Here is a 45594-nt window from a genome sequence, read left to right on the forward strand (position 1 = left end):
GGCGAGAAGGTCGGAATCGTCGGGCGGTCGGGTGCCGGGAAATCGACGCTGGTCAATCTGCTGCTGCGCTTCTACGACCTCGAAGGCGGCCGCATCCTTGTCGGCGGCGAGGATATTGCCGCCGTCACGCAAGAGAGCCTGCGCGCCAATATCGGCATGGTCAGCCAGGATACGGCGCTGCTGCATCGCTCGATCCGCGACAACATCCTGTTCGGCAATCCGGATGCGAGCGAAACGGAAGTGATCGAGGCGGCGAAGAAGGCTGAGGCGCACGATTTTATCCTCGCACTCGAAGACCTGCGCGGTCGCCGCGGCTACGACGCCCATGTCGGCGAGCGCGGCGTCAAGCTTTCCGGCGGCCAGCGCCAGCGCGTCGCCATCGCCCGCGTCATGTTGAAGGATGCGCCAATCCTGGTGCTCGACGAGGCGACGTCGGCGCTCGATTCCGAAGTCGAGGCGGCGATCCAGTCGAACCTCGAGCGGCTGATGCGCGGCAAGACCGTGCTGGCCATCGCCCACCGCCTCTCCACCATCGCGGCTCTCGACCGCCTGATCGTCATGGATCGCGGGGATATCGTGGAGGAGGGGACCCATGCGGAGCTTGTCGCCAGAGGCGGGCTCTATGCGGATCTCTGGTCGCGTCAGTCGGGCGGTTTCCTCGGGCATGAGGAAGCGGCGCAATAGAGCCGCAAATCGTCGTTTCGCGACTGCCCTTTCAACCGGGAAGCGCTGGATGTTCAAGGTGATGCCTGCGCCTTGTCAAGATGCCCCGTTTTTCCCGCGACAATGTGCCCACCTCCCCTTGCCAAGGCTAGACATAATTTGCGATCAAGCATAGAACGCGCCGGATTGACGGGGAATCTATGGCCGTATTGTGTCCGGATCTTACCGGTTTCAAAGGGGCGTGGCGGGTTTCCGCAGACATTGCGTGAGAGGATGGTTTAGCCGTGAGCGAACACGAGACATCAAGCGAATCCCTGGGCGAGCCCACTCGCCGCGATTTTCTTTACCTGACCACCGGTATGGCGGGCGTCGTGGGCGGCGTGGCTGTCGCCTGGCCGTTCATCGACCAGATGCGCCCGGATGCATCGACGCTGGCGCTCGGCGCCATCGATGTCGATGTCTCCAGCCTGACGCCCGGCATGTCCTTGACCGTCAAGTGGCGCGGCAAGCCGGTGTTCATCCGTAACCGTACGGACAAGGAAGTTGAAGAAGCCAAGGCTGTCCAGCTTGGTGACCTCAAGGACTCGGTTGCCCGCAACGCCAACATCGCGGCCGACGCCCAGGCGACTGACCTCGATCGCTCGGCGGGCGAGGGCAAGGAAAACTGGATCATCATGGTTGGCGTCTGTACCCACCTCGGCTGTATTCCGCTCGGCCAGGCCGGCGATTTCGGCGGGTGGTTCTGTCCCTGTCATGGTTCTCACTACGATACCGCTGGTCGTATTCGTAAGGGCCCCGCCCCTGAGAACCTCGCTGTGCCGACCTTTTCGTTCGTATCCGATACAGTCATCAAGATCGGTTGAGGGGACACCTGATAATGAGTGCTGAACATTCAACCTACCAGCCGACGACTGGCATCGAAAAATGGGTCGACTCGCGCCTGCCTCTGCCGCGCATGATCCATGACAGCTTCGTTTCCTACCCGGTTCCGCGCAACCTGAACTATGCCTACACCTTCGGCGCCATGCTGTCGGTGATGCTGATCGTGCAGATCCTGACCGGCATCGTTCTGGCCATGCACTATATCGCCAGCGTCAACGAGGCCTTCGTCTCGGTCGAGAAGATCATGCGCGACGTGAACCACGGCTGGCTGCTGCGCTACATGCACGCCAACGGTGCGTCCTTCTTCTTCATCGCGGTCTACCTGCATATCGCCCGCGGCCTCTACTACGGCTCCTACAAGGCGCCGCGCGAAATCCTCTGGATCCTCGGCGTCGTCATCTACCTTCTGATGATGGCAACCGGCTTCATGGGCTACGTTCTGCCCTGGGGCCAGATGTCCTTCTGGGGTGCGACGGTTATCACCGGCTTCTTCTCGGCCTTCCCGTGGGTCGGCGAATGGATCCAGCAGTTCCTGCTCGGCGGCTTTGCCGTTGATCAGCCGACGCTGAACCGCTTCTTCGCGCTGCACTACCTGCTGCCCTTCATGATCGCCGGCGTCGTCATCCTGCACGTCTGGGCGCTGCACGTCACCGGCCAGACCAACCCGACCGGTGTCGAGGTGAAGTCCAAGACCGACACGGTCGCCTTCACGCCCTATGCGACGCTCAAGGACGCACTCGGCGTCTCGGTCTTCCTTATCGCGTTTGCCTGGTTCGTCTTCTACATGCCGAACTATCTCGGCCACCCGGACAACTACATTCCGGCTGATCCGCTGAAGACGCCGGCGCACATCGTTCCGGAATGGTACTACCTGCCGTTCTACGCGATGCTGCGCGCCATCACCTTCAACGTCGGCCCGATCGACTCGAAGCTCGGCGGCGTTCTGGTGATGTTCGGTGCGATCATCGTGCTGTTCTTCCTGCCCTGGCTCGATACGTCGAAGGTTCGCTCCGCCGTCTATCGCCCCTGGTACAAGCTGTTCTTCTGGATCTTCGTGGCCAATGCCATCCTGCTCGGCTGGCTCGGCGCGATGCCGGCGGAAGGCATCTACGTCATCCTCTCGCAGCTCGGTACTCTGTACTACTTTGGCTTCTTCCTCGTCATCATGCCGGTTCTCGGCCTGATCGAGACCCCGAAGCGCATTCCGAATTCGATCACGGAAGCGGTTCTGGAAAAGAAAAACGCCAAGCTGGCCAAAGCCTGAGAGCGAGCGAGAAAGGAACCATGACAATGAAAAAGCTTGTTTCAGGCATTCTGGCGCTTGCACTCGTCGCCGGTCTCGGCGTCTCCTTCGCCACGGCGGAAGAGGCAGCGCCTGCTGCTGGTGCCGAGGCGGAACACGCCACGCCGCACTACCCGATGCATAAGCCGAGAGAGCAGGACTGGTCCTTTGCCGGCCCGTTCGGCAAGTATGACAAGGGCCAGCTCCAGCGCGGCCTGAAGGTCTACACGGAAGTCTGTTCGGCCTGTCATTCGATGAACCTTGTAGCCTTCCGCACGCTGGAAGGCCTCGGTTACTCGGAAGCGCAGGTCAAGGCTTTCGCGGCGAACTACGAAGTGCAGGACGGCCCGAACAGCGACGGTGAGATGTTCACCCGCAAGGCCGTTCCGTCCGACCACTTCCCGTCGCCCTATGCGAACCATGAAGCGGCTGCCGCCTCGAACAACGGTGCGGCGCCGCCGGACTTCTCGCTAATCGCCAAGGCGCGCGGCATCACCCGCGGCTTCCCGCAGTTCGTCTTCGACATCTTCACGCAGTACCAGGAAGGCGGGCCGGACTATATCTACTCGCTGCTGACGGGCTACGATGAAGAGAAGCCGGCGCATGTCGAAGTCGCTGAAGGCACGCACTTCAACCCGTACTTCGCCGGTGCCGCAGCGCTTGCCATGGCCAAGCCGATCTCCGACGACCAGGTCACCTATGACGATGGTTCGCCGCAGACGGTCGACCAGTACGCGCACGACGTTTCCGCCTTCCTGATGTGGGCTGCAGAGCCGCACCTCGAAGAGCGCAAGCGCACCGGCTTCATGGTCATGATCTTCCTGCTGATCTTCACCGGCCTGATCTACCTGACGAAGAAGTCGGTCTACGCGAACAAGGAACACTGAGCAGTCTTTTGGCACTCGGTTAAAAGGCGGCCTCCGGGCCGCCTTTTTTGTTGAGGGCGGGCGCCGCACCTGCAATAACCGGGCGAAGCCTCAGTACTCGGGAAATCCGCATGTCCACGCTTGAACAAGAACTCATTGCCGCGATCCGCAACATCCCGGACTATCCAAAGCCCGGCGTCATGTTCCGCGACATCACCACGCTGCTCGGCAATCCGCGCGCCTTCCGCCGCGCGGTGGACGAGCTGGTGCACCCTTACGCGGGCATCGGTATCGCAAAGGTCGCGGGCATCGAGGCGCGCGGCTTCATCCTGGGCGGCGCCATGGCGCACCAGCTGTCGACCGGCTTCGTGCCGATCCGCAAGAAGGGCAAGCTGCCGCACGAGACCGTGCGCATCGCCTACAGCCTGGAATACGGCGTGGACGAGATGGAGATGCACAAGGACGCCATCAAGCCGGGCGAGAAGGTGATCCTCATCGACGACCTGATCGCCACCGGCGGCACGGCGGAAGCGGCGGTAAAGCTGCTGCGCCAGATCGGCGCGGATATCGTCGCCGCCTGCTTCGTCATAGACCTGCCGGAACTCGGCGGCCGCAAGAAGCTGGAAGCGCTGGATGTGGAAGTCCGTACGCTGGTTTCCTTCGACGGGCATTGAGCCCTGATCCCGTCCCACGGGAATCCTTTAGACGCATCGCCAGCCCCCTCATCCGGCCCTTTGGGCCACCTTCTCCCCGCTGGGGAGAAGGCATAGTGGCGTCGCGTTTTTTCCCCTTCTCCCCAGCGGGGAGAAGGTGCCGGCAGGCGGATGAGGGGGGGGTAGCTCAGCGCTCAATAGCGTTCAGACGAATTCCAGTACCGTGCTCTCGAACCGGATGACCGGCTCGCCGTTCTGGTTCCTGCCGGCGCAGAGGATCGTGTTGACGAGGCGGCCGGGGCGCGAGGCGAGCTCGCGCGATGCCATCAGCGTCACCGAATAGGTGATCGTGTCGTCGGCGAAGACCGGCTTCAGCCAGCCGAGTTTCGTGAAGCCCGGGGAGGGGCCGAGGTTCGGCGGCACGATACCTTCTTTCGCGAGCCGCTTGCATTCGCGCACCCAGAACGGCACGAAGCATTTCATCCACCCGGCCGCGGAATGCCAGCCGGAGGCGCAGAGCCCGCCGAAGAGGGCGTGTTTGGCGAGCTCCGCATCGAGGTGGAAGGGTTGGGGATCGAAGCTCTTGGCAAAGCGGATGATGTCCTCTGCCGTAAAGGTGAGGCTGCCGATTTCGACCGTTTCGTTGAAGGGATAAAGCTCAGCCATGCGCATGGTCGGCTCCCTTCTCGGCAAGACGCATCATGTTGATATATTCCGAGACCGCGACGAGCTCGCCGCGCTGGTTGGTCACCTCGGCGCGCATGCGCACGATGCCGATCTCCGGCCGGGAGCGTGAGGCGCGGGCCTCCAGCACCACGCAGTGACCGCCGAGCGTGTCACCGGCAAGCACCGGCCGCTTCCATTCCATCAGGTCGACGCCGGGTGACCCTTCCGAAGTGGAGCCGTTTATGTAGGCCTCGTAGAGCATGCGCATCATCAGCGCGCTGGTGTGCCAGCCGGAGGCGGCAAGCCCGCCCAGAATGCTGGCGCGGCCGGCCTCCTCGTCGAGATGCATCGGCTGCGGATCGAACTCGCTTGCGAAGGCGATGATTTCGTCCGTTGTCAGGGTCCGCGCGGCAAAGTCGAAGCGGCGTCCCGGCGTAAAGTCTTCGAATGTGTAGGTCGTCACTGCCTGATCCGTCATGTTTCGAAAAACAATGGCGAGCGCGGCACGGTTTTGCAAGGTCTTGTCCGCTCATGCGCTTGCCACCCTGCCGACCGCGGGTAAGGTGGCGCTCCCTGCGGCGCGAGGAGACGGTGATCCATGCAGACCTTGAAATCCGTGCTTGACGGAGCGGCCGGCGAGGGCCTCATCTCCGCCGAGCAGGCGGGCACGTTGCTGCCCTATATGGCGGCGCGCGGCGTGGCGCTGCAATCGCCGTCCAAGGCTGATGCGCTCGACATTGCCGGCTCCGCTGAGGATCGCGCCATTTCCCCGATCGAGGATACGGAAGCGCCGCGTTTTGTCCGCGGTTTCCATGACGTGCTGATCACCATCGGCGTGGCGATTGCCATGGCGGGCGTCTGGGGCGTCGGTGCCTTCCTCGCCGCACTGCCGGTTATCATCGTGCTGGCGGAAATCCTCGTGAAGCGGCAGCGGCTGGCGCTGCCGGCCGTGCTGCTGACGCTTCTCTATGTCCATTGGATCTTCGTGACGACGGTCATCGCCCTCGATAGTTTCATCGGCCAGCCGGAGCCGGAACCGGTCCTGCATTTCCTGCTCGTCATGCTGCCGTTCGCGATCCTCCTGCCACCGTTCTACTGGCGTTATCGCATCCCGCTGTCGCTGAGCCTGTGGTTCCTTTCCTTGGCTGCGACCGCTCTCGGCCTGATTTTCCTCGCTCTTTCACGCTTCACGGGAAGCGCGGATGTCCTTGCCGATCATCCGGTCGTCGCGTCGACCATCTTCCTTGTTGCGGCGCTCGGTCTTTTTGCGCTGGCAATGGTCTACGATCTGTCGGACCGGTTCCGCGTCACGCGCCGGTCCGATATTGCCTTCTGGCTGCATCTCATAACCGCGCCCGCACTGCTCTATGCGATGCTGGCCTTCGTGTTTCTGGGCGATTTCGCCAATGAGCGACTGTTTAGTGGCAGCAAGGGCCTGCCGGACGCGCTGATCATTGTCGGCATCGTCATCGTGCTCATGGCGATCGGGCTGATCATCGACCGGCGGGCTTTCGTCACGTCCGGCCTTGTGTCCCTCGGTCTGGCGATCGCCAGCCTTCTCCAGGGCATCGAGGCCGCACCGGAGGGTTATGTCTTCCTGACGCTTCTGATCGTCGGTGTCGTCGTGCTGACCATCGGCATCGGCTGGCCGCATTTCCGGCGGTGGGCGGTAGCGCCGCTGCCCATGACGCTCAAAGAAAAACTGCCGCCCCTTCGGTAAAGGGCGGCAGCGGATCTGCTGTCAGCGATGCGGAACGGCTGCTTCAGGTGTTGAAGCGGAAGTGGATGACGTCGCCGTCCTGGACCACGTATTCCTTGCCTTCGTCGCGGCCCTTGCCGGCTTCCTTGGCGCCGACTTCGCCCTTGTAGGCGATGTAGTCGTCATAGGCGATCGTGAAGGCGCGGATGAAGCCACGTTCGAAATCGGTGTGGATGACGCCGGCGGCCTGCGGCGCCTTGGTGCCGCGCACGATGGTCCAGGCTCGGGTTTCCTTGGGGCCGACGGTGAAATAGGTGATCAGGTCGAGCAGGTGATAGCCAGCGCGGATGAGCCGGTCGAGGCCAGCCTCCTCAAGGCCGAGGGCCGAAAGGAATTCTTGCGCCTCTTCTTCCGGAAGCTGAGCAACCTCGGATTCGATCGCAGCCGAGATGATGACGCATTCGGCGCCCTGTTCCTTGGCCATGACGGCCACGGCTTCAGTGTGCGCATTGCCGGTCGTAGCATCGCCTTCCGCGACGTTGCAGACGTAGAGGACCGGATGCGAGGTCAGAAGGTTGAGGCCCTTCAGGATCTCGATCTCCTCCGGCGCCAACGTCTTCAGCAGGAGACGGGCCGGCTTGCCCTCGTTCAGGAGCTTGACCGCGGCTTCCATGATCGGCAGCTGCGAGAGCGATTCCTTGTCTTTGCTGGCGGCGCGCTTGCGGGTCTGCTCGACGCGGCGCTCCAGGCTTTCGAGGTCGGCGAGCATCAGCTCGGTCTCGATCGTGTCGGCGTCGCCGACCGGATTGATGCGTCCCTCGACATGGGTAATGTCGTCATCCTCGAAGCAGCGCAGCACATGCACCACCGCATCGACTTCGCGGATGTTGGCGAGGAACTTGTTGCCGAGACCTTCACCCTTCGAGGCGCCGCGCACGAGGCCGGCGATGTCGACGAAGGAGATGCGCGTCGGGATGATCTCCTTGGAGCCTGCGATGGTCGCAAGCGCCTTCATGCGCGGGTCCGGCACGGCCACTTCGCCGGTGTTCGGTTCGATTGTGCAGAAGGGATAGTTTGCCGCCTGCGCCGCCGCTGTCTTGGTCAGCGCGTTGAAGAGGGTCGACTTGCCTACATTCGGCAGTCCGACGATACCGCATTTGAAACCCATTGAGGTGGTCCATTCGTCTCGAAAATCGTTGCCCCCGCTATGGGGGAAGGACGGGGCAGGGTCAAGTGTTTGCCGCATGCGCGCCTCTTGAACTCCCCCTTCTCGCGATGCACAATGATGCCCACATCGCTCGAAGGCACACTCGCGAGGAGGGCTTCCGATGGGCAACGATGACGTCACCCTGACCCCGAAGACGACAACCAAGCCGAAGCTGGAACGGCCGAAGCTCTACAAGGTCATTCTTGTCAATGACGACTACACGCCGCGCGAATTCGTCGTGCTGGTGCTGAAGGCGGTCTTCAGCATGAACGAGGATGCGAGCCAGCGCGTGATGATCACCGCACACAAGATGGGCACCTGCGTCGTCGTGGTCTGCGCCCGCGATATTGCGGAGACCAAGGCGAAGGAGGCAACGGACCTCGCCAAGGAAGCAGGCTTCCCGCTACTTTTCCAGACCGAGCCGGAAGAGTAGCTCGGCCTGCGCTTGGTGGCATCAATCCATTCGGACTAAAGAAATACTTGCTCCACCCCACCGCGGCCTGCATCGAAGGCATTCGCCATGCCGATGACGTCTTCAAGGGGCTCGTTAGGGTGTGATGTGGTGCAAAGGAAGCGGCTGGGATCGCTGCCGTCGCCAACAACGATCCAATCCACCTCATCTTCCAGTTTGTCCGCGCCCGGCCCGACAATCGCGAGCAGTAACACGCCTTCAGAAAGGCACCGCTCGACAAACCCTGCGAGATCAGCCGTGTCAGAGGTGGGACTGTGGAGGACTACTTTGCGGGCAAGGACCATAGCCAAAGTGTAAGTTGGAAGCAGGACAACCGCAATTGGCGTGAAGCCGTCGTGGCGTCTCGACCGCAATGTCCTAATCCATCGTCCCGTGATGTGGACATTTTTTAGCGCAATAGGGTCAAGCCGAAAAATGTGGTAAGCGCCAGCCGAAACAACAACAGGAGCGTAATGGTGAGCGAACCGACCGTAGCAGATGCAACAAACCGCATTTATGAATCACTTCAAGCGGACAATGCCGACATCGACGTGCATATCGCGACTCTCAAGGCCGCGTTGACGCGAGAGGGTTTGAAAGAGGCCGTATTTGATCCGGCCAGGCTCGTGCAGAACAACCGCTCTGGCAGAAAGCTCATGCAGGCCTACTTTCGGCAGCGCGGCGTGACGGTGAAATTCTCGGCTTCGTGAAGCCTTCCTTTGACGTCAGACAGGCCGCCGCACGACAGCGGCCTGATCACTCCTAAGCGGTCAGGTTACAAAGGGCATGATATCCACGCCGTCGCCGGGAAAGACCGTGATGTGCGGGTGGTCGTGGAAAAGTCGCGCAGCGGCATCGGCGGTTTCAGCCTCGACAACCAGATAGCCGCAGAATGGATTGACCGCTTTGGCGACGCCGTCCCTGGTGATGCGTGTCGTCTTTCCCACCATGCCGCCACGATCGAGGATAGACGCAGCATTTCTTTCCTCCCAGGCTGCCCACTGTTTGACGCCGATAGCATCGATAGCGTCTTGCTCGGTTTTGGGAAGGCTTCGGAAAGACGCGACGTCCTCGGGCTTAATGGTGTAAACGGCAAGGAAACGGGGCATGCACCACCTCCATGATCTTTGAATGCTTGTCAGCTTACACCTTGCGCGCCGGAAAGCACCCCACGGCACTGGAGCACGGCGCGCAACAGGAATGACTGCTCCTGGAGCAATGCAGACAACACAACCGCAGCCGGCCGCGTGGTCGACACCATCGGCTCTATTTCTGGTGCACCTGCTGTAATTCCACACTGTGGAGCTGTTTCGGTGGTGTTGCCATCACGCCGTTTTGCGAACGTTCTCTAGAAATCACTCGCCCTTGTTGCCGAGCAGCTTTTTCAGCATTTCGGCCATCGGGCCGGTCGTCGGCAGGATCTTCGGCTGGGCGTGGTTGCGGGCCGGGCGGATGTGGGATTGGGCGGCGGGTTTTTTCGCCGACGCTTCCTTCTCTTCCGATTTGCCGCCGACGGCGAGCGCCAGCTTGTTCATCAGCTGCGAATCCTCGCCCCGCACCAGCATGTCGGCATTGATCGCCAGTTCGTCGAGCAGCGGGTCGAGCCAGCTGTGGTCGGCCTTGGCGAAATCGCCGAGCACATGGTTGGTAACGAGTTCCTTGACGCCGGGATGGCCGATGCCGAGGCGCAGCCGCCGGTATTCCCGGCCGCAATGGGCGTCGATCGACTTGATGCCGTTGTGGCCGCCATGGCCGCCGCCGGTCTTGATGCGCGCCTTTCCGGCGGCCAGATCTAGCTCGTCGTAGATCGCGACGATGTCCTTCGGCGCGAGCTTGTAGAACCGCATGGCCTCGCCGACGGATTCGCCCGAAAGGTTCATGAAGGTCTGCGGCTTGATCAGCAGCACCTTGTCGCCGGCAAGCTCACCTTCAGAGATTTCGGCCTTGAACTTCTTCGACCAGGGCGAAAACGGATTCTTGCGATGGATCGCGTCCAGCGCCATGAAACCGATATTGTGGCGGTTGCCCGCATATTTTGCGCCCGGATTGCCGAGCCCGGCGATGATCAGCATGGAATGGTCCGCCAAAAGGATCTGTTGTTGCCTTCACCATCGCGAAAGCGGCCGGAAGTCAACTGTCCAAGGCTATTTCTTCGCGCCGTTTTCTGCGGTGCGCGTGTTGGGCGGCAGGCCGTAGGCGGTGAAGATGCGGTCCTGCTCGCCATTCTCAATCAACGTATCGAGTTCCGCCTGCAGCCGCTTGACGAGGTCGGGTGGCGTGTCCTTCTGGCAGGCGAGGCCGTAGATCTGGCCGGCCATCAGCATGGCCTTTTCCACGGGCTGGCCCTGCTTCACCAGGTTTTCGTAGGTCTTGATCGAGGTCGGCATCAGGTCGATGCGAGCGGAGAGCAGTTTGCGCACGGAAATGTCGATGTCGGCGGCGAGGTCTATGTCCTTGAAGCCCATTTCCTCCAGCGCTTCGACGGCGAAGTCGCCGCGCTGCGAGCCTGCCTTCAGGCTGAGTGCGTCCTTGATGGTTGTGGGACCCTTGCTGCCGTCCTTGCGTTTCAAGAGCACCATCTCGTCCTTCAGGAGCGGGTTCACCCAGAGGAAACGGTCAGCCCGTTCGCGGTTGTAACCCGTGGTGAAGACGCAGGTCTTCGGCTGGCTCTCGGCTGTGGCAAAAGCGCGGGCCCAGGGCATGATCTCCATCGTGTAGTCGATACCCGCCGCCTTGGCGATCACCTCGATCTGATCGACCGCAATGCCCGTGAGCTTGCCGTCCTTCGTGTAGTTGAAGGGCGCGTATTCCTCGGTGACGAAATGCAGGGTTTCGGCAAGCGGCGCGGAAAGGGGAGCAAGCGACAGGCAAAGCGTAAGAAGCAGCGTCTTCATCGTCTCCTCCCCGGGTCCTTTCAGGATGCTATTGCCTGGCGCGCAGGTACGGCGGGCACAGAGAATTCGTCCAGCTTTTCGAGCAGTGCGTCAAGCGGCAGGGGCCTGCTGAGCAGATAACCCTGGCCGAACTCGATGTTCATTGCCTGGAGGATGTCCCACTGCTCGGCCGTCTCGATGCCCTCGGCCACCACGGCGCAGCCCATCTGGTGCGAGATCGTGCGGATGCCTTCGACCAGCATGCGGCTCTTGCGGCGCACATCCGGTTGGTCGCTCGAGAGCGAGCGGGTGAAGGACTGGTCGACCTTGACGATATCGACGGGGAAGCGGTTGAGGTAGCTGAGCGAGGAATAGCCCGTGCCGAAATCGTCGAGTGCAATGCGGCAGCCGAGGTCCGAGAGCGCGTCTAGCACGTCGCGCACCACCGGATTGTCGAGCATCAGCACGGCCTCGGTGATCTCCACGACAATACGCGAGGGCGTGATGCCGTTCTGCAGAAGCAGCGCTGCAAGGCGCGCGGGCAGGACGGGCTCGAACTGCAAGGGCGAGAAATTCACCGCCAGATAGCTTTCGGCAAGCCCGTCGAGCCTGGAGATGACGGCGAGGCTGGCGATCGCCTTGGACAGGATGGCGTCGCCGATCTGGCCGATCGAGCCGTTCTCCTCCGCAATGCCGATGATCTCGGCTGGCGGCAGCAGGCCGCGTTCGGGGTGGTTGAGGCGCATCAGCGCCTCGAAGCCGGCGACGCGCCCGTCCGACAGGCTGACGATCGGCTGGAGGTGGGCGATGAACCAGTCGTCGCGCAGGCCCTGGTCGATAAACTGCTCGGTCTCCAGCCGCTTGCGGGCGATGTCGACCATGTTGTTGTCGAAGAGCTGCACGCCGTTCTTGCCGCTGCGCTTGCGCGCATACATCGCCATGTCCGACTTCTGCAGCAGGCAGGCGGCCGTCGCGGCATGATCGGGATAGACGGCAATGCCGATGCTGGCGCTGACATTGAGTTCCGCGCCGTTGACGATCAGCGGTGCGCGCAGGCTGGCGACCAGCCGGTCGCTGATATCCATGGCGAGCTGGCGGGCGTTGGCGGCGGACAGCAGGATGGCGAATTCGTCGCCGCCGAGACGGGCGATCACATCGCTGGCGCGCAGCTGCCGGCGCAGGCGCATCGCCACCTGGCAGAGCACATCGTCGCCGGCGGCGTGGCCGAGATTGTCGTTGATCCACTTGAAGCGGTCGAGATCGACGAAGAGGCAGGCGAGCGGCTCGCCGAGCCTGTCGGCTTCGCCGATCAGGTCGTCCAGCACGGATTCGAAACCCTGGCGGTTGAGCAGGCCCGTCAGATGATCGGTGATCGCCTGGCGGTGGTTGCGGCTTTCCGCTTCCTTGAGGTCGGTGACGTCGGTCATGACAGAGAGTGAGAGTGCCTGTCGACTACTGCTGGCCTCGACGCCGGTTTCCAGGATCAGCACGTCGATGACGCTGTCATCGGCGCAGCGGAAGCGCACGGTGACCTCGCAGATGCCGCCGTCTTCCATGTTGGTGGTATGGCGTTTACGGTAGGTCTCGCGCGATTCCTCGACGACGAAATCAGTGAACTCCTGGCCGATAACTGCTTCACGGCGGTAGCCGGTAGCGGTCAGCCAGTAGTCGCTGACGGCGGTGATGCGGCTTTCCGCATCGATGGAAAACAGCATCGCCGGTGTGAGATTGTAGATGTCCGTGGCGCGGGCATGCGCCAGCTTGAGTTCCTTTTCCTCGCGCTCAAGCTTGCTCTGCATCTCGTTGAAGTTATGGGCAAGCGCGCCCATCTCGTCGTTCGACGTCCAGTCGACGTGATGGCGTGAGCCGAGCCGGCGCGTGGCCTCGATGGCTGCCGTCAGCCGCATCAGCGGCCGAATGATGGTGATGCGGTTGCCGATGATGGCGGCGGTGAAGAGTGTTGCCACGGCGAAGAAGAAGATGGCGAAGATCGTCATCTCATCCTTCGTGAAGCGGGCGAAGAGGCCCTGCTTGCGCAGCCAGATCTCGGCCGTGCCGACCGTTTTGATGCCGTCGCTTGCCCGGTAGAGAATATCGGTCTTGACGACGGAACGCGCGTCATCCGGGTCGGGGCTGATATCGGGCTTGCGGATGTCGATCACGTCCGAACTGTCACGTACCCGCACGAAGCTGATATCCGCCTCGGCCTGGAGTGACGTGACGATCTGGTCGATGCTGTCCTTGTCGAAATCCCACAGCGGTTTCCCGAGTGCCTGGACATTGGCTTCCAGCAGCACTTCGGTGTTCTGAAGGCGCTCGCGCGCGACACGATCGGACGAAAGGATGAGGAACAGGACGAACAGCGGAGCGACGAAGACGAGCAGGGCGCCAATGACGATGGCAATGAAGCGGCTTTCCACCGAATGCATCTTCATGCCGGTTGCCTGCCTGCCATGGTGCGAAGCCAGCCCATAGTGCCCCTCTTTGGCCTTTGTCATTTCCAGAGGCTTAGCTTTTCATCAAAATCTTAAATGTTGCTGAAATACCGATCCGGAAAAGTGCTGATAATTCAAACCTCCCGTCACGGTAGTGCCGGCAAGCGGGCAAAGAAAAACCCCGCATTCGGGAGAATGCGGGGTTTTCCGAAAGATCCCTTTGGAAGGGATTATTCTGCGGAGCCTTCGGCTTCTTCTTCCCGCACGCCGGCTGCCGGGGTGGCAATCGTGGCGATCGTGAAGTCGCGGTCGGTGATGACCGGGCTCGTGCCCTTCGGCAGCTTGATGTTCGAGATGTGAATGCCGTCGCCGACCTTGAGGCCGGACAGGTCAGCCGTCAGGAATTCCGGAATGTCGCCGGCCAGAGCATGCAGTTCGACAGCGTGACGAACGATGTTCAGGACGCCGCCGATCTTCATGCCCGGGGACTTCTCTTCGTTGACGAAGTGAACCGGAACTTCGACCACGACGTGGGTGTTGCCCGAAACGCGGAGGAAGTCGACATGCATCGTGAAGTCGCGGACCGGATCAAGCTGGAAGTCCTTCGGCAGGACCTTGATCTTTTCGCCGTTGACGTCGATCGTGGCAACTGTCGTCTTGAAGCCGCCGGCGTGGATACGCTGCGTGACGTCCTTGGTCGACAGGGCGATGGAAAGCGGGGCCTGCTTGTCGCCGTAGATAACTGCAGGAATAAGACCGTTGCGGCGAAGTTCACGGGAGGACCCCTTACCAACCCGTTCGCGTGTTTCGGCCTTGAGCTCGTAAGTTTCGTGGCTCATGACTTTACCTTTCGTGTGTTACTGGAGAGTTTTCCACGGCTGGCGCATTCGCCGGCAGCGCAAAACTTGAGGATTTCGTGAAAGCCTCATCCGCATTGCCTCCAAGGGTGTCTACGCGGACGGGGGCTCGATAAACGAGAATGCCCGGAAATGCAAGGCCTCGGCCCGGATTGACCCCGGATTGACACGGTGCCGCCGTGATTGGATGTTCGGTATGAAGCGGTTCGGTGAAGGAGACCCCGATGAGACGACAGACCCTGATGGCCTCGGCCGCATTTGCGCTCGTATTCGCGAGCCCCGCCCTGGCCCAGCAGGTTTCGCCGTCCGAGGCCGAGAGCATCCAGCAGAGGCTCACCCGCTATCTGCCGCAGGAGATGATCGACGCTGGTCTCGTGACGGTTAAGGCAGCCTCCTCGTTCTACGAGCTGCGCTTCAACCCGATGGTACTGCTCGAGAAGGCGAAGACGGGGCCGGTGACCGTCGAAGGCCTGAAGCCGATGACCGCCTATCTCAGGCCGATGCCGGAGGGCACCTATCGCGTCGAGGCGAACGACAGTTTCGACATCAAGGGCACGGTCGATGCAGCGCCGGGCAAGAATTCCTTCACCTACCTCATCGATTCGATGAAGCTCGACGGGATCTATGATCCGGAGATTCTCTATTTTACCTCCGCAGACTGGACGGCGCAGAAAATCGCCTTTTCCACCACCTCGCCGCAGGAGAGCGTCACGGCCAGCATCGGCGAAACCGCGATGCGCGTAGCGGCCGAGAAGAGGGGGGAAGGCACGCTCGACGTGACGAGCACGGGCGTGATGAAGGCCTTTGCCGAGACGATTACCGGCGGGCCGAGCGGCCGGGTCGATATCGGTGCGGACACGATCGATATCGATGTCAGCATGGATGGCGCCCGCTACAAGGTGATGCAGGACCTTGTGTTCTTCGTGCTCGACAACATGCACAAGGACAAGCTCGAGGCGGCGGATGCCGCGCGGCTGAAGGAGATGCTGCGCGCCTCCCTGCCGGTCTTCGACAATCTGACGGAAACGATCAAGGCGTCGAACGTCACGGTCAATACGGACAAGGGCCTCTTCGGGGCTGACACCGTCACCTATGATATCGACATGAACGGCATCGCCCATTCCACGCGCGTGGGCTTCGGCTTCGGCGTGGAGAAACCGAAAGCGCCGGCCGGGGTCTTGCCGGCGGTCTTTGCCGAGGCGGTGCCCGAGCGGGCGACCTTCAAGGCGGCCGTCACCAATCTGGATCTTGCAGGCGCCGTCAACTATCTCGTCGACCATGCGGATTTCACCAAGCCGGAGCCGTTGACGGAGGAGCAGAACAAGGAGGTCGGCAAGATCGTGCTGCCGGACGGCACGATGACGGTCGAGTTCGAGGATGTTTCCGCCGTCTCGCCGATCTACGACGTGCACCTCTCCGGCAAGATGCTGGTCTATCCCGACCAGCAGGATCGCCACAGCGCCGACGTGACGATCACCATGCGTTCGTTCGACAAGACCGTCGCCTATCTCCAGAAGAACGCCGCCGCCGTGCCGCAGTTCGGCCAGGCGGCTTTCGGTCTGTTGATGATGAAGGGGCTTGCGCGCGATGCGGGTGGCGGGGCGCAGGCCTGGGATCTGAAGGTCGGCGAGGACGGCAAGGTGCTGATCAACGGCCAGCCGCTGCCCTTCCAGCAGTAAGGGTCAGCCGCGGCGCTTTGCCGTGAACCGGGCAAGCGCCAGCATCAGGCCACCACCGATCAGCCCCCAGAATGCGCCGGAAATGCCGGCGAACGAGACGCCCGAGGCCGTGACGAGGAAGGTCACCGCCGCCGCCTCGCGGCTTTCCGGTTCCTTGAAGGCGTTGAGTGCCGAGCCGGCGAATGCACTGATCAGCGCGAGGCCGGCCACCGCTTGGATGAGGATCGGCGGGGCGAGGCTGACGAAGGCCGTGACCGCGCCGGCGGCGAGCCCGAAGATCACATAGAAAATGCCCGCGTTGATCGCCGACCAGTAGCGTTTGGCCGGGTCGGGATGTGCATCGCTGCCGGCGCACATGGCGGCGGTGATGGCGGCGAGGTTGACCGCGTGGCCGCCGAACGGTGCCGAGAGCAGAGAGAAAAAGCCGTTGACGGCGAAAAGCGGACCGGGTTTGGGCTCGTAGTGGTTTACCTTCAGGACGGCGATGCCCGGAATGTTTTGCGACGCCATGGTGACGATGAAGAGCGGCAGGGCAATGCCGACGAGGCCGGCAAGCGTGAAGGCGGGCATCACGAATTCCGGCTTCGGCAACAGCGATTCGCCGAGCCCGGCAAAAGCCCCCTCCGGAATGTCGATGCCGAAGGCGAGCACGATGACGAAGGCGGCCAGCGCTGCCGGCACGGCATAGAGCCGGTTGATGCTGCCGACGACGACCCAGGCGATGACGATCGGCAGGCCCAGCAGCGGGTCGAAGGCAATGGCTTTCACCGGCGCAAAACACAGCCCGATCAGCACGCCGGCGAGCATGGCATTGGCGAGCGTCGCCGGAATGGCCGCGACCATGCGGCCGAGCGGCTTCCACAGTCCGGCAATGATGATCAGCACGGCGCAGACGAGAAAGCCGCCGACCGCCGTGGCAAATCCGCCCTCGACCGCGCCGGAACTGGCAAGCAGCGCTGCACCCGGCGTCGACCAGGCAATGGAAATCGGCAGGCGCGTCGCGGCGCTGAGCACGATGGCACAGACGCCCATCGACACGGACAGGGCCATCAGGCCGGATGCGGCCTGGGCTTCCGTGGCGCCAACACCGGTCAGTCCGTGCAGGACGACGGCGAAGGAACTGGCAAAGCCGACAAAGGCGGTGAGCAGGCCCATGAACAGGGCTTGAGCGGAAAAGTCACGAAGCATGGCAGGGATCGGTGCTGAAAAGGATGTGCACTGGTAACAGAGGGCGCGGGGCTTGGAAACAGGCTTGTCGCGGTGCCGACAGGTCAAAAGCCCCCAAAACGATACGCCCGATCTTGGACCTTCGTCCGGCTGGACCCGCCGTGCGAAACATGGCTATAGTCGGGGTCCGTTGTATTTCCATGCGACGATCGGTCGGAAGCTTTCGGGAGGAGAGTGGATGTCTGCGCGTTTCGATCACGCGGATCATGTGAACACCGTTGCGGCCCGTACCTCGGCGGCGGCGAGTTCTCCTGTGGCCGCTTCCTGGCGCCGCTGCCTGACCCTGCACGGCCTGACGCCGGAAGAATCCCGCGTGCCGTGGCGGCTGACGGAATCCGAATTCCACCATGCCCGCGCCTGCTCAAGTGTGTTGATCGAGGAGGCCCGCGGCGAGATCGACCGGCTTTTCGCCACGGTCGGCAAGGCCGGTTGCTGCCTGCTGCTGACGGATGAGAACGGTATTGCGCTCGAACGGCGTGGTGCTGCGGGCGACGACCGCGATTTCCGCGGCGTCGGGCTCTGGTCCGGCACGGTGTGGAGCGAGGCGAGCGTCGGCACCAACGGCATCGGCACGGCGCTGGCCGACGAGCGGCCGGTGCTTATTCTGCGCGACCAGCATTTCCTGTCGCAGAACACGGGGCTGTCCTGCACTACGGCGCCGATCCGCGATCATACCGGTCGTATCGCTGCCGCCATCGATATTTCCACATGCCGTGACGATGCCAACGACATGACCATGTCGATCCTCTCGCAAGCGGTGCGTGATGCGGCTGCCCGCATCGAGGCGGGCCTCTTCCGCCGCGCCTTTTCCACCGCCCGCATCCTGCTTGTGCCGGCCGAAAGCCGCACCGCGCCGGCGCTGCTGGCGGTCGACCGCGATGATCTCGTGCTGGGTGCCACGCGCGCCGCCCGCCAGATGCTTGGTCTCGACGACCGGCGGATCGCTACCGGCATTGCTGCCTCCGATCTGCTGCAGGAGGACCGGGCGGAGGAGGGGCGTGACCTCGACGACGCGGAGCGTGCAGCCCTTCGCCGCGTCCTGACGCGCGCCGGCGGTAATGTCAGCCAGGCGGCGGACCTACTCGGCATCAGCCGCGCGACGCTCTATCGGAAGATGAAGAAGCTCTGCATCAACTGAGTCTTCCGAATGCTGCGGCGCAGCACAGCCTGTTGTGCCCACCTGTCTCAATTCTGAAACAGTCCCCGCCGCCATCGCCGGTCGGCCTCTACCGCTCCTCCACGAAGCGCAGCACCATGCTCCCGACGGCCCAACCGGGTCTCTTTGGGAGGAATTGACATGCTGCATCAGAAGATCGTCGAAAACCCGTACAAGGCGAAGTACGGCAATTTCATCGGTGGTGAATGGAAGGAGCCGGTCGCCGGCCGCTACTTCGACAACATCACGCCGATCACCGGCGGCAAGCTCTGCGAAGTCGCCCGCTCCGACGCTGCCGATATCGAGCTCGCCCTCGACGCAGCGCACGCCGCCAAGGACAAGTGGGGCCGCACCTCGGCAACCGAGCGCTCCAACATCCTGATGAAGATCGCCCAGCGCATGGAGGACAATCTCGACCTCCTCGCCCGCGCCGAAACCTGGGACAACGGAAAGCCGCTGCGCGAAACGCTCGCCGCCGACATCCCGCTCGCCATCGACCATTTCCGCTACTTCGCTTCATGCGTTCGCGCGCAGGAAGGCACGATCGGCGAGGTCGACCATGAGACCATCGCCTATCACTTCCACGAGCCGCTCGGCGTCGTCGGCCAGATCATTCCGTGGAACTTCCCGATCCTGATGGCCACCTGGAAGCTGGCGCCGGCCCTTGCCGCCGGCAACTGCGTGGTGCTGAAGCCTGCCGAACAGACGCCGTCCTCGATCCTCGTCTGGGCCGAACTCATCGGCGACCTGCTGCCGGCCGGCGTGCTCAACATCGTCAACGGTTTTGGCCTGGAAGCCGGCAAGCCGCTTGCCTCCAACCCGCGCATCGCCAAGATCGCCTTCACCGGCGAGACGACGACCGGCCGCCTGATCATGCAATATGCCAGCCAGAACCTCATTCCGGTCACGCTGGAACTGGGCGGCAAGTCGCCGAACATCTTCTTCTCCGACGTGATGAACGAGGACGACGACTATCTCGACAAGGCGCTGGAAGGTTTTGCGATGTTCGCGCTGAACCAGGGCGAGGTCTGCACGTGCCCCAGCCGCGCGCTGGTGCATGAGAAGATCTATGACCGCTTCATGGAAAAGGCGATCAAGCGCGTCGAAAAGATCGTGCAGGGGAACCCGCTCGACACCGCGACGATGATCGGCGCGCAGGCGTCGTCCGAGCAACTGGAAAAGATCCTGTCCTATATCGACATCGGCCGGCAGGAAGGCGCGGAAGTGCTGACCGGCGGCGGGCGCAACGATCTCGGCGGCGACCTTTCCGGTGGCTATTACGTCAAGCCGACCGTCTTCCGCGGCCATAACAAGATGCGCATCTTCCAGGAGGAAATCTTCGGACCGGTGGTTTCGGTAACGACCTTCAAGGACGATGCGGAAGCGCTCGCCATCGCCAACGACACGCTCTACGGCCTCGGCGCCGGCGTGTGGAGCCGCGAGGCGAACCGTTGCTACCACTTCGGCCGCGATATCCAGGCCGGTCGTGTGTGGACCAACTGCTACCATGCCTATCCCGCCCATGCTGCCTTCGGCGGCTACAAGCAGTCGGGCATCGGCCGCGAGACGCACAAGATGATGCTCGACCACTACCAGCAGACCAAGAACATGCTGGTCAGCTACTCTCCCAAGGCGCTCGGTTTCTTCTGAGCGACCGCCCGTCCTTCTCCCCGGCCTCCAGGGGAGAAGGCGATCGACGGGTGGTGGAGCCCTGTCCGCCGTTGCTCCACGCCCCATCCCTCTCCCCGCTGTCCGGGGGGAGGGAAAACGCGTCAAGGGAGCCGTGCCATGTCTGAAATTGCGACCGAACCGCGCGTGGTGGCGACCGATGCCGCCCTTGCGCTCATCCGGGAGATCCAGGCGGATCATCCCGAAATCCTGTTCCACCAGTCGGGGGGATGCTGCGACGGCTCGTCACCGATGTGCTATCCGGCGGACGACTATATCGTCGGCGACCGGGACGTGAAGCTCGGCGAGATCGGCGGCGTGCCGGTCTATATCAGCGAGAGCCAGTTCGGGGTGTGGCAACACACGCAGCTGATCATCGATGTCGTGCCCGGCCGCGGGGGCATGTTCTCGCTCGACAACGGTCGGGAGAAACGTTTCCTCACCCGCTCGCGCCTGTTCGGTGGCGGCGAAGCCTGCCCGTTGCCGGCACGCTGAACGTCAATTCGACCGGCTCAAATGCAAAACCCCGCCGTGTGGACGGCGGGGTTTTGGTCATGCGCGTTGGTGCTCAGCGTGCAGGGCACTCGCCGGGGCGAATGACGCGGAAGCCTGCAGCGCCGGCAGCGCAGGTGTTGCCGAAGGTCTGGACGTCACGGCCACGCTTTCCGCAGACCGGATTGTATTCCATCGTGCAGGCGCGCTGATCACGCGGACGCTCACGGTTCCCGTCATCGCGGTTGCGATCCCGTTCCCGCTCGCGGTCGCTGCGGTTGTCCTCGCGATCACGATCACGATCGCGCGGACGATCCCGGCCATCGCCGTTGTCGGTCCAGCCGCTGTCGGGACGGCGGATCTGGCACTCGCCGCGGCCGATGACGTCGAAGCCGCTCGAGCGTGCCTCGCAGGAATTGGCAAAGGTCTGGCGGTCACGACCGCGCGAGCCGCAGACCGGTGCATATTCGCGCGTGCAGGCACGGCCTTCATCCGGACGCGGGTCCGGCCTTCCGCCGGGACGGCACTCGCCGCGACCGACGACCTGGAAACCGCTGGAGCGCGCTTCGCAGGCATTGGGGAACGTCTGGATATCACCGCGTCGCGAGCCGCAAACCGGGTTATATTCCCTGGTGCACATCTGCGGGCCTGGATCGTAGCCGCCGCCCTGATCGACATCGACCTGGCAAGCCGCCAGCGTGCCGGCAGCAAGAAGGATGGCTATGCGTCCCGCCAGCCGGGATAAGAAAGGCGATATCAATGTCATGGGTCCTCCTAGCGAATCTCAGCGGACCCTATCGCAAAACGCATAGGTCCGGTATCGGCGCTGACGTAAAAAACAGGGGCTGGTTGAAGCACGCGGCATCGCGCAACCTGCGCAAAGCGCAGGTCACATTGGATCTTGCGGCTACCGGATTGGCTTCAGTCGAAGAGGCTCGAAACAGACTCTTCGGCGCTGGTGCGGTTGATCGCTTCGCCAAGCAGGTTGGCGGTCGAAATGACGCGGATATTGTGCGCCGACTGGACGGCCGTGGTCGGCTGGATCGAGTCCGTGATCACCAGTTCCTTGAGCTTGGAAGAGGTGACGCGCGCGACGGCGCCGCCGGACAGCACGCCGTGCGTGATATAGGCGGTGACGCTGGTCGCGCCGTTCTTGAGCAGCGCCTCGGCGGCGTTGCAGAGCGTGCCACCCGAATCGACGATGTCGTCGATCAGCAGACAGTCCTTGCCGGTGACGTCGCCGATGACATTCATGACTTCGGATTCGCCTGCGCGTTCGCGGCGCTTGTCGACGATCGCCAGCTGGCAATCGAGACGCTTGGCGAGTGCGCGGGCGCGCACCACGCCGCCAACGTCGGGCGAAACGACCATGACGTTTTCGAGATTGTAGTTTTCCTTCACGTCGCGGGCCAGGACCGGTATGGCGTAGAGGTTGTCCGTCGGAATATCGAAGAAGCCCTGGATCTGGCCGGCATGCAGGTCGAGCGTCATCACGCGATCAGCACCGGCTTCGGTGATCAGGTTGGCGACGAGCTTGGCCGAAATCGGCGTGCGCGGACCGGGCTTGCGGTCCTGGCGGGCATAACCGAAATAGGGGATCACGGCCGTGATGCGGCGCGCCGAGGAGCGGCGCATGGCATCGATCATGATCAGCATTTCCATCAGGTGGTCATTGGTCGGGAACGATGTCGACTGCACGACGAAAACGTCCTCGCCACGCACATTCTCCTGGATTTCAACGAAGATTTCCTGGTCTGCGAAGCGTCTGACCGTGGCACGGCCGAGCGGGACATTCAGATAATTGCAGATCGCTTCGGCCAGAAGCCGGTTCGAATTGCCCGCGAAAACCTTCATTTATGGTCCGCCTGTGGATTAAGCTGATGGGGGGCGTTTAAGCGGCTCAAACCGCGAATGCAAGGGTTTTGCCGCATCGGAAAAGCGAATCTTCGCATTTCGCTGTGATTTACCGTTTCAGCAGTCCCGGAGTGCCTAACAAAACCTCTCGGGATCGACCTGCCGGTGCTTTTCGCCTTTCGCGTCGTTGCCGACCCTTGTCGATGCCGGTAGCACTGCCTTTGGTCGGCTCCCAGCGGGCGGATGAAAATCTCCTGACAAGCCTTCGCCCGGAGGGTTTGTCCGGCACTTTTTAACCTGGCGCAGTGCCGCGCCAGTCGAGATATTGACGGATCGTCTTCTGGGCGATGCCTTCCATCGTGCGGGACGGCACGGCAGCCCACGGATCCGACGCGGTGCCCGAGACGGTTTCCTGTCCCTGGATGCGGTGCAGCCGCGCGCCGCTGCCGTCGAGTACGTCCCAGACATAGACGACGGTCGTCTTGCCGCCGTCGTTCAAGGCGGAGAAGTAGCCCTTCAGGATGTATTTGCTGGAACTGTCGGAGGCGCTGCGGATCTTCAGGCCGTTCGAGCGTGCTTCCGCGCCAAGGCGCTTGGAGAGCGGGGTCACGGCCTCGACCGGTGCACCGATGATCGGCAGGAAGCGGATCGTCTCGCCGGTCTCGTCAGCGGGCGAGACAGCCGCAACCTCTTCCGCGCCGGTCGACGTTTCCGCAGCGAGCGAGCGTTGCGCGGTGGTGCGGGCAAGCGCGGTGTCGGATTGCGTCGTGTTGCGGCCGGTATTGTTGCGGGCGAGCGCATCGGCCTGGCCCTCCAGTGAGCCCGCGGTGTCCGCACCCGTCGTGTTGCCGGCCTCGGCCGACGGCGTGAAGGCCGTTTTCTGGGTTGTCGAGGTAACCGGCGTCGTGGTGACGGACGTGGTTTGGGCGCTCATCTGGTCGAGGTCGTTCTGGGTGACGGGCGGCGAATTGAACCCGCCGCCACCGACGTCGACCTGTGGTGTCAGCGCGTCGGTGCTGTTGCAACCGGCAAGGGCGGCAATCAGGCCGATCACTGCCAGCCGCTTCATCAGCTCTTGCATCGTTCTCGTCCGTGTTTCTCGGAAGGCCTTTTGCCTCCTCCGTGCCCCGCAACGATTTATGGGTATCGGCCGAAGGCCTGTCAATTGCGGGATCTGGCAGGCCGGCGATCGCTCCATCACACCGCGATGAAATCGAGCCCGTAGCGTGACAGCGGCTTCGGCGTGTCGGTCGTCGTCAGATAGGTCTGTCCGAGCGTCATCGCGGTGCCGGTATCGGAATCGAAGATGATCGTATGCACGAAGAGTGACATGTTGGGCTCGATTTCCTGGGGATTGCCGAGGAGGAAGGTCTGCAGGTCCATCCAGGAGGGGGCGAAGCGGGCGCCGACCGAGTATCCGCAGGTGTTCAGCCGATGGCGGGCGAGGCCGCGCTCATCGATGATGCGGGCAAAGGTCTCGAAAACGGTGCCGAAGGTGTTGCCGGGGCGAAGCACCATTTCCATCGCCTGAATGGCCTCGCGGCAGGTGCTGTAGAGTTCGCGGTGGCGGGCAGTCGGCTCGCCGATGAGGGCGGTGCGCATCATCGGTGCGTGATAGCGGGCGCTGACGCCGGCCCATTCGATCGTCAGCTGGTCCTGGGCATCGAGCCGGCGTCGGCCGGATTTCGAGCGGCAGAGCAGGGCATCGACGCCCGAGCCGATGACAAATTCGTTGGCGGGATAGTCGCCGCCGCCGGCGAGCACGGCGCCCTGCAGGGCCGCGAGGATCGCTGCCTCGTCGCCACCCGGCACGATGAGCGGCAGGGCGGCGGCCAGCGCGTCGTCCGAGAGTACGGCCGCGCGCTCGACATAGGCGATCTCGGCGGGGCTCTTGATGAGGCGGAGCCGGCTGACGATGTTTGAAGCATCGACGATCTGGCCGAAACTCTGGAGCTGGTTGTCGAGCTGGCGTGCATTGCGGCCGGTCAGGCCGTGCGTATCGTATTCGATGCCGATGCGGCAGCCGAGCAGATCCATATCGGACAGCAGGTTTTTCAGATCCATCGTCGGGTCCGCATTCATGCGGTCGATCCAGATCTCGATTTTTCCGATATTGGAGGTGTGGCGCGCCTGGCGCAGGTCCGCCGACCGCGTCAAAAGCACCATGTTGCCATCTGCCTTGACGACCAGCGTCTGGAAGAAGCAATAGCCGAACGTGTCGTAGCCGGTCAGCCAGTACATGCTCTCCTGCGCGAAAAGCAGCATGGCGTCGATCTTTTCCTCCCGCATGCGGGAGGTCAGGCGCTGGAGCCGGTTGGCGTATTCCTCGGTATCGAAGTGAAGTGCCATTGTGGTGTCTCCGTCGTCTTCGTCTGTTTTGGGGCGTTACGCCCGTATCATGATCGCCGAGATCTGGCGGCCGTAGTCGGGTTCCTGACGGTGTGTCGTGCGCCGGTAGGAGAAGAAGCGGTCTTCGTCGGGATAGGTACAGATATCCAGGTTTTCCGCCGTCACCCCGGCATCGCTCAAGCGTTGCGTCGTCAGGCCCGGCAGGTCGAAAATCGCATGATCGACCTTTCCCGACGGCGTAAAATAACGCGCATAGGACTTGTCGACGTCAAGAAAACGCTCGACGAATTCCGGGCCGACCTCGTAGTTGCGCCGACTGATCGAGGGGCCGAGGCTGGCAAGGATGTTTTGCCGCTTGGCGCCGAGCTTTTCCATGGCGGCAATGGTGCTTTCCAGCACGCCGTAGAGCGCGCCCTTCCAGCCGGCATGGGCGGCACCGACGACGCGGGCGCCGGGATCGCAGAACAGGATCGGGCCGCAGTCTGCAGCCAGCACCCCGAGCACCATGCCGGGCGTGGCGCTGACCATCGCATCGGCCTCGGGCCGGGCACCGTCATAGCGGTCGTCAACCACTAGGACATCCGGCGAATGCACCTGATGGACCGTCGCAAGCCGCTCCGGCGTGACGGAGAACCAACGGGCGACGCGGGCGCGGTTCTCGATCACGTTTTCGCGTTCGTCCCGCGATCCGAGGCCGACATTGAGCCCGCGATAAATGCCATCAGACACGCCGCCGGTGCGCGTGAAGAAGCCGTGCTGCACAATCTTGCCGGCGCGGTCCGCCAGCAGCGGGCTTTCGATCGGGGAGGGAAGCGCGTTGTCCTTCATGGTCTCTCGGCTGGGCTTGGGGACAGGCCGTCAGGCCAAGGATTTCGGCTGGCATGCGGGGTACAAATCGGGCCGGATGTTGTCCGGCCTTGCCCCCCCTGTCAATCCGGGTGGCGGAAGGGAAAAAGTGAAAGCGATGCGCTGCCAACGGCCAAAACCTTGAAAAGATCGCCCATTTTGCCCGCACCGGAGCCGGCAAGCCGGGCGACGTCGTTCAGGATCGACTGCTGCGTCGCCTCGTCGCGGTGGCGGCCGAGCGCGGAGGCGCGTTCGCCGATGCCGAGGCCGACGAGGAAATCGCCCTGGTGCAGCATGCCGTGCACATGGAGGCCGGCGGCGGCGGCTGCGCCAGCAAGGCGCTCGAAATCGACATGGCTTGTCAGGTCTGCCTCGCCGGGATGGGCGAGCGGCGGGTCGAAGTCGTGTTTCAGCACCGCCTGGAGCGTATCGCCGAAACCGGTGACGAAGTGACCGTAGTCGATCGCCAAGGCCGTGCCGCCGAAGCGGGCGATGCGCTCGCCGATCGTCGCCATGACCGCTTCGCGGGCAGGGGCGATCTCGAAGATCGTGCCGTCGGGAACATTTTTGTGATGGTCCGGCAGCAGAGCCGGATCGAGGCCGGCGACACCGGCGGCGAAGGTCAGTTCGTCCTCGGCATCGAGGCCGACCATGCGCTCGCGGAAGCCGGACGGGGTCTTGATGAACTGGCGGATCGGGATGGCGTCGAAAAGCTCGTTGGCGGCAAGCAGCACGAAGCCGTCCGGCAGGTCCTCGAAACTGTCGTGCCAGGTGACGCGGGCGGCGTGCATACCGAGCGTCTCATGCTGGACGGCGCGCAGCTTCGGGCTCGTCTCGATCAGGTGGATCGTCGCGCTCTCGTAGAGTTGCGGCGCGAGCTTGACGATGACGCGCAGCATGTCGGCCATCATCGTGCCGCGGCCGGGGCCGATCTCGGCGATCCGCACCTCGGCCGGCCCGCCATGCTTCTGCCAAGCGTGTACGAGGAAGATGCCGAGCATTTCGCCGAAGAGCTGGCTCACCTCCGGTGCGGTGACAAAGTCGCCGGCGCGGCCGAAGGGGTCGCGGGTGCGATAATAGCCGTGTTCGGGATCGGCGAGGCAGAGCGCGAAATAGTCGGTGATGCTGATCGGACCGTTGATGCGGATCAGCGCCTTGATCTTGCGGGCGAGGGGTGTCGGCATGGGCTGCGTCCGCTCAGGCGCTGACTGGGCGAGCCGCACGGGCGCGAACAATCGCCCAGAGGCCAAGTGCCAGCATCGGCAGCGACAGCAGCATGCCCATGGTCAACCAGCCGCCGAGGAGATAACCGAGCTGCGGGTCGGGCTCGCGGAAGAATTCGACCGTGATGCGCGAGAGGGCATACCCTGCCACGAAGATGCCGGTGACGAGGCCGGGGCGTTTTAGCGCGCCGAAACGATAGATGGCAATCGCCAGGACGGCGAGCAGCACGATGCCCTCCAGACCTGCCTCGTAGAGTTGGCTCGGGTGGCGGGCGAAGGGGCCGGCTTCCGGGAAGATCACGGCCCAGGGCGCATCGGAAAGGCGGCCCCAGAGCTCGCCGTTGACGAAGTTGGCGATGCGGCCGAAGAACAGGCCGATCGGCACCACCGCGGCAACGATGTCGAACAGGCTCCAGATGGCAATGCCGTTGCGCCGGGCAAACAGGATCATGGCGAGCGTCGTGCCGGCAAGACCGCCATGGAAGGACATGCCGCCGTTCCAGACCTGGAGGGCACGCAGGGGATCGGCGGCGACGTTCGGAAAATCGTAGAACAGGATGTAACCGATACGGCCGCCCAGGATGATGCCGACGGCCGCCCAGACGAGGAAATCGTCAAGCTGCACGCGCGTTGCCGGTGCTTCGCCGGCCCAGAGCCGCGGCGTCTCGACCAGCCGGCGCGCATAGAACCAGCCCAGCATGATGCCCACGACATAGGCGATGCCGTACCAGTGGACAGCGACGGGGCCGATCGAAAAGGCGATCGGGTCGATCTCCGGATAGGGCATGATGGCGAAAAGCTGGGCGATGTTCGTCAAGGTTTTGATCTTCCTGTTTTGCGCGGAAGATGGCGACGCCTCGTGGCAGGGTCAAGGCGATAAATCGTGATGGAGAGTGCCGCAGCGGCTGCCAGGGGCGCCGATCCACCGGAATCCGCTTGCAAGCCGCGCCGTCAAACCCTACCTCAGTGCCAAGGCGCGGGATAGGAATGCCCGCAGGACCACCATCGACACCCGAGGAGGGCAGACCATGACCACCGGTGCGAACCGCATTCTCGACGACTTCGCCAAGCTGATGACCGATGCCGCCGGCGCCGCGCAGGGCGTGCGCAAGGAGGCCGAGACGGTGTTCCGCGCCCAGGCCGAGCGCTTCATCAACGGCATGGACCTCGTCAAGCGCGAGGAATTCGAAGCGGTGCGCGAAATGGCAGTCAAGGCGCGGGATGAAAACGACGCGCTTTTGAAGCGCATCGAGGTCCTCGAAGCCCGCCTCAACGCGAACGGCTGAGCCGTTTCAGCACAGGTTTTGACCATCCGGACTCGGTTGGCGTGATTCACATCGCGCCAACCGTTTTTTTTAATAAAATTTTTACCCCTGTGGACACTTCCGAAAAGCTGTTTTCGCAGAGTCCCTTACCCGCCCCACCTGAATCTTTTTCACAACCTCTGTCCACAACCGGGCGGAGAAAATGGCGGCTTAGGGGCTGGCGCCGTGACTCCGCCGTTATACACTGATTTTAAATGATGATTCGAGAATGGCAGCGCAAGCTTCGGACAGGGTAAGTCGTCCAGAGTGCTTGTAGTGCCGAGCAATCATTCAGTGTTGTATCCGGAGTTTGGTTTGCCGCGTCGTGTGTGTAGGCACGATAGCGCATGCCTTCCGGCCTAGAAGGTGATGCATGAGCCTTATGGAATTGGATATCGGACGTCAGTCCAACCCGGTCGATATGATCGAATTCGTCGCAGCCAACAATGACTGGACATTCGAGCGGTCGGGCGAAGACGAGATCGCGATGACCGTCGAAGGCAAGTGGGCGGACTACCACGTCTCCTTCTCCTGGATGGAAGAGTTCGAGGCGCTGCACCTTGCCTGCGCCTTCGACATCAAGGTCCCGGAAAGCCGGGTCACCGAAGTGCATTGCCTGCTGTCGCATGTAAACGGCCAGGTGCTCATGGGGCATTTCGACCTGTGGCGCCGCGAGGACGTGGTGATCTTCCGCCAGTCGCTGCTGCTTGCCGGCGGCGCGGAGCCCACGAACCGACAGGTCGAGGTGCTGCTCTCCAGCGCGCTTGAATCCTGTGAAGCGTATTTCCAGGCGTTCCAGTTCGTCGTCTGGTCCGGCATGGATGCCCAGTCCGCCGTCGACGCGGTGCTTTTCGAGACAGTCGGGGAGGCTTGAAGATGGCGGTTGCGGCTTCGGGTCCCATCGTTCTCATCGGCGCTGGAAATATGGGCGGCGCGATGCTGGCCGGCTGGCTGAAAAGCGGCATTTCCGGCACCTCGGTGATCGTGATCGATCCCGGCCCGCAACCCTCCATGGCCAAGCTGATCGCCGACAACGGCGCGCGTCATGAGACGTCTGCGCCTGAAGGCGTGAAGGCCGGCGTGATCTTCGTTGCCGTGAAGCCGCAGGTCATCGATCAGGTCCTGCCGCCGTTGAAGGGTCTCGTAGGGCCAGAGACGGTCATCGTCTCGGTCGCGGCCGGCAAGACGATCGCCAATCTCGAAAGTCATCTCGGCGAGGCCGCCACCGTGCGCGCCATGCCCAACACGCCGGCGATGATCGGTCGCGGTGTCACCGGCGCTTTCGCCAATGCGCGTGTTTCCGAAACGCAGCGCGATTTCGTGCATTCTTTGCTCAAGGTAAGCGGGCCCGTCGAATGGGTCGCGACCGAGGGCGATATTGACGCCGTCACGGCGGTCTCGGGCAGCGGCCCGGCTTATGTCTTTTATCTCGTCGAGTGCATGGCGGAGGCGGGTCGCAAAGCTGGCCTGCCGGCGGACCTCGCCATGCGTCTCGCACGGGAAACCGTCGCGGGGGCTGGTGAATTGCTTCACCAGTCCCCCGACGACGCCAGCCGTCTGCGCCAGAACGTGACCTCTCCCGGCGGCACCACTGCCGCGGCACTTGCCGTCCTCATGGCGGAGGATGGCATGCAGCCGCTCTTCGACAAGGCGATCGCCGCCGCCCGCACACGCGCCGAGGAACTGGCGGGCTGATAGCCTTCCAAGGAATATTCCATGACCGAGACCATTACCTACGCCGATTTCGAACGCGTCGATATTCGCGTCGGCACCATCATCGAAGCGCTGCCCTTCCCGGAAGCGCGCAAGCCGGCCTACAAGCTGACGATCGACTTCGGCCCCGAGATCGGCACCAAGAAGTCGTCGGCACAGATCACCGTACACTATACGCTGGAAGAGCTCGTCGGCCGCCAGGTGCTCGCCGTGGTCAACTTCCCGCCGCGCCAGATCGGCCCGGTGCGCTCCGAAGTGCTGACGCTCGGTTTCGAGGATGAAGCCGGTGCGATCGTTCTTGCCGGTGTTGATCACCCGGTGCCGAACGGCAAGAAGATGTGCTGATCCGGAAAGGTCAGTGAATATCGCGCGACACTGGCGGCCCTAGCCGGAAGTCGGTGAATTCAGCTTCGAAACCCTCACGCTGGGGCGAACAGGCCATCAGCCCGACGGACAGTTCCGAAAATTCCGGCGGGAAATAGGCGAGGCGGGCCACGCGCCATTCGGTCATGGCATCCGTCCGGTACTGGATGAAAAGCGAGTCGCCATTGCGGGTGACGCGCACGGAAATCAGGTCGAAATCGTGATCGATGCGGAAGGCGGACCAATCCGAATGGCCGCGCGTCACGACGACGCTGAAATGCTTCGCACCATCGGTGTATTCGATGCCACATTTCACCCAGCTTGTTTCGTCGTGGCGGATCATCAGGCCCGCTTGATCGTAGAGCGTTTCGTATTGCCCGCGAAACGTCGTTTCCAGCGTGAAATCACCGGTCCATTGCCGGTGCAGGAAATGGCCGCTGTCTGGCTGAAAGCCGTAATAGGTGCGCTGCCAGAAGTCGGTCTTGAGGCCCGTGCGGACATGCAGATGGCCATCACGAACCGAGGTCGCCGTTGGCGGGTTGAGCCAGGCCAGATCGTTGAAGGGCTCGTCGTTCATCGGCTTACCCCGTTCGATTATCAAGCTGGAATACGGATCGTCGCCCGCAGACCGCCCATCGGGCTGTCCGAGAGCGTGACATTGCCGCCATGGCTGCGTGCGATGTCGCGGGCAATCGCCAGACCAAGGCCGGTGCCCGACGCATCGAGATTGCGTGCTTCATCCAAGCGGAAGAACGGCTTGAAGACGTCGTCGCGCGAACGCTCGGGAATGCCCGGCCCATCGTCATCGACGGTGATCGTCAGCCATTTGGCGCGGTGGCGGGCCTCCACATGCACGGTCTTGGCGTAGCGCATGGCATTGGAGACCAGATTGCCGACGAGGCGGCTGAAGGCGGTCGGGCGCACCATGACCTCGTCCTCACCGTCGATGTCGCTGGAGAAGGCGCGGTCGTGCAGTTCCGCCTCGAGCGAAAACTTCTCGAACAGGTTCGAAAGCCGCAGCTCGCCGACATCTTCCTCTGCATCGCCGCGCGCGAAGGAGAGATACCCTTCGAGCATGGTCTGCATGTCCTCGACATCCTTGTTGAGGCCTTGCAGGTCCGGATTGTCGCCGGCAAGCGCCAGCTGCAGCTTGAAGCGGGTGAGGATGGTGCGCAGGTCATGACTGACACCGGTCAGCATGGCGGTGCGCTGCTCCATCTGGCGTTCTATGCGCTCGCGCATCAGGATGAAGGCGAGGCCGGCGCGGCGCACCTCATCGGCGCCGCGCGGCGCAAAGTCCTCGCGCATCTTCTGGCCCTTGCCAAAACTTTCCGCCGCTTGCGCCAGATGCAGGATCGGGCGGATCTGGCCGCGAAGGAACAGGATGGAGATGCCGATCAGCACGAGTGAGGTGCCGACCATCCAGAGCAGGAAGATATGCGTATTGGAGGCGTAGGCCTGGTTGCGCCGCGCGTAGACGCGGAGAATCTTGTTGTCGAGCAGGATGCGGATCTCGACGAGATTGCTTTCGCCGACCGTGTCGATCCAGAAGGGCCGGCGGATCTGCCGGACGATTTCTTCGCTGAGAATCTCATCGAGGATGTTGAAGAACGGCTTCGAACGCGGCGGTGGCAGTTCTGTGCCCGGCTCGATGGCGACGTTGAGCTCCAGCCGTTCGCGCGCGATGCGGGCGATCTCGGTATAGTTGGTGTCCTGCGGATAGGTTTCGATCAGGTCGATGATGGCGGCGATGTCGCGGGTTACGGCCATGGAAAGGCGCTGCGTGACGAGCTGCCAGTGGCGTTCCATGAAGACGAACGCCACGACCGACTGGAGAAGCACCATCGGGATGATGATGATGAGCAGCGAGCGCGCATAGAGACCTGTCGGCAGCTGCCGGCGTATCCAGCGGCCGAAACGCTTCCAGCCAAGGGCCGGCGCGCGCTCGATATCGCGTTTGAATGTTTCGAAGGTCGTCATCGCACCAGCATTTCTGCGTGGAAAGACGCGACGAACGTATCCTGGAATGGCTGTTGGCAGCACACGGTCAGACTTGCTCCACGCTCAATCGATAGCCGATGCCGCGCACGGTTTGCAGCCACACCGGATTGGAAGGGTCTTCTTCGATCTTACGCCTCAGACGGTTGATCTGCACGTCGATAGTACGTTCACCGACGTCCGTTTCTTCGCCGATGAGTTCATGGCGTGGAATCGTCTCGCCGGCACGCAGCGAAAAGAGCAGCATGATTTCCTGTTCGCGATCCGTCAGGCGGATGGTGTCGCCGCCTCGTTTCAGCTCCTTGCGCACGATGGAAAACGTGTAGGGGCCGAACATGACCTGCTCGATCTTGGGCGCGGAGGGTGCAGCATTGCGCTTCAGGATGTTGTTGATGCGCAGCACCAGTTCACGCGGCTCGAACGGCTTTGACAGATAATCGTCGGCGCCGGCCTCCAGGCCTTCGATGCGCGCCTTCGATTCGGCCAGTGCCGTCAGCATCAGGATCGGCACGGCGCGGATGTCGCGCAGGCTTTTCGTCAGCGACAGGCCGCTTTCGCCGGGCATCATCACGTCCATGATGATGAGGTCGAAATCGAGGCCCCGCAGCTTGCGTCGCGCCTCGTCGGCATCGGCGGCGACGGTCACGCGAAAACCCTGTTCCATCAGATAACGGTTCAGAAGTTCGCGGATACGGGTGTCGTCATCGACGACGAGAAGATGGGAAGCGTCGTCGGAGGGCGCGCCGGCAGCGGTCATCGTCTTGTCCTCCAGTCAGTCTGTCATTCGGTCTTGGCATTCTGCATGCCGGTGAGGAACTGGATCACCGCCCGGCGGTCATTGGCATTCAACTCCTCGAATGCACGGGCGATGCGGCGGGATTGCGGCTCGGCGAGCGCCAGTGCGAGTTCCCGCCCGGCTTTTGTCGGGTAGAGCTTGCGCTGGCGGCGATCCTCCGGCCCCGCCACCTGCTGGATATAGCCGGAATCGATGAGCTCCTTCAAGACGCGCGCCAGGCTCTGCTTGGTTATCTTCAGCGTGTCGAGGAGATCGGCGACCGTCATGCCGGGCTCGCGGTTGACGAAGTGCACGACGCGGTGATGGGCGCGGCCGAAGCCGCTCTTTTCCAGGATCGCGTCGGGATCGGAAATGAAGTCGCGATAGGCGAAGAACAGGCCCTCGATGATTTCGAAGTCGATGCGGCCGTCGCCCGTCATGGCGTCCGCGTGCAGCTCGCTTGCGCCGTTCTTGTCCGGCATCTGTCGGGCCACGTTGTCATTTCCTTTCATGCTGCGCCGTCCCCGCGTAATTTATAGCAAGATATGTCAGGTTTGTTGACATATTTTTCCGCCCTTGTTAGGGTCCCGCCGTAATTGCGGTCCCGGGCGCTGATATCCGGTATTTTCCCGATTCCCAATCTGGACTACCTTTTTGCTCAGGTAACCCGCCTGTTTCTGGTTAGACCGCAACAGACGAAACAATCAACAGAAAGAATGGCGTGTGAGCGCCGGAGGATGACACGATGGCAGTTCCCTTTGACCAAATGGACGGACAAATCTGGTTCAACGGAGAATTCGTCGACTGGAAGGATGCCAAGGTTCACGTGCTGACGCACGGCCTGCATTATGCGAGCGCCGTGTTCGAAGGCGAGCGCGCCTATGGTGGGCGCATCTTCAAGCTCACCGAACATAACCAGCGCCTGCATGCTTCGGCCGAAATCCTGGGCTTCAAGATTCCCTATTCCGTCGAAGAACTGGATGCCGCAACCATCGAGCTTTTGAAGCGCCAGGGCTTTTCCGAAGCTTACGGTCGCCCGATCGCCTGGCGCGGCTCGGAAATGATGGGCGTTTCGGCGCAGAACAACCGCATCAATGTCGCCATCGCCATCTGGCAGTGGGGCAGCTACTTCAATCCGGCCGAGAAGCTGAAGGGTATTCGCCTCGACATCGCCGAATACCGCCGTCCCGACCCGAAGACCGCGCCGTCGAAGTCGAAGGCCGCCGGCCTCTACATGATCTGCACGATCTCCAAGCATGCCGCCGAAGCCAAGGGCTATGCGGATGCTTTGATGCTCGACTATCGCGGCCAGGTGGCGGAAGCCACGGGCGCCAATGTGTTCTTCGTCAAGGACGGCGTCATCCACACGCCGGTGCCGGATTGCTTCCTCGACGGTATCACCCGCCGCACCGTGATCGAGCTGGCCAAGCGCCGCGGCTACCAGATCGTCGAACGGGTGATCATGCCGGAAGAGCTGTCTGATTTCTCCGAGTGCTTCCTGACGGGCTCTGCCGCTGAAGTGACGCCGGTTTCCGAAATCGGCCCGTACCGATTTACGCCGGGCACCATCTCGGAGACGCTGATGAACGACTACATGAAGGAAGTTTATCCGGTCGCGGCCGCTGCCGAATAAGCGGCCGGAAAGCGCCAACGGTTGAATAGGGCGGCCCGCGAGGGCCGCCTTTTTCGTTCAGGCAGACTTCTTGCCGAGAACGGCGCCGACGATTGCCGTCAGCACGCCGCCGCCGACGAGGCCGCCGATGCCGTTGGCGACGAGGCCCGAGAGGCCGGCTTCACCGCCCAGCATCTGCAAGAGAAAGCCGCCGCCGACACCGCCGATGGCGCCGGCAACGGTGCGGACGATCACGCTCACAGCGGCCTGTTTCAGGGCCGCTCCGGCGACGTTACCGCCAACCGCGCCCGCGATGAGCTGCGTGATGATGGGCATCAATGCTTCCATGACTTCCCCCTCCGAAAGGTCCGCCCGGAATAGAGAGTGGTCCGAGCAGGACACTTGCCTCGCTACCGGAGCGCGGTCTGAAGCCCGCGCGTCCGTTGCCGAAAAATTCGGCACCCGCAAGGTGCGGAGAAAATTGGGATAAGTCAATTTGCCCGTGTGCGCCGTACACCGGAGTTTTGAACGAAAAGAGGCGGCCGCTGAGCGACCGCCTCTTCCTTCCCCGCAGTGGCTTGGTTGCCGCGGTTGTTATTCTGCTGCGATGACGCCCCGGCGGATCTGGTCTTCCTCGATCGATTCGAAGAGTGCGCGGAAATTGCCCTCGCCAAAGCCTTCATCGCCCTTGCGCTGGATGAATTCGAAGAAGATCGGCCCGATCACGGTTTTCGAGAAGATCTGAAGCAGGATCTTCGTCATGCCGCCATCGACGACGCCTTCGCCATCGATCAGGATGCCATGCTTCTTCATGCGCTCGACCGGCTCTTCATGGCCGACGACGCGCAGATAGGAACGGTCGTAATAGGTGTCCGGCGGCCCCGGCATGAATTTCACGCCGTTGTCGGCAAGCCTGTCGGTCGCGTCGTAGATGCCGTCCGTGCCGACGGCGATGTGCTGGATGCCTTCGCCCTTGTACTTCTTCAGGTATTCGACGATCTGGCTCGTCTCGTCCTTCGATTCGTTCAGCGGAATGCGGATCTTGCCGCAGGCCGACGTGATGGCGCGCGAGACGAGGCCGGTGATGCGGCCGTCAATGTCGAAGAAGTGGATCTGCTTGAAGCCGAAGAGTTCGCGGTAGAAATCCCACCACTTGTCCATATTGCCGCGATAGACATTGTGGGTGAGGTGGTCGAGGTAATAGAAACCGACGCCCTGCGGCTTCGGATCGCGCGCACCCGTCCATTCGAACTCGGCCTCGTAGGCCGAGCCCTTGGCGCCGTACTTTTCGACGAAATAGAGCAGGGACCCACCGATGCCGACGATGGCGGGCACGTCGAGGGCCTTGTCGTCGCCGTGATAGGGCGTGGCGCCCTTGGAGAGGGCATGCTCGAAGGCATGTTTTGCATCGACCACGCGCCAGGCCATCGAGGCCGCGCACGGGCCGTGCACATCGGCGAATTTCATGGCATGCGAGCCGGGCTCGGCATTGATGACATAGTTGATATCGCCCTGGCGCCAGACGGAAATCGTCTTGGTGGGATGCGTGGCGACCTTGCTGTAGCCCATGCGGGCAAACAGCTCTTCCAGTTTCTCGGGCTCCGGATGGGCGAATTCAACGAACTCGAAGCCGTCAGTGCCAGCCGGGTTGTCTGCGGTGATCAGTGCCGGCGGGGCATCATGCGGGAAAGGGCCCATCGTTCGTCCTCCTCAAAAAACATCTGAGGCAAGTATGGCGCGTTTGCCATGCAATGTGCGTGCATAGTGGTTGCCTTTTGGCAATTCCATGCGATGTTCATGCGCAAATAGACTTTTTTGAGGGCAATTCATGCAGTTGGATGATTTCGATCGTAAACTCCTCGCGCATTTGCAGGAGGATGCCCGCCTGACGAACAACGAGCTGTCGGAGCGCATCCATCTTTCGCCCTCGCAATGTTCGCGCCGGCGTATCCGGCTGGAAGAGGAAGGCATCATCCGTGCCTATCGGGCGGAACTCGACAGGGAAAAACTCGGTCTCGGCATCGTCATCGTCGTGACGGTGACGCTCTCGACGCACAACCGCGACAATGCGGTGCGCTTCGCCAAGCTGATCTCCAGCCTGCCGGAAGTGCTGGAGGCCTACTCGCTGACGGGGGAGATGGACTACATCATCAAGGTCGTGGTGCCGAACCTCAAAGCCCTTTCCGCCTTCGTCAACGACGTGCTGCTGCCGCATGAATCGGTCTCGCATGTGAAGACGGCGATCGTGCTCGACACGTTGAAGGAGACGACAGCCCTGCCGCTCTGACCGGCTGTGGCGCTTCGGCAACAGCCTGTTCGCCTTGCCCTGTTCCCGGCGGAACATGCCGGACTTTGGTGTCGTTGTAGAAACGAGCCAAGCAAGCACCACAAGAGGCCACGTAGGTCGCGGCCTAAAACATCAGGGGACAGGACAATGCAGCCGAACTCCACCAGCCAGCAGAACCCGGTCGCCGCGCGCCTGCGCCCCGTGGTCTATCTTTATGCCGTGATCAACATCGCCGTCGTCGCGCTGCTCTTCTCCACCGTTTCGCCAACGCTTGCGACCGGCCCGGCGCAGGAGATGGCAAGCCTGCGTTAGTTCGCGCTTGGTCTTCGTTTGCTCTTGCGGCTATATCAGGCGCAAAGCGGCAACCGAGCGAGGACCCCATGGGCATGCTTCAGGCGGGCATCATTCCCGTCACCCCCTTCCAGCAGAACTGCACCATTCTCTTCGATACGGAGACTAAAGAGGGCGTGGTCGTCGACCCGGGCGGCGATGTCGAGGTGATCCTGCAGACGGTGAAGGACAATGGCATTACATTGAAGGCGATCTGGCTGACCCACGGCCATATTGACCATGCCGGCGGCGCCAAGGAACTGAAGGATGCGCTCGGGCTCGAGATCGTCGGCCCGCACAAGGACGACCTGTCGCTGCTCCAGCGGCTGGAGGCGCAGGCCTCGATGTTCGGCGTGCCGATGAAGGTGAGCAATGTCGTGCCGGACCGTTGGCTGGAAGACGGTGACAAGGTCTCCTTCGGCGATCATGAATTCGAGGTCTACCACACGCCCGGCCATGCGCCGGGCCATGTCATCTACTTCCACCGCAAGCAGGGTGTCGCCCATCTCGGTGACGTGCTCTTCCAGGGCTCGATCGGGCGCACGGACCTGCCGGGCGGTAACCATCAGCAACTGCTGGATTCGATCCGCGACAAGGTTTTCCCGCTGGGCGACGAGGTCGGTTTCCTCTGCGGCCACGGGCCGGGTGGCAAGATCGGCGAAGAGCGGCGCACCAACCCGTTCCTGCGCGGGCTTTAAACAACAAAAAGGCGGGCGCCACGCGGTGCCCGCCTTTTGATTTTGATCGGTTTGATCTCAGCCGGCGTTGCAGAAATGCTCGAGGCCGTCATAGCCGACGAAGGTGCCGGTACTGGGGTTGAACGAGCGGTAGCGCTGCGAGCAGTAGTCGTACCAGGCCCGGGTCCACGGCTCATAGCTCTCCACGACGACAGGACGGCGGTAGATCACGCGCGGCTCGGGCTCGGGATAATAATCCGGTTCCACATAGCGGCGTTCATCATAGCGTGGCTGGGAGGCAAGCGCCCCGCCGATGATGACGCCGGTGGCGAGACCGAGCGCGCCGCCGATGACAGCATCGCGGCCATTGTCCCGGTCGCGGTGATGGCGGCGCGGCTTGCGATACTGATAGTCGTCGCCTTCGCGCCAATAGCCGTCACGATTGCGATCGCGCGCTTCGGAAACGCCCGCAGTTGCGGTGAGCGTCGAGGCGGCGACGGCAAGGGACAACACGATTGTCTTGATGACTTTGTTCATGACGTCGTTCCTTTGGATCCGGCCCAACGCCGGTAGATGACGGGAACAAACTAGAAGAACAAGGCTGAACGGAGGCTGAACGAAAAAACCCGGCATCGCTGCCGGGCTCCAACTTGAAAATCCTGAAAGCGCCGGATCAACCGTCGATCTGCAGGTTAACCGCCTTCGGGCCTTTGCCGCGGCGATCGGGTTCCGTGTCGAAGCTTACCTTCTGGTTTTCGGAAAGGCCGTTCAGGCCGGAAGCCTGTACAGCAGAAATATGTACGAAGATGTCCGCACCACCGTTGTCGGGCTTGATGAAGCCAAAGCCTTTATCGGTGTTGAAGAATTTTACGATGCCAGTCTCGGCCATGCGTCAGGTCCTTTTCTCTCTGCCCGTATTGGCGGCGGGCAGCATACAGTTTTGCCCCGAGGGGCGTTAGGCAGGCAGTTCTCGAGGTTGAGGAAAGGGTCCCGTTTTTCACCGCAGCCAGCCAACCGCATGGACCAAAGGGCCATCCGGATATTGGCTGCCCGGAATTATTTCGCGTCTCCGGCGCGCTTTTATTTTAGGTCTTCCCGTGTTCGCAAATTGCCCGAACGGCGCAAGAGTGATGCGTTTATATTAAATTGGCAAGCAAAAGTTTTGGCACGACTTGGGTGTGCCTCACTTTGGTCAAAATCCGGGCGATTGCCAAAAAATCCCGCAGATTCTTTGGACCGGTCGCAGTTCTGGTATGATTTATATTGCGCTGCGGAAGACACGGCAGGAGCCCGAGGGGTATCATACTTCGGCAAGCGTGCCTTCACGCCGGCCGCGCAGCAACGCCGGCAAGAGTTCTACGGCAAGCATTGCAACGAAGATGATGGCGCGGCCGATATAGCCGGCGGGGCTGATCGTTTCACCGAGCAGGAATACGCCAAAAGCACCTTGCCGCCCTGCTAGTAGCTGCTTGCTTTTCAAGCAGGCCCGGGCTGGCGTCAGTCGGTCACGGTCGAGCGGGAGACGCGCAGCAGCGAACCGTTCGGGTCGTCGGTCAACAGCAGGAGCGCACCATCGGGTGCCACGACCACATCGCGGATGCGGCCAAGTTCGCCGTCGAACAACCGCTCCTCGGAAATGACGGCGCCGCTGTCATCCCGTTCCAGGCGGGCGACGAGCTGATATTTGAGGGCGCCGACGATGAGGTTGCCGTCCCATTCCGGGAACATCGCGCCGCGATAGACGGCGATGGCGCCGGGCGCGATGGACGGGTCCCAATAATAGAGTGGTGGTTCGTAGCCTTTAGCGGCGGAGCCGAGATCGAATTCCGCCCCGGAATAGTGCCGGCCGAAGGAGACGAGCGGCCAGCCATAGTTGCGGCCGGGTTGCGGATTGTTGATCTCGTCGCCGCCGCGAGCGCCGTGTTCGGTGGAAAGCAGCGTGCCGTCCTTGGAGTCGATGGTCAGGCCCTGCGGGTTGCGGTGTCCTTTCGACCAGATTTCCGCCAGCCCTTCGCTGGTGCCGAGGAAGGGATTGTCGGCATGCGGGCTGCCGTCCGGATTGATATGCAGGATGGCGCCGGCGTGATCGCGCGGATCCTGCGCGCGCTCGCCTTCGCCCCGGTCGCCGATGCCGAAGAACAGGCTGCCGTCCTTGGCGATGGCGATGCGTGAGCCGAAATGCTGGCCGCGCGGGGTGAGGCGGCTCATCAGGAAGATGCGCGTCGTGTCTTCGAGCTTCGTGCCGTCGATCGACAGCTTTGCCTTGGCGACCGCCGTGCCCGAGCCGCCGTCGCCGCGGGCGCTGTAGGTCAGGTAGAGCGTGCGGCTGGCGCTAAAGTCAGGTGCGAGCGCGATATCGAGCAGGCCGCCCTGGCCGGTCGTTGCGACCTCCGGCACGCCGCTGATCGGCGCCGAGATCTGGTGGCCACGCACCAGGCGAAGTGTGCCGCCTTTCTCCGAAACAAGATAGGCGCCGTCCGGCAAGGCTTCGACGGACCAGGGCTGGTTCAGACCGGTCGCCAGCGTCTCCACGACGAGTGCTGCTTTTTTGCTGGGGAATTCGCGGGTTTCGGCCTTGGCCGAAGCGGCTAAAAGCGTCGAGGCGAGAAAGAGGACCGCCGTTGCGCGCATCAGAGTGTTCTTCAAGCGCTGTTTTTCCTGCCGCATCGTCGTCTCCCGTCCACTGCCGTTAACTGGCCCAGAGCCGAACGGCTTTCAAGAGCGTCGCTGGCAGGGCGGCATCAATTTTGTGTGGAGCCGTGCGAAGAGCTGGTCTTCTCGATACCGGAGGTCTTGATCATGTCGATATTGATTGCAGGCGGCGACATGAGGCTGATGACCATGGCAACACAGCCGGCGAGGGCCGTCATGGCGATCAGGAACATGGCGCGAGACTCGCGCGCTTTTCGTTTGCTGCCGACCTTGTCGTCATCCCAGAACATCGTCATCCCCTGTCTTGCTCTTTTCCGTTTGTGAGACTGAAAAGGCCCGCCGAAGTCGGCGCGAGAAGGACCGAATTGCGGCGGGGGACGACTTTTATTGTGGCGAAAAGATGGCCGGTCAAAAAAGGCGAATTTTCAATGCCTTCCGGCGAATAGAGTGCGTCGTTGCGCCGTCCTTAAACGCCGCGCTTGCCGAACTGGCGAAGGGCGCGTGGTGCCCGGATTTCGACCGGCAGGAAGCTGGCTGTCCCGGCTGGTTCGGCGATGGTTCGCGCGACATCCTCCTCCAATTCCGGGAAGGTGAGATTGAAGCTCGTCGGCGCAAGTTCCGGGCGCGACAGAAGATAACCCTGCATCAACGGGCCACCCATGTCGTGGCACAGTGCGATCATTTCCGGCTCCTCGATACCGGCGACGATGGTGCGGATTTTCTTGTGGGCAAACTGACCGATGAGCACCCGCAGCAGGGCGAGACCGGCCGAATTTTCGGCGAACCCATGCAGCCACGCCGTATCGAACGTCACGAACTGCGGGGCCAGTCGTTCTAGGCGCTCGAGGTCGCGATCCTCGCCGGTGTACTCGTCGATAGCGATGGAAAAGCCACCTTCGTGCAGCCGTGCCGCAAAATGCGTCAGCACCTCTGGATCATCATAGGAGTGCTCGCGGATTTCGCAGGCAATGCGGTCCGTTGGCAGGCCGGCCTCGTGTGCGGCTAGACGCAGGCGCTCGACTTCCTGGCGGACGGCCTGGGGTGTCAGGTAGAGACCGGGGTGGAAGTTGACGATGAGGGAAACGTCGCGGCGGCCGAGCGTGCCTGCGTTCAGGATATGCAGGCTGCGGCAAAGTCCATCGACAGCGACGCGCTCGTCTTCCGGCACACTCTGGAAAAAATCCGTGGGGGAGCAGGGTGCGCCATGAGCGCTTGCGCGGATCAGGCCCTTCAGAACGGCGATCTGCAACCGGCCGTCTGGCCGCTCGGCAAAAATCGGCTGGAGAGCGGATTGCAGCAGATACGGTCCATAGACCGCGCTGAAGGCGCCGTCCGCCTGGCGAACGAGATTGGAAAAAATGCTTCTTTCGCTCATGCAGCGCACCATCCGCTGGAACGACACCGACGATGGCAAAATAGACCCGACCTGTTAACGCCGGCTTAATCCTTCGCGTAAAAATCTCAGCGGTTTTGTGTTTGCTCAACTTTATCGTGCATCCTATTCGGTGCGTCGCCGCGATCCATTCGCATCGTTGATGTCGTTGATGAAATTTAGCGCCCGCGCCCGGCTTTTCCGCTTTTTTCACCCTTCGCGCTTGCAAGACCGGCGCACATTCGACATAGACCTAACCGCTATGGAGCCCGGCGCTCCGGGTCCATGGCGTCAAGCCGTCTTTGAACCCGATGAGGACATCTCCATCATGGCCTTTCTTGCCGACGCTCTTTCCCGTGTGAAGCCTTCCGCCACCATCGCCGTTTCCCAGAAGGCGCGCGAGCTGAAAGCGAAAGGCCGTGATATTATCGGGCTGGGCGCGGGCGAGCCGGACTTCGACACGCCGGACAATATCAAGCAGGCGGCGATCGACGCGATCAACCGCGGCGAGACGAAGTACACGCCGGTCTCCGGCATTCCGGAACTGCGCGAGGCGATCGTCAAGAAATTCAAGCGCGAGAACGATCTCGACTACACCGCGGCTCAGACGATCGTCGGCACCGGTGGAAAGCAGATTCTTTTCAACGCCTTCATGGCGACGATGAACGCGGGCGACGAAGTCGTTATCCCGACGCCTTACTGGGTGTCCTACCCGGAAATGGTGGCGCTGTGCGGCGGCACGCCGGTGTTCGTCGCCACCACGCAGGAAAACAAGTTCAAGCTGAAGGCCGAAGACCTGGAAAAGGCGATCACGCCGAAGACCAAGTGGTTCATCTTCAACTCGCCGTCCAACCCGTCGGGCGCTGCCTACAGCCATGACGAGTTGAAGGCGCTGACCGACGTCCTGATGCGCCATCCGCATGTCTGGGTGCTGACCGACGACATGTACGAGCACCTGACCTATGGCGACTTCAAGTTTGCCACCCCGGTCGAAGTCGAGCCCGGCCTCTACGACCGCACGCTGACGATGAACGGCGTCTCCAAGGCCTATGCCATGACCGGCTGGCGTATCGGCTATGCGGCCGGCCCGCTTAACCTCATCAAGGCGATGGACATGATCCAGGGCCAGCAGACGTCCGGCGCCTGCTCGATTGCCCAGTGGGCGGCCGTCGAGGCACTGAATGGCACGCAGGACTTCATTCCGGAAAACAAGAAGATCTTCGAAGGCCGCCGCGACCTCATCGTCTCCATGCTGAACCAGGCCAAGGGCATCGAGTGCCCGTCGCCGGAAGGTGCTTTCTACGTCTATCCGTCCTGCAAGGGCCTGATCGGCAAGACCGCACCGTCGGGCAAGGTCATCGAGACGGACGAGGATTTCGTGTCGGAACTGCTGGAATCGGAAGGTGTTGCCGTCGTGCACGGTTCGGCCTTCGGCCTCGGCCCGAACTTCCGCATCTCCTACGCCACTTCGGAAGCCCAGCTGGAAGAAGCCGGCAAGCGCATCCAGCGCTTCTGCGCGGCCTGCAAGTAAACGGGTTCTTATCCCTTGATTACAAAACCCGCCGGTGACGGCGGGTTTTTTGTTTCGGCCCCGTGAAATTTCCGCTGTCGGTGCCGATATAGTGGACGAGACAATGAATACCGGAGCAGGACCATGAAAACCAAGTCACTCCTCATTTCCGCCCTGGCGGCCCTTGCCACCGCAACGTCCGCTTTTGCCGCGGATGGCGATGGATATGCCGAGCGCAGCGGCGCTGCCCCGCGCGGCAGCATCGTGGTCAGCGATAGCCCGCGCTACATGTCCTTCTACGACTACTTCTTCAACAATCCCGTGAAGTCCCGCACGACACGCTTCGATCCGGGTGAGTACTACAAGGGCGTGACCCGGGTGTATGACCGTCCCTGACGCAGGGCGCCGCAAAAGCGTGCTGCTGTTTGCGCGACGTCAAAGCCCGATCAGGGTCAGCATGATGAAGGTGGCGAAGAGGATGAAGTGCGTCATGCCTTCGATCGCGTTCGTTTCGCCGTCATTGAGATTGATCGCGGCGACGATCAGCGTGATCGCGACCATCACCGTCTGGGCGGGCGACATGGCCATGATGAACGGTTGGCCGGTATAGAGCGCGATCGCCTCCATGACGGGTACGGTCAGGATGACCGTCGAGAGCGAAGCGCCCATGGCGATGTTGACGACGGACTGCATGCGGTTGGCCAGCGCCGCCCGCATCGCCGTCAGGATTTCCGGTGCTGCGGAAATCGCTGCCACCACCACGGCCATCAGCGCTGGCGGAGCGCCGGAGCCCTTGAGGCCGGCGCCTAGCAGCACTGACATGACTTCCGCCAAAGCGCCGATCAGCACCACGCCGACGATGATGACGGCGATGGACAGGCTGGCCGGTTCGTTTTCGTCCGGTGCCTCGCTCGGCAGGCTCCCCTTCCGTTCGGCGCGGGGATAGGCGTAGCTGAAGAAATAGCTGTGCGCGCCCACCTGCATGCGCAGGAACAGGGCATAGAGCGCAATCATCGCGCCGATAGTGAAGGCGGAATAGACGTGCCAGCTCTCGCGTGGCACGAATTCCGGCACGACCATGGAAATGCCCATGGCCGTCAGGATCATCACGCCATAGGTCCTCGCCGAATCGTCGTTATAGGGCTGCTCGCCGTGGCGGATGCCACCGAGCAGGGCGGCGAGGCCGAGGATGCCGTTGATATCCAGCATCACGGCGGCATAGATCGTGTCGCGCACCAGCGTCGGTGAGGTCTCGCCCTGCATCATGATCGCCAGCACGACGACTTCCACCAGAACAGCGGCAAGCGTCAGGATCATCGTGCCATAGGGATCGCCGACCTTGGAGGCGAGGATTTCCGCATGATGGGCAATACGGGTAGAGACAAGGATGATCGCGGCGACCAGCGCGAAGGCCGCAACGAGCAACGGCAATCGGCCCATCTCGAGCAAACTGTGTTCCGTCGCGTAGGCGACGATCGCCGCTGCAAGGCCGACGAACAGCAAACGTTCCTTCAGCAGGCTGGAGAGCATGGGCGGCGGGCTCCTCGGCAGATGTCTACATGTAGATGTAGCCGAGCCCTGCAAAAAGGAAACGCCCACGGCGGAGGAAACCGTGGGCGCTTGGCGGCAACGTGGCCCTAGGGGCCTGGTCGCCTTATAGAGGCGGGAAATGTAGGCGAAGCCGGGGCTTCATTTCCGCTCTGTCTTTCTCAATCGTGGACTACCGCCGCCATGCAGGTGGGAGTGGGGATAGTCGAGAATCCAGGTCTCGCCTGTTGCTTCGTCCCTGAACTCTGTTTCCCACGTCTCGGCGTTCGTCCCGGTCTTAATCAACCTTTGAATTCTCGAAAGCGCCTCTTCGCCATTGTACTCATTCACGACGGCCACCCTTTCTCGATTCATTCCCGCTTTCGTCGGCAGTCGAGGAAGCCTCGACTGCCCACGCGGAGGTGATACGGCGACGGTTTGCCGGG

At 62.3% G+C, this 45594-nt stretch carries 53 protein-coding genes (1 of these 53 cut by a window edge); 22 read left to right on the forward strand and 31 right to left on the reverse strand.

What is annotated here, in order from left to right; translation table 11 throughout:
- From ACT6VE_RS01305 to ACT6VE_RS01325, 5 genes are all read left to right on the forward strand, one after another.
- A protein-coding gene (locus ACT6VE_RS01305) for an ABC transporter ATP-binding protein (protein ID WP_444796822.1) crosses the window boundary here: on the forward strand, positions 1 to 684 show its 3' end. It extends 1185 nt beyond the left edge of the window; 684 of the gene's 1869 nt are visible here — the last part of the coding sequence; its start codon lies off the left edge, out of view; its stop codon occupies positions 682 to 684.
- A gap of 263 nt (positions 685 to 947) precedes the next feature.
- A complete protein-coding gene (gene petA, locus ACT6VE_RS01310; protein ID WP_069058071.1) occupies positions 948 to 1526 on the forward strand; it encodes a ubiquinol-cytochrome c reductase iron-sulfur subunit in 579 nt (192 codons plus the stop codon).
- Between the two features lie 14 nt (positions 1527 to 1540).
- Entirely contained in the window at positions 1541 to 2809 is a 1269-nt protein-coding gene (locus ACT6VE_RS01315; RefSeq protein ID WP_069058072.1) for a cytochrome b, read from the forward strand.
- Between the two features lie 26 nt (positions 2810 to 2835).
- Entirely contained in the window at positions 2836 to 3714 is an 879-nt protein-coding gene (locus ACT6VE_RS01320) for a cytochrome c1 (protein WP_444796823.1), read from the forward strand.
- 110 nt (positions 3715 to 3824) lie between these two features.
- Positions 3825 to 4367, forward strand: a complete 543-nt coding sequence (locus tag ACT6VE_RS01325) for an adenine phosphoribosyltransferase (protein ID WP_444796824.1) — start codon at positions 3825 to 3827, stop codon at positions 4365 to 4367.
- Positions 4368 to 4550: 183 nt separating this feature from the next.
- Here ACT6VE_RS01325 and ACT6VE_RS01330 read toward each other — a convergent pair whose 3' ends face one another.
- Together ACT6VE_RS01330 and ACT6VE_RS01335 are read right to left on the reverse strand one after the other, a co-directional pair.
- The gene (locus ACT6VE_RS01330; protein WP_069058074.1) at positions 4551 to 5018 is read right to left on the reverse strand and encodes a MaoC family dehydratase; all 468 of its coding nucleotides are present in this window, start codon (positions 5016 to 5018) and stop codon (positions 4551 to 4553) included.
- Positions 5005 to 5490, reverse strand: coding sequence for a MaoC family dehydratase (locus tag ACT6VE_RS01335; RefSeq protein WP_444796825.1), 486 nt, complete (start codon positions 5488 to 5490; stop codon positions 5005 to 5007). Before ACT6VE_RS01335 ends, ACT6VE_RS01330 begins: the two co-directional genes overlap by 14 nt.
- A gap of 120 nt (positions 5491 to 5610) precedes the next feature.
- On the opposite strand from ACT6VE_RS01335, the gene ACT6VE_RS01340 reads away from it, so the two are divergent.
- The gene (locus tag ACT6VE_RS01340) at positions 5611 to 6732 is read left to right on the forward strand and encodes a hypothetical protein (RefSeq protein ID WP_444796826.1); all 1122 of its coding nucleotides are present in this window, start codon (positions 5611 to 5613) and stop codon (positions 6730 to 6732) included.
- A 43-nt stretch (positions 6733 to 6775) separates the two neighbouring features.
- Here the strand turns inward: ACT6VE_RS01340 and ychF are convergent, their stop codons facing one another.
- Positions 6776 to 7879 (reverse strand): redox-regulated ATPase YchF, encoded by a 1104-nt coding sequence (ychF, locus tag ACT6VE_RS01345; protein ID WP_444796827.1) that lies wholly within the window; start codon positions 7877 to 7879, stop codon positions 6776 to 6778.
- A gap of 160 nt (positions 7880 to 8039) precedes the next feature.
- Between ychF and clpS the strand changes: the two genes are divergently transcribed.
- Complete coding sequence (clpS, locus tag ACT6VE_RS01350; protein WP_069058077.1) at positions 8040 to 8351, forward strand: ATP-dependent Clp protease adapter ClpS; 312 nt, start codon at positions 8040 to 8042, stop codon at positions 8349 to 8351.
- Positions 8352 to 8386: 35 nt separating this feature from the next.
- On the opposite strand, the gene ACT6VE_RS01355 is transcribed toward clpS, so the two are convergent.
- Positions 8387 to 8743 carry a hypothetical protein gene (locus tag ACT6VE_RS01355; RefSeq protein WP_444796828.1) on the reverse strand — a complete coding sequence of 119 codons (357 nt, stop codon included), beginning with the start codon at positions 8741 to 8743 and terminating at the stop codon, positions 8387 to 8389.
- A gap of 99 nt (positions 8744 to 8842) precedes the next feature.
- On the opposite strand from ACT6VE_RS01355, the gene ACT6VE_RS01360 reads away from it, so the two are divergent.
- The gene (locus ACT6VE_RS01360) at positions 8843 to 9079 is read left to right on the forward strand and encodes a hypothetical protein (protein WP_444796829.1); all 237 of its coding nucleotides are present in this window, start codon (positions 8843 to 8845) and stop codon (positions 9077 to 9079) included.
- Between the two features lie 60 nt (positions 9080 to 9139).
- Here ACT6VE_RS01360 and ACT6VE_RS01365 read toward each other — a convergent pair whose 3' ends face one another.
- From ACT6VE_RS01365 to ACT6VE_RS01385, 5 genes are all read right to left on the reverse strand, one after another.
- Positions 9140 to 9478, reverse strand: a complete 339-nt coding sequence (locus ACT6VE_RS01365) for a hypothetical protein (protein WP_444796830.1) — start codon at positions 9476 to 9478, stop codon at positions 9140 to 9142.
- 246 nt (positions 9479 to 9724) lie between these two features.
- Positions 9725 to 10441, reverse strand: a complete 717-nt coding sequence (gene pth / locus ACT6VE_RS01370; RefSeq protein WP_444796831.1) for an aminoacyl-tRNA hydrolase — start codon at positions 10439 to 10441, stop codon at positions 9725 to 9727.
- 72 nt (positions 10442 to 10513) lie between these two features.
- Positions 10514 to 11263, reverse strand: a complete 750-nt coding sequence (locus ACT6VE_RS01375) for a substrate-binding periplasmic protein (RefSeq protein ID WP_444796832.1) — start codon at positions 11261 to 11263, stop codon at positions 10514 to 10516.
- Between the two features lie 20 nt (positions 11264 to 11283).
- A complete protein-coding gene (locus ACT6VE_RS01380; RefSeq protein ID WP_444796833.1) occupies positions 11284 to 13677 on the reverse strand; it encodes a putative bifunctional diguanylate cyclase/phosphodiesterase in 2394 nt (797 codons plus the stop codon).
- A gap of 230 nt (positions 13678 to 13907) precedes the next feature.
- Positions 13908 to 14516, reverse strand: coding sequence for a 50S ribosomal protein L25/general stress protein Ctc (locus tag ACT6VE_RS01385; protein ID WP_444796834.1), 609 nt, complete (start codon positions 14514 to 14516; stop codon positions 13908 to 13910).
- Between the two features lie 242 nt (positions 14517 to 14758).
- Between ACT6VE_RS01385 and ACT6VE_RS01390 the strand changes: the two genes are divergently transcribed.
- Positions 14759 to 16213, forward strand: a complete 1455-nt coding sequence (locus ACT6VE_RS01390; RefSeq protein ID WP_444796835.1) for a hypothetical protein — start codon at positions 14759 to 14761, stop codon at positions 16211 to 16213.
- Positions 16214 to 16216: 3 nt separating this feature from the next.
- Here ACT6VE_RS01390 and ACT6VE_RS01395 read toward each other — a convergent pair whose 3' ends face one another.
- Entirely contained in the window at positions 16217 to 17401 is a 1185-nt protein-coding gene (locus ACT6VE_RS01395; RefSeq protein ID WP_444796836.1) for a benzoate/H(+) symporter BenE family transporter, read from the reverse strand.
- Positions 17402 to 17618: 217 nt separating this feature from the next.
- Between ACT6VE_RS01395 and ACT6VE_RS01400 the strand changes: the two genes are divergently transcribed.
- The 3 genes from ACT6VE_RS01400 to ACT6VE_RS01410 all read left to right on the forward strand — a co-directional run bounded on the left by ACT6VE_RS01400 (position 17619) and on the right by ACT6VE_RS01410 (position 20759).
- Positions 17619 to 18578, forward strand: coding sequence for a helix-turn-helix domain-containing protein (locus ACT6VE_RS01400; RefSeq protein WP_444796837.1), 960 nt, complete (start codon positions 17619 to 17621; stop codon positions 18576 to 18578).
- 159 nt (positions 18579 to 18737) lie between these two features.
- Positions 18738 to 20246, forward strand: a complete 1509-nt coding sequence (gene adh / locus ACT6VE_RS01405) for an aldehyde dehydrogenase (protein WP_444796838.1) — start codon at positions 18738 to 18740, stop codon at positions 20244 to 20246.
- A gap of 138 nt (positions 20247 to 20384) precedes the next feature.
- Entirely contained in the window at positions 20385 to 20759 is a 375-nt protein-coding gene (locus ACT6VE_RS01410) for a DUF779 domain-containing protein (protein ID WP_069058085.1), read from the forward strand.
- Between the two features lie 73 nt (positions 20760 to 20832).
- Here ACT6VE_RS01410 and ACT6VE_RS01415 read toward each other — a convergent pair whose 3' ends face one another.
- The 7 genes from ACT6VE_RS01415 to lgt form a co-directional block, all read right to left on the reverse strand.
- Complete coding sequence (locus ACT6VE_RS01415) at positions 20833 to 21522, reverse strand: Kazal-type serine protease inhibitor domain-containing protein (RefSeq protein WP_444796839.1); 690 nt, start codon at positions 21520 to 21522, stop codon at positions 20833 to 20835.
- 155 nt (positions 21523 to 21677) lie between these two features.
- The gene (locus ACT6VE_RS01420; protein ID WP_444796840.1) at positions 21678 to 22610 is read right to left on the reverse strand and encodes a ribose-phosphate pyrophosphokinase; all 933 of its coding nucleotides are present in this window, start codon (positions 22608 to 22610) and stop codon (positions 21678 to 21680) included.
- 292 nt (positions 22611 to 22902) lie between these two features.
- Positions 22903 to 23691 carry a hypothetical protein gene (locus ACT6VE_RS01425; protein ID WP_444796841.1) on the reverse strand — a complete coding sequence of 263 codons (789 nt, stop codon included), beginning with the start codon at positions 23689 to 23691 and terminating at the stop codon, positions 22903 to 22905.
- Between the two features lie 116 nt (positions 23692 to 23807).
- Entirely contained in the window at positions 23808 to 24959 is a 1152-nt protein-coding gene (locus ACT6VE_RS01430) for a M24 family metallopeptidase (protein ID WP_444796842.1), read from the reverse strand.
- A 36-nt stretch (positions 24960 to 24995) separates the two neighbouring features.
- A complete protein-coding gene (gene pgeF / locus ACT6VE_RS01435) occupies positions 24996 to 25787 on the reverse strand; it encodes a peptidoglycan editing factor PgeF (RefSeq protein WP_444796843.1) in 792 nt (263 codons plus the stop codon).
- 101 nt (positions 25788 to 25888) lie between these two features.
- Entirely contained in the window at positions 25889 to 26989 is a 1101-nt protein-coding gene (locus tag ACT6VE_RS01440) for a class I SAM-dependent methyltransferase (protein WP_444796844.1), read from the reverse strand.
- 13 nt (positions 26990 to 27002) lie between these two features.
- Positions 27003 to 27815 (reverse strand): prolipoprotein diacylglyceryl transferase, encoded by an 813-nt coding sequence (gene lgt, locus ACT6VE_RS01445; RefSeq protein ID WP_069061312.1) that lies wholly within the window; start codon positions 27813 to 27815, stop codon positions 27003 to 27005.
- Positions 27816 to 28056: 241 nt separating this feature from the next.
- Here lgt and ACT6VE_RS01450 point away from each other — a divergent pair, with 241 nt between their 5' ends.
- The 4 genes from ACT6VE_RS01450 to ACT6VE_RS01465 all read left to right on the forward strand — a co-directional run bounded on the left by ACT6VE_RS01450 (position 28057) and on the right by ACT6VE_RS01465 (position 30390).
- Positions 28057 to 28314 (forward strand): accessory factor UbiK family protein, encoded by a 258-nt coding sequence (locus ACT6VE_RS01450; RefSeq protein WP_444796845.1) that lies wholly within the window; start codon positions 28057 to 28059, stop codon positions 28312 to 28314.
- A gap of 391 nt (positions 28315 to 28705) precedes the next feature.
- On the forward strand, positions 28706 to 29206 hold the full coding sequence (locus ACT6VE_RS01455) for a YbjN domain-containing protein (RefSeq protein WP_069058093.1): 501 nt from the start codon (positions 28706 to 28708) through the stop codon (positions 29204 to 29206).
- A gap of 2 nt (positions 29207 to 29208) precedes the next feature.
- Positions 29209 to 30027, forward strand: a complete 819-nt coding sequence (gene proC, locus ACT6VE_RS01460) for a pyrroline-5-carboxylate reductase (protein WP_444796846.1) — start codon at positions 29209 to 29211, stop codon at positions 30025 to 30027.
- A gap of 21 nt (positions 30028 to 30048) precedes the next feature.
- Positions 30049 to 30390: a tRNA-binding protein gene (locus tag ACT6VE_RS01465; protein WP_444796847.1), complete on the forward strand. Its 342-nt coding sequence runs from the start codon at positions 30049 to 30051 to the stop codon at positions 30388 to 30390.
- A gap of 10 nt (positions 30391 to 30400) precedes the next feature.
- Here the strand turns inward: ACT6VE_RS01465 and ACT6VE_RS01470 are convergent, their stop codons facing one another.
- From ACT6VE_RS01470 to ACT6VE_RS01485, 4 genes are all read right to left on the reverse strand, one after another.
- The gene (locus ACT6VE_RS01470) at positions 30401 to 30985 is read right to left on the reverse strand and encodes a DUF1349 domain-containing protein (protein ID WP_444796848.1); all 585 of its coding nucleotides are present in this window, start codon (positions 30983 to 30985) and stop codon (positions 30401 to 30403) included.
- 20 nt (positions 30986 to 31005) lie between these two features.
- Positions 31006 to 32388, reverse strand: coding sequence for an ATP-binding protein (locus ACT6VE_RS01475; protein ID WP_444796849.1), 1383 nt, complete (start codon positions 32386 to 32388; stop codon positions 31006 to 31008).
- Between the two features lie 67 nt (positions 32389 to 32455).
- Positions 32456 to 33163 (reverse strand): response regulator, encoded by a 708-nt coding sequence (locus ACT6VE_RS01480; protein ID WP_444796850.1) that lies wholly within the window; start codon positions 33161 to 33163, stop codon positions 32456 to 32458.
- A gap of 23 nt (positions 33164 to 33186) precedes the next feature.
- Positions 33187 to 33675: a MarR family winged helix-turn-helix transcriptional regulator gene (locus ACT6VE_RS01485; RefSeq protein WP_444796851.1), complete on the reverse strand. Its 489-nt coding sequence runs from the start codon at positions 33673 to 33675 to the stop codon at positions 33187 to 33189.
- Between the two features lie 251 nt (positions 33676 to 33926).
- Here ACT6VE_RS01485 and ACT6VE_RS01490 point away from each other — a divergent pair, with 251 nt between their 5' ends.
- Positions 33927 to 34814: a branched-chain amino acid aminotransferase gene (locus tag ACT6VE_RS01490; RefSeq protein WP_444796852.1), complete on the forward strand. Its 888-nt coding sequence runs from the start codon at positions 33927 to 33929 to the stop codon at positions 34812 to 34814.
- Positions 34815 to 34871: 57 nt separating this feature from the next.
- Here ACT6VE_RS01490 and ACT6VE_RS01495 read toward each other — a convergent pair whose 3' ends face one another.
- On the reverse strand, positions 34872 to 35141 hold the full coding sequence (locus tag ACT6VE_RS01495) for a hypothetical protein (protein WP_444796853.1): 270 nt from the start codon (positions 35139 to 35141) through the stop codon (positions 34872 to 34874).
- Positions 35142 to 35387: 246 nt separating this feature from the next.
- On the reverse strand, positions 35388 to 36491 hold the full coding sequence (gene hppD / locus ACT6VE_RS01500) for a 4-hydroxyphenylpyruvate dioxygenase (protein ID WP_444796854.1): 1104 nt from the start codon (positions 36489 to 36491) through the stop codon (positions 35388 to 35390).
- Between the two features lie 130 nt (positions 36492 to 36621).
- Between hppD and ACT6VE_RS01505 the strand changes: the two genes are divergently transcribed.
- From ACT6VE_RS01505 to ACT6VE_RS01515, 3 genes are all read left to right on the forward strand, one after another.
- A complete protein-coding gene (locus ACT6VE_RS01505; protein ID WP_444796855.1) occupies positions 36622 to 37080 on the forward strand; it encodes an Lrp/AsnC family transcriptional regulator in 459 nt (152 codons plus the stop codon).
- 147 nt (positions 37081 to 37227) lie between these two features.
- A complete protein-coding gene (locus ACT6VE_RS01510) occupies positions 37228 to 37392 on the forward strand; it encodes a hypothetical protein (protein WP_444796856.1) in 165 nt (54 codons plus the stop codon).
- Between the two features lie 74 nt (positions 37393 to 37466).
- Positions 37467 to 38108 carry an MBL fold metallo-hydrolase gene (locus ACT6VE_RS01515; protein ID WP_444797431.1) on the forward strand — a complete coding sequence of 214 codons (642 nt, stop codon included), beginning with the start codon at positions 37467 to 37469 and terminating at the stop codon, positions 38106 to 38108.
- A gap of 57 nt (positions 38109 to 38165) precedes the next feature.
- On the opposite strand, the gene ACT6VE_RS01520 is transcribed toward ACT6VE_RS01515, so the two are convergent.
- The 6 genes from ACT6VE_RS01520 to ACT6VE_RS01545 form a co-directional block, all read right to left on the reverse strand.
- Complete coding sequence (locus ACT6VE_RS01520; protein WP_444796857.1) at positions 38166 to 38624, reverse strand: BA14K family protein; 459 nt, start codon at positions 38622 to 38624, stop codon at positions 38166 to 38168.
- 136 nt (positions 38625 to 38760) lie between these two features.
- A complete protein-coding gene (locus tag ACT6VE_RS01525) occupies positions 38761 to 38976 on the reverse strand; it encodes a cold-shock protein (RefSeq protein WP_444796858.1) in 216 nt (71 codons plus the stop codon).
- Positions 38977 to 39387: 411 nt separating this feature from the next.
- A complete protein-coding gene (locus tag ACT6VE_RS01530) occupies positions 39388 to 39567 on the reverse strand; it encodes a hypothetical protein (protein ID WP_444796859.1) in 180 nt (59 codons plus the stop codon).
- A gap of 17 nt (positions 39568 to 39584) precedes the next feature.
- Positions 39585 to 40754, reverse strand: coding sequence for a PQQ-dependent sugar dehydrogenase (locus ACT6VE_RS01535; RefSeq protein WP_444796860.1), 1170 nt, complete (start codon positions 40752 to 40754; stop codon positions 39585 to 39587).
- A 74-nt stretch (positions 40755 to 40828) separates the two neighbouring features.
- The gene (locus tag ACT6VE_RS01540) at positions 40829 to 41029 is read right to left on the reverse strand and encodes a hypothetical protein (RefSeq protein WP_444796861.1); all 201 of its coding nucleotides are present in this window, start codon (positions 41027 to 41029) and stop codon (positions 40829 to 40831) included.
- 176 nt (positions 41030 to 41205) lie between these two features.
- Positions 41206 to 42114: an EAL domain-containing protein gene (locus ACT6VE_RS01545; protein ID WP_444796862.1), complete on the reverse strand. Its 909-nt coding sequence runs from the start codon at positions 42112 to 42114 to the stop codon at positions 41206 to 41208.
- 325 nt (positions 42115 to 42439) lie between these two features.
- Between ACT6VE_RS01545 and ACT6VE_RS01550 the strand changes: the two genes are divergently transcribed.
- Together ACT6VE_RS01550 and ACT6VE_RS01555 are read left to right on the forward strand one after the other, a co-directional pair.
- A complete protein-coding gene (locus tag ACT6VE_RS01550; protein ID WP_444796863.1) occupies positions 42440 to 43642 on the forward strand; it encodes a pyridoxal phosphate-dependent aminotransferase in 1203 nt (400 codons plus the stop codon).
- Between the two features lie 123 nt (positions 43643 to 43765).
- Positions 43766 to 44017: a hypothetical protein gene (locus ACT6VE_RS01555; RefSeq protein ID WP_444796864.1), complete on the forward strand. Its 252-nt coding sequence runs from the start codon at positions 43766 to 43768 to the stop codon at positions 44015 to 44017.
- Between the two features lie 39 nt (positions 44018 to 44056).
- Here ACT6VE_RS01555 and ACT6VE_RS01560 read toward each other — a convergent pair whose 3' ends face one another.
- Positions 44057 to 45151, reverse strand: a complete 1095-nt coding sequence (locus tag ACT6VE_RS01560; RefSeq protein WP_444796865.1) for a calcium:proton antiporter — start codon at positions 45149 to 45151, stop codon at positions 44057 to 44059.
- Positions 45152 to 45310: 159 nt separating this feature from the next.
- The coding region (locus tag ACT6VE_RS01565) for an Imm27 family immunity protein (protein WP_444796866.1) at positions 45311 to 45594 on the reverse strand (284 nt) is incomplete at its 5' end.

This window comes from Shinella sp. (assembly GCF_052438155.1).
In the GTDB taxonomy this organism is placed as follows: domain Bacteria; phylum Pseudomonadota; class Alphaproteobacteria; order Rhizobiales; family Rhizobiaceae; genus Shinella.

Excerpts from the sequence above, each read along its gene's own strand:
- ACT6VE_RS01490 (WP_444796852.1), top strand. The coding sequence starts at position 33,927 with ATGGCAGTTCCCTTTGACCAAATGGACGGACAAATCTGGTTCAACGGA.
- ACT6VE_RS01560 (WP_444796865.1), bottom strand. The coding sequence starts at position 45,151 with ATGCTCTCCAGCCTGCTGAAGGAACGTTTGCTGTTCGTCGGCCTTGCA.
- ACT6VE_RS01400 (WP_444796837.1), top strand. The coding sequence starts at position 17,619 with ATGTCTGCGCGTTTCGATCACGCGGATCATGTGAACACCGTTGCGGCC.
- hppD (WP_444796854.1), bottom strand. The coding sequence starts at position 36,491 with ATGGGCCCTTTCCCGCATGATGCCCCGCCGGCACTGATCACCGCAGAC.
- ACT6VE_RS01440 (WP_444796844.1), bottom strand. The coding sequence starts at position 26,989 with ATGCCGACACCCCTCGCCCGCAAGATCAAGGCGCTGATCCGCATCAAC.
- ACT6VE_RS01335 (WP_444796825.1), bottom strand. The coding sequence starts at position 5,490 with ATGACGGATCAGGCAGTGACGACCTACACATTCGAAGACTTTACGCCG.
- ACT6VE_RS01410 (WP_069058085.1), top strand. The coding sequence starts at position 20,385 with ATGTCTGAAATTGCGACCGAACCGCGCGTGGTGGCGACCGATGCCGCC.
- ACT6VE_RS01480 (WP_444796850.1), bottom strand. The coding sequence starts at position 33,163 with ATGACCGCTGCCGGCGCGCCCTCCGACGACGCTTCCCATCTTCTCGTC.
- ACT6VE_RS01540 (WP_444796861.1), bottom strand. The coding sequence starts at position 41,029 with ATGTTCTGGGATGACGACAAGGTCGGCAGCAAACGAAAAGCGCGCGAG.
- ACT6VE_RS01395 (WP_444796836.1), bottom strand. The coding sequence starts at position 17,401 with ATGCTTCGTGACTTTTCCGCTCAAGCCCTGTTCATGGGCCTGCTCACC.
- ACT6VE_RS01415 (WP_444796839.1), bottom strand. The coding sequence starts at position 21,522 with ATGACATTGATATCGCCTTTCTTATCCCGGCTGGCGGGACGCATAGCC.
- ACT6VE_RS01425 (WP_444796841.1), bottom strand. The coding sequence starts at position 23,691 with ATGCAAGAGCTGATGAAGCGGCTGGCAGTGATCGGCCTGATTGCCGCC.
- ACT6VE_RS01475 (WP_444796849.1), bottom strand. The coding sequence starts at position 32,388 with ATGACGACCTTCGAAACATTCAAACGCGATATCGAGCGCGCGCCGGCC.
- proC (WP_444796846.1), top strand. The coding sequence starts at position 29,209 with ATGGCGGTTGCGGCTTCGGGTCCCATCGTTCTCATCGGCGCTGGAAAT.
- lgt (WP_069061312.1), bottom strand. The coding sequence starts at position 27,815 with ATGCCCTATCCGGAGATCGACCCGATCGCCTTTTCGATCGGCCCCGTC.
- ACT6VE_RS01340 (WP_444796826.1), top strand. The coding sequence starts at position 5,611 with ATGCAGACCTTGAAATCCGTGCTTGACGGAGCGGCCGGCGAGGGCCTC.
- ACT6VE_RS01515 (WP_444797431.1), top strand. The coding sequence starts at position 37,467 with ATGCTTCAGGCGGGCATCATTCCCGTCACCCCCTTCCAGCAGAACTGC.
- ACT6VE_RS01520 (WP_444796857.1), bottom strand. The coding sequence starts at position 38,624 with ATGAACAAAGTCATCAAGACAATCGTGTTGTCCCTTGCCGTCGCCGCC.
- ACT6VE_RS01390 (WP_444796835.1), top strand. The coding sequence starts at position 14,759 with ATGAGACGACAGACCCTGATGGCCTCGGCCGCATTTGCGCTCGTATTC.
- ACT6VE_RS01535 (WP_444796860.1), bottom strand. The coding sequence starts at position 40,754 with ATGCGGCAGGAAAAACAGCGCTTGAAGAACACTCTGATGCGCGCAACG.
- clpS (WP_069058077.1), top strand. The coding sequence starts at position 8,040 with ATGGGCAACGATGACGTCACCCTGACCCCGAAGACGACAACCAAGCCG.
- ACT6VE_RS01315 (WP_069058072.1), top strand. The coding sequence starts at position 1,541 with ATGAGTGCTGAACATTCAACCTACCAGCCGACGACTGGCATCGAAAAA.
- ACT6VE_RS01505 (WP_444796855.1), top strand. The coding sequence starts at position 36,622 with ATGCAGTTGGATGATTTCGATCGTAAACTCCTCGCGCATTTGCAGGAG.
- ACT6VE_RS01470 (WP_444796848.1), bottom strand. The coding sequence starts at position 30,985 with ATGAACGACGAGCCCTTCAACGATCTGGCCTGGCTCAACCCGCCAACG.
- pgeF (WP_444796843.1), bottom strand. The coding sequence starts at position 25,787 with ATGAAGGACAACGCGCTTCCCTCCCCGATCGAAAGCCCGCTGCTGGCG.
- ACT6VE_RS01495 (WP_444796853.1), bottom strand. The coding sequence starts at position 35,141 with ATGGAAGCATTGATGCCCATCATCACGCAGCTCATCGCGGGCGCGGTT.
- ychF (WP_444796827.1), bottom strand. The coding sequence starts at position 7,879 with ATGGGTTTCAAATGCGGTATCGTCGGACTGCCGAATGTAGGCAAGTCG.
- ACT6VE_RS01365 (WP_444796830.1), bottom strand. The coding sequence starts at position 9,478 with ATGCCCCGTTTCCTTGCCGTTTACACCATTAAGCCCGAGGACGTCGCG.
- ACT6VE_RS01330 (WP_069058074.1), bottom strand. The coding sequence starts at position 5,018 with ATGCGCATGGCTGAGCTTTATCCCTTCAACGAAACGGTCGAAATCGGC.
- pth (WP_444796831.1), bottom strand. The coding sequence starts at position 10,441 with ATGCTGATCATCGCCGGGCTCGGCAATCCGGGCGCAAAATATGCGGGC.
- ACT6VE_RS01550 (WP_444796863.1), top strand. The coding sequence starts at position 42,440 with ATGGCCTTTCTTGCCGACGCTCTTTCCCGTGTGAAGCCTTCCGCCACC.
- ACT6VE_RS01325 (WP_444796824.1), top strand. The coding sequence starts at position 3,825 with ATGTCCACGCTTGAACAAGAACTCATTGCCGCGATCCGCAACATCCCG.
- adh (WP_444796838.1), top strand. The coding sequence starts at position 18,738 with ATGCTGCATCAGAAGATCGTCGAAAACCCGTACAAGGCGAAGTACGGC.
- ACT6VE_RS01555 (WP_444796864.1), top strand. The coding sequence starts at position 43,766 with ATGAAAACCAAGTCACTCCTCATTTCCGCCCTGGCGGCCCTTGCCACC.
- ACT6VE_RS01360 (WP_444796829.1), top strand. The coding sequence starts at position 8,843 with ATGGTGAGCGAACCGACCGTAGCAGATGCAACAAACCGCATTTATGAA.
- ACT6VE_RS01525 (WP_444796858.1), bottom strand. The coding sequence starts at position 38,976 with ATGGCCGAGACTGGCATCGTAAAATTCTTCAACACCGATAAAGGCTTT.
- ACT6VE_RS01450 (WP_444796845.1), top strand. The coding sequence starts at position 28,057 with ATGACCACCGGTGCGAACCGCATTCTCGACGACTTCGCCAAGCTGATG.
- ACT6VE_RS01320 (WP_444796823.1), top strand. The coding sequence starts at position 2,836 with ATGAAAAAGCTTGTTTCAGGCATTCTGGCGCTTGCACTCGTCGCCGGT.
- ACT6VE_RS01545 (WP_444796862.1), bottom strand. The coding sequence starts at position 42,114 with ATGAGCGAAAGAAGCATTTTTTCCAATCTCGTTCGCCAGGCGGACGGC.
- ACT6VE_RS01385 (WP_444796834.1), bottom strand. The coding sequence starts at position 14,516 with ATGAGCCACGAAACTTACGAGCTCAAGGCCGAAACACGCGAACGGGTT.
- ACT6VE_RS01375 (WP_444796832.1), bottom strand. The coding sequence starts at position 11,263 with ATGAAGACGCTGCTTCTTACGCTTTGCCTGTCGCTTGCTCCCCTTTCC.
- ACT6VE_RS01420 (WP_444796840.1), bottom strand. The coding sequence starts at position 22,610 with ATGAAGGTTTTCGCGGGCAATTCGAACCGGCTTCTGGCCGAAGCGATC.
- ACT6VE_RS01430 (WP_444796842.1), bottom strand. The coding sequence starts at position 24,959 with ATGGCACTTCACTTCGATACCGAGGAATACGCCAACCGGCTCCAGCGC.
- ACT6VE_RS01455 (WP_069058093.1), top strand. The coding sequence starts at position 28,706 with ATGAGCCTTATGGAATTGGATATCGGACGTCAGTCCAACCCGGTCGAT.
- ACT6VE_RS01465 (WP_444796847.1), top strand. The coding sequence starts at position 30,049 with ATGACCGAGACCATTACCTACGCCGATTTCGAACGCGTCGATATTCGC.
- ACT6VE_RS01380 (WP_444796833.1), bottom strand. The coding sequence starts at position 13,677 with ATGAAGATGCATTCGGTGGAAAGCCGCTTCATTGCCATCGTCATTGGC.
- ACT6VE_RS01510 (WP_444796856.1), top strand. The coding sequence starts at position 37,228 with ATGCAGCCGAACTCCACCAGCCAGCAGAACCCGGTCGCCGCGCGCCTG.